Genomic DNA, 57,671 nt, shown 5'->3' on the forward strand with positions numbered 1-57,671 from the left:
CTGTTTCCCTTTCGACTACGGATCTTATCACTCGCAGTCTGACTCCCAAGGATAAGTCTTTGGCATTCGGAGTTTGACTGAATTCGGTAACCCGGTAGGGGCCCCTAGTCCAATCAGTGCTCTACCTCCAAGACTCTTACCTTGAGGCTAGCCCTAAAGCTATTTCGGAGAGAACCAGCTATCTCCAGGTTCGATTGGCATTTCACCCCTACCCACACCTCATCCCCGCACTTTTCAACGTGCGTGGGTTCGGGCCTCCATTCAGTGTTACCTGAACTTCACCCTGGACATGGGTAGATCACCTGGTTTCGGGTCTACGACCACGTACTGATGCGCCCTATTCAGACTCGCTTTCGCTGCGGCTCCGTCTTTTCAAACTTAACCTTGCACGGGATCGTAACTCGCCGGTTCATTCTACAAAAGGCACGCCATCACCCGTTAACGGGCTCTGACTACTTGTAGGCACACGGTTTCAGGATCTCTTTCACTCCCCTTCCGGGGTGCTTTTCACCTTTCCCTCACGGTACTGGTTCACTATCGGTCACTAGGGAGTATTTAGCCTTGGGAGATGGTCCTCCCGGATTCCGACGGAATTTCACGTGTTCCGCCGTACTCAGGATCCACTCAGGAGAGAACGAAGTTTTGACTACAGGGCTGTTACCTCCTATGGCGGGCCTTTCCAGACCTCTTCATCTACCTCGTTCTTTTGTAACTCCGTATAGAGTGTCCTACAACCCCAAGAGGCAAGCCTCTTGGTTTGGGCTGTTCCCGTTTCGCTCGCCGCTACTCAGGGAATCGCATTTGCTTTCTCTTCCTCCGGGTACTTAGATGTTTCAGTTCCCCGGGTCTGCCTTCTCATATCCTATGAATTCAGATATGGATACTGCTCCATTACGAGCAGTGGGTTTCCCCATTCGGAAATCTCCGGATCAAAGCTTGCTTACAGCTCCCCGAAGCATATCGGTGTTCGTCCCGTCCTTCATCGGCTCCTAGTGCCAAGGCATCCACCGTGCGCCCTTTCTAACTTAACCGTTAAAAAGAATCACTACAGAAAATTCTTGTGAATGTCTACTTTCGTTATCTAGTTTTCAAAGAACACGGCATAGGATGTGCTAACACATGCGTTGCCACAGGATGTGGCGTATTTAGCAGGTGTCTCCTATGTTCGAAGGAATGATCCTTCAAAACTAAACAAGAGCTTAACGTACCTGTCTATAAGACCGCAGGTCTTATATTCCGTATAATATCCTTAGAAAGGAGGTGATCCAGCCGCACCTTCCGATACGGCTACCTTGTTACGACTTCACCCCAATCATCTGTCCCACCTTCGGCGGCTGGCTCCAAAAGGTTACCTCACCGACTTCGGGTGTTACAAACTCTCGTGGTGTGACGGGCGGTGTGTACAAGGCCCGGGAACGTATTCACCGCGGCATGCTGATCCGCGATTACTAGCGATTCCAGCTTCACGCAGTCGAGTTGCAGACTGCGATCCGAACTGAGAACAGATTTGTGGGATTGGCTTAGCCTCGCGGCTTCGCTGCCCTTTGTTCTGCCCATTGTAGCACGTGTGTAGCCCAGGTCATAAGGGGCATGATGATTTGACGTCATCCCCACCTTCCTCCGGTTTGTCACCGGCAGTCACCTTAGAGTGCCCAACTGAATGCTGGCAACTAAGATCAAGGGTTGCGCTCGTTGCGGGACTTAACCCAACATCTCACGACACGAGCTGACGACAACCATGCACCACCTGTCACTCTGCCCCCGAAGGGGAAGCCCTATCTCTAGGGGTGTCAGAGGATGTCAAGACCTGGTAAGGTTCTTCGCGTTGCTTCGAATTAAACCACATGCTCCACCGCTTGTGCGGGCCCCCGTCAATTCCTTTGAGTTTCAGTCTTGCGACCGTACTCCCCAGGCGGAGTGCTTAATGCGTTTGCTGCAGCACTAAAGGGCGGAAACCCTCTAACACTTAGCACTCATCGTTTACGGCGTGGACTACCAGGGTATCTAATCCTGTTCGCTCCCCACGCTTTCGCGCCTCAGCGTCAGTTACAGACCAGAGAGTCGCCTTCGCCACTGGTGTTCCTCCACATCTCTACGCATTTCACCGCTACACGTGGAATTCCACTCTCCTCTTCTGCACTCAAGTTCCCCAGTTTCCAATGACCCTCCCCGGTTGAGCCGGGGGCTTTCACATCAGACTTAAGAAACCGCCTGCGCGCGCTTTACGCCCAATAATTCCGGACAACGCTTGCCACCTACGTATTACCGCGGCTGCTGGCACGTAGTTAGCCGTGGCTTTCTGGTTAGGTACCGTCAAGGTACCGCCCTGTTCGAACGGTACTTGTTCTTCCCTAACAACAGAGTTTTACGATCCGAAAACCTTCATCACTCACGCGGCGTTGCTCCGTCAGACTTTCGTCCATTGCGGAAGATTCCCTACTGCTGCCTCCCGTAGGAGTCTGGGCCGTGTCTCAGTCCCAGTGTGGCCGATCACCCTCTCAGGTCGGCTACGCATCGTCGCCTTGGTGAGCCGTTACCTCACCAACTAGCTAATGCGCCGCGGGTCCATCTGTAAGTGATAGCCGAAGCCATCTTTTATGATTGAACCATGCGGTTCAATCAAGCATCCGGTATTAGCCCCGGTTTCCCGGAGTTATCCCAGTCTTACAGGCAGGTTACCCACGTGTTACTCACCCGTCCGCCGCTAACCTCAGGGAGCAAGCTCCCATCGGTCCGCTCGACTTGCATGTATTAGGCACGCCGCCAGCGTTCGTCCTGAGCCAGGATCAAACTCTATAGTGAAGCGACTTTATTAGTATAACATTTTCAACTAGGCGTGTCAAATGTTTTTTTAATTTTCGTCGCTGCTGCTTTCAGCTCAAAAACCGTTTCGCTAACAGCGACGTTTAATACTATAACATCGTCATGATTTAGAGTCAACACTTTTTTTAATAAAATATCCGCGGTGAAAAATCTTTTGACCCTTGGTTTCAATCTCCTTGACGCCCACCAAATCCTTTTCAGTCAAAAACTCAATAATAACTCCAAGGTCTGCTGTAAAGTATTTGAGATCAGGATGCTTCAGAAGCTCGGCAAATTGCCAAGTCTTTTTTTCATCCATTACATCAAGAATGTGCGCGGCTCCGATTTCTGCTTTTGAATGAATGAGAAAATCGCTTGCGAGAAATAATAACTCTAATCTTTTATGCAGGCTTTCATTGCTTTCGATCAGTTCCTTATACAGCTTATATACCTGCGGTTCCATGTGACGCACTTGGTTCCAAACCGTCACTTCGGGATGAAAACCTTTATCTATCACTTCGATTCTGGCCAGATGATGGAGGGCATGCACGATGGAATTATAGGCATCCAGCAGCTGACCATCCTCAAAAAATGCTTTTCCTTCTATATACCTTCTGATTAATTTTCCATATTCAAGACCAATTTTTAATTTCCGTTCGGAGAATGGAAAAGTATTCAGCTGTTCAATCAGCTTTACGATAAATTCATTTCTGTCAAAAAGAACTTTCCCATTCAAAATCCAATCTATGATTCTTCTGTTCGTGCCTAGCAAAATCCATTCTTGAAGCTGTTTAACAGAAATAATATGAAGAGAAGCCGTTTTTCCGTTAAACTCATAATGCTTCACGAATACAGGGTCTTCAGCATTGTTCACGATAACCAGCAATGCCGCATCAAAATTATCTGTCGCAGATGAGGTTTGATTTCTCCTCTCGATAATCATGACAGCTAAAGTGTCGGGGCGGCTTGCTCTTTCTTGGTAAATCGGACGGAGAAGATTTTCCATCACCATTCCTCCAATACGATGTAAAATACATGCTCTTAAAAGCTTCTCTTTTGTTCTACCTACTTCTACGAGCCAATAAAAACTCCTTTATTTTGAAAACACATTGAATTATTATAATCAATTTCCCCAAAACTCTCTATAGAAAATTCCAATTCATTCTCAAAAATTCAGAATAACACATCCTGGATATGCTATATTAGAGACAGGGGGATGGATATGGCCAAATATTCAAGCAAAATCAACAAAATCAGAACATTTGCCTTAAGCTTGGTTTTTGCAGGCTTCATTATTATGTACATCGGAATCTTTTTCAGATCCTCGGTCTTCGTGATGTCGGTGTTTATGATCTTGGGGGTTTTATCTATCATGTTGAGCACAGCGGTTTATTTCTGGATCGGGATGCTTTCAACCAAAGCTGTGAAAGTCGTCTGCCCGAACTGTGAAAAACCGACCAAAATCTTGGGCCGGGTCGACATGTGCATGCATTGCAGGGAGCCTCTTACAATGGACAAAAACCTTGAAGGAAAAGAGTTTAATGAAACGTACAACCGAAAGTCTCTCAGATAAGTGGGAAACAAAAATAAGCTGACCGTTAAAAAAGCGGCCAGCTCTTTTTAATGGCTTTCTTTTTTATCGCATTCCTGACATAAACCGTATATCTCCAGTCTGTGGTGACTGACTTTGAAACCTGTCACATGGGAAGCAAGCTGTTCCACTTCGTCGAGACCCGGATAATGAAAATCGACGATTTTTCCGCAGCGTTCACAAATCGCGTGGTAATGCTCGGATGTTACGAAGTCAAACCGGCTGGAAGAATCGCCATATGTCAATTCCTTTACGAGCCCTGATTCCTTGAAAACCCGCAAATTGTTATAAACCGTTGCTACGCTCATGTTTGGAAATTTCCCTTCCAGAGCTTTATATATATCATCTGCAGTTGGATGAGACATAGAATTTACGAGAAATTCCAGAATGGCATGACGTTGAGGAGTAATTCGCACCCCGGTTTCCTTCAACGTTTCCAACGCTTCTTTCAGGTTATGTTCAGCCATCGTCATGCACCTCTCTTCTAAAAAAAATTCTTACATTATAATGTTTATAATTAGTGTAACTCCTGCGAAGTTTCTTTGTCAATTCCAATCCCTGTGAAAAAGCGTTTTTTTAAGCAAAAAGGCGCTCTATTAAAATGATGGCCAAACATCCGGGCAAATATGACCATAAAAAGGGCCGATTCCTTATGAAAAGTTCGGCCCCCGTAAATGCTGCTTATTTGCCGGCGGCGTCTCTGACTGCTTGCAGAGCCTCCGCAACATGATCTTTAACCTTCACTTTTCGCCATTCTTTCACTAAGCGTCCTTCTTTATCGATCAGAAAGGTTGAACGTTCAATTCCCATATATTCTTTGCCGAAGTTCTTTTTCAGCTTCCAGACATCAAAGCTTTCGGCAAGCTGATGTTCATCATCGACGAGCAGCAAAAACGGAAGATCGTGTTTTTCCTTGAATTTTTCATGGCGTGTTTGATCATCAGGGCTGACCCCGATAATGACAGCATCAAGTTCCTTAAAGCTCTCGTGGCTGTCTCTGAAATCACAAGCTTCTGTCGTACACCCCGGGGTCATGTCTTTCGGATAAAAATAAAGCACGATATACTTCCCTTCAAAGTCCGAGAGCTTTACTTTTTCTCCATGATCGCCCAAAAGTTCAATATCAGGTACTTTTTGTCCAATTTCAACAGTCATTGTTTTACCTCCTGTTTTTCAGTTGCTTCCCCCATTATAAAATAAGTTTCCTCCTATTCAAATGTCGGCGGCTTCTTTTTTGCTCTCTGTCACCATCGTGTTACAATATAACAATAGAAAGAAGGAGCAGAAATAAGGAGGATATTATGCAGCACACACAATCTGAAAAGCTTCATGAAGAAGCTCTTCAACATATAGTAGGCGGCGTCAACAGCCCGTCAAGATCATACAAGGCTGTCGGCGGAGGATCTCCGGTCGCGATGGAAAAAGGCCGCGGCGCTTATTTTTGGGACGTAGACGGCAACAAATACATAGATTATCTGGCGGCATATGGCCCGATCATCACCGGCCATGCCCATCCGCACATTACGAAAGCCATTCAAAAAGCGGCAGAAAACGGCGTCCTCTACGGAACACCGACAAAACACGAAGTCACATTTGCCAAAATGCTTAAAGAAGCCATTCCTTCATTGGATAAAGTAAGATTCGTCAATTCGGGGACGGAGGCCGTGATGACGACAATCCGTGTCGCGCGCGCCTATACCGGCAGAACGAAAATCATCAAGTTTGCCGGATGCTATCACGGTCATTCCGATCTCGTACTGGTCGCGGCCGGTTCGGGCCCGTCCACCCTCGGGACACCCGATTCCGCCGGGGTTCCGAAAAGCATTGCAAATGAAGTGATTACCGTTCCTTTCAATGATATCGACCGCTATAAAGAAGCGCTTGATAAATGGGGCGATGATGTGGCGGCCGTGCTTGTCGAACCGATCGTCGGAAACTTCGGCATCGTAGAACCGAAAAAAGGCTTCCTTGAACAGGTGAACGAGTTGACGCATAAAGCCGGAGCATTGGTTATTTACGATGAAGTGATTACCGCTTTCCGCTTTATGTACGGCGGAGCTCAAGATCTCTTAGGCGTCAAGCCGGATTTGACGGCGCTCGGTAAAATTATCGGCGGCGGACTGCCGATCGGCGCCTATGGAGGCAAAAAAGAAATTATGGAACAGGTGGCGCCTCTCGGACCGGCGTATCAGGCCGGGACAATGGCCGGAAACCCGGCGTCCATCTTATCCGGTATCGCCTGCCTGGAGGTGCTGAAAGAAAAAGGCACATATGAAAAGCTTGACCGCCTTGGCGCCATGCTTGAGGAAGGAATCGTGACACATGCGAAAAGGCATGGCATCGCTATTACCGTTAATCGACTCAAAGGCGCGCTTACCGTATACTTTACAAAAGACAAAATCGAAAACTATGAGCAGGCAGAAAATACGGATGGAGAGATGTTCGCGGCGTTTTTCAAACTGATGCTCGAGCGCGGCGTCAATCTTGCCCCGTCTAAATATGAGGCTTGGTTTATCACGACCGCTCACACCGAAAAAGATATAGAGGACACGCTGAAAGCCGTGGATGAATCATTTGAACAATTGAAACAGCGCAAATAAAAGAGAGCGGACCGCTCTCTTTTTTGTCACTTAAAAGGGCGAAAGGTGCATTCAGGTTTGAAACTTTGTCAATGATTTGTTTTTTCTTTAAAATGGGTTGAATATTTCCGAAGATCGCTGTATATTACTTTATTGTTTGGCAAATTAACAGAGAAAGAACGAATTTTATATAGAAAGGGATGCAGGTACAGCCTAATGAAACTTGGTGCCCGTATTTTCAAAACAGGGATTGCCATCACGCTCGCTCTATACCTCGCGGAATGGATCGGCCTTCCTACACCGGTTTTTGCCGGAATTGCGGCTATTTTTGCGATCCAGCCTTCGATTTATCGTTCATTTTTAACGATTGTCGATCAGGTGCAGGCGAATATTATCGGAGCGGCGACAGCTATTATTTTTGGACTTATTTTTGAACCCAGTCCGATTATTATCGGATTGACGGCGGTCATTGTCATTACGATCAACTTGAAGTTGAAGATCGAAAACACCATTTCGATCGCTCTTGTTACCGTGATTGCCATATTGGAGAGCTCAGGCGACAATTTTTTATTGTTTGCCCTCGTGAGAACCGGAACGGTTATTCTCGGCGTTTTGTCCGCGTTCCTGGTCAACCTGATTTTTCTGCCGCCGAAATATGAAACAAAGCTCGTCAGCCATATTGTTGAAAACACAGATGAAGTCATTAAATGGATCAGGCTGTTGACACGGAAGACAACGGAACATTCCATGCTGAAAGAAGACATCGAAAAACTGAAAGAAAAAATGATGAAGGTCGATCACCTTTACTTGCTCTATAAAGAAGAAAGAAGCTATTTAAAACGATCCACATATGTGAAGCAGAGAAAGCTCGTGCTGTTCAGACAGGCGATCATTGCATCCAACCGGGCGCTCGACGCTTTGAAAAAGCTGCACCGCCTGGAAAACGACTTTTACCACATGCCTGAGGAATTTCAAGAAACGCTTGTGGAAGAGCTTGACTACCTGCTGCATTGGCATGAACGGATTTTAATGAGATTCGTCGGCAAGATCAAAACACAGGATACCGTTGATCTCCATGAAGAAGGAGACGTGTATAAACAGCATTTGACCGAGTCGTTCCTGAAAAACCAGGATAAATTAAAAGAAGATCTGCTGGACTACAATATGCTGACCATCATGGCCAGCACTGTGGAATACCGCGAGCAGCTGGAGCATTTGGAAACATTGATTTCAAGCTTTCAAACCTATCATAAAAAAGACAGCGAGCTTGAAGTTGAAGAATAAAACCGGTTAACGAAATCGTTAACCGGTTTTTTTATCGGCCTTCCTTCATCTTTGGATCAAGGGTGTCCCGAAGCCCGTCGCCCATTAAATTAAAGCCGAGCACCGTCAGCATAATCGCTATGCCGGGAAAAAATAAGGTCCATGGCGCCTGTGCCAAATACGGTCTTGCATCAGCGAGCATTTTACCCCATTCAGGATTCGGCGCCTGCGCACCGAGCCCCAAAAAGCCGAGCGCCGCCGCTTCGATAATCGCTGTTCCGATATTGAGTGTGGCTTGAACGATAACCGGAGCCATGCTGTTCGGAAGAATGTGTTTAAACATCATTCTCATATTGGACATCCCGACCGCCCGCGCCGATAAAATATATTCTTCCTGCCTGATGCTGAGCACCTTTGAACGGACAAGCCTTCCGAATGTCGGGATGTTGATGATGGCGATGGCGATCAAGGCATTTTCCAAAGACGGGCCAAGGATGGCGACAATGGCAATCGCAAGCAAAATGCTGGGAAACGCAAGCAAGATGTCAAACATTCTTGAAATCACGGCATCCGCCCATCTCCCGTAAAATCCCGCAATCAGCCCCAAAAGCGTTCCCGCTAGTGCCGAGCCCAGGCAGGAGAAAAAACCGACCCATAAGGAAAGCCTTGCTCCGTACAGCACTCTCGAAAAGATATCCCTGCCAAAATCGTCCGTGCCAAAGAGGTGTTCAGCGGATGGAGCAGCAAGCCTGTCTGACAGCGATTGGTCATTTAATCCGTAAGGCGAAATCAGCGGCGCAAAAATGGCCAGCAGAATAAACAGCGCGACAATGATAGTGCCGGCCGCGGCCAATTTATGATCAAGAAACCGCCGAATGTTTTCCGACAAAGGAGAGCGGCTGTCCGCTTCTCCCCTCTGCCGCACTTTTTGCAGCACAACCACATTCCCCGCCTCCTAATATTTGATTCTCGGATCGATGACGGCATACAGCAGATCAACGATAAAATTAATCATGACGAAGATGAAGGCGATCACAAGGATGCCTGATTGAATCACCGGATAGTCGCGGTAGCTGATCGCATCATAAATGTAGCGGCCAATGCCCGGCCAGGCAAAAATCGTCTCCGTCAAAATCGCGCCGCCTAAAAGCAGTCCGGTTTGCAGGCCGACGACGGTAAGAATCGGAATCAAAGCGTTTTTTAAACCATGCTTGTAGATGACAAAAAGCATTTGAACGCCTTTTGCCTTTGCGGTACGGATATAATCGGATTGCAGAACCTCTATCATGCTCGCTCTCGTAATCCTGGCGATAATCGCCGCCGGAATGGTCGCCAGAGCGGTTCCCGGCAAAATTAAATGACGGATCGTTTCAACAAACTGATCAAATCGCCCGTTCCATAGAGTATCAATCGTATGAATATAGGTAACGGCTTCGACCGGATTGCGGACATTTTCTCTTCCTGTTGTGGGCAGCCAGCCCAATTCAATGGAAAACAACCATTGCCCCATTAATCCGAGCCAGAAGATCGGCATAGAAACGCCGATTAAAGCCAGCAGCATGGCAAAGTAATCAAACGCCGAGTTTTTAAACCAGGCGCTGATGATTCCGGCATTTACACCGATGATCACCGCGATCACCATCGCAAAAAAAGCAAGCTCGAGAGTGGCGAATAAATATGGCTGAATTTCTTTTGTAATCGCCGCTCCCGTGCGGATTGAAGTCCCCAGGTCCCCTCTCAGCAAATCCCCGATATATTGGCCGTATTGAATATACCAGGGCTGATCAAGGCCGAGCTGACTTGTCAGCTGTTCGACCGCCTGCTTTGTCGCTCGCTGGCCGAGGATCACCTGGGCCGGGTTGCCGGGAATAAAGCGGATGATCGAAAAAACGACGAGGGTCATGCCGATAAGGACGGGAATCAGCATGACGGTCCGTTTTAAGCAGTAAGCTAGCAACGGCTGTCACCACCTTGTGAACTATTTAAACTCTACATTTGATAAGACTTCACTTCCTGTCGGATGAGGAACATAGCCGCTGATGTCTTTTGTCCCGGCCAAAATCGGTGTCGAGTGGACGAGCGGAACCCACGGCGATTCTTCATGAATCAGCTCCTGCGCTTTTTGATAAAGCTGATTTCTCTTCTTTTGATCAGGGTTCGACTGCGCCTCGATCAACATGTCATGGAGCTTGTCATTGCTGAAATAGCTGTAGTTGTTGCCGCCGATATTGTCTTTATCAAGCAATGTGTAGATGAAATTGTCCGGATCTCCGTTGTCGCCGGTCCATCCCATTAAAAACGCATCAGCTTCGCCTTTGCTCACTTTGTCGATATAAGTGGCCCAGTCATATGTGACGATTTCCGCTTTGACACCGATTTTCGCAAAGCTTGATTGAATCACTTCAGCGATTTTCATCCCGTCCGGCATATATGGACGCGGAACAGGCATCGCCCACAGCTTCATGTCAAAGCCATTCGGATATCCGGCTTTTTTCAGCAGCTCTTTGGCCTTTTCAAGATCGTACGGGTAGGCCTTTATCTGGTCGTTGTAGCCTTCCAGTGACGGCGGAAGCGGATTTTTTGCCGGTTCGGCAAGCCCGCCGTAGAAAGAATCGATGATCGCCTGTTTATCAACCGCATAGTTCAATGCCTGGCGGACAAGCTTGTTATCAAACGGCTTTCTTGTCGTCGTCATCCCAAGGTAGCCGACATTCATCGACGGCCTTTCAAACATTTGCAGATTGGCGTCGGCCTTAATGCTCTCGATATCCGATGGATTGACACCGTCCATCAAGTCGATTTCTCCTGTCTTTAGCGCATTGAGACGGGCCGAGTTTTCAGGAATGGCTCTAAAAATAATCTTGTTCAGCTTCGGTTTGTCTTGATCCCAATAACCGTCAAACTTTTCCAGGACAATCCGGTCGTTCGGCTTCCATTCCACGAATTGATAAGGTCCTGTGCCGACGGGGTGTTCTCGGAATTGATCACCGTATTTTTCGATGGCAGCCGGGCTTGCGATTCCAAACGATGTCATTGCAAGGTTCTTTAAAAACGGCGCTTGCGGGCGTTTTAAGATAAATTGGATTTGATGCTCTCCAAGAACTTTGATCTCTTTGATGACATGCCCCTCATCTTTTTTATAACCGCCGAACATCCCGTAGTAAGGGAATTGATCTTCATCTCCGTTCATCCATCGTTCGAAATTATATTTGACAGCTTCTGCATTAAAATCGGTGCCATCATGAAATGTAACACCTTTTCTCAAATCCAGCGTATAGGTCAAGCCGTCGTCTGACACATTCCATTTAACGGCCAGCCCCTCTTTAAGGCTTGTGTCCTGTTCATCGTAATTGAGCAGTGTTTCAAACATGTTGATCGTCACCTTAAAGGCCTCGCCTTCAGTCGTCGTAATCGGGTCAAGCGATGTTGAATCACCCCCTCTGCCAACGATGAGCGTATCCTTTTCGGTTTTTGCCCCGCCGCCTTCTTTCCCAGAGCATCCCATTAAAAAAACGGAAATGATCAGCAGCATTCCAAACCCTTTCAGCCAGCTTTTTCGCTTCATTCTATTGCCCCCCTGTTATGAAATGACATGCCGCATAATGCCCAGCAGATATTTCAGCGAGCAACGGCTCAGCTTCCTTGCATATCGCTTCGCGCTTCGGACACCTGCTGTAGAAAGGACATCCCTTCCCGCTTCCGCCGGAGACCATGACATCCTGCATTCTATCCTCAACCTCCCCTTTGCCGATTACCGGCACAGCCTCTAAAAGAGCCTCTGTATAAGGGTGTTTCGGCTCTCTAAATAAAGTATCAGCATCTGACATCTCGACGATTTTCCCAACATACATGACAGCAACGCGGTCGCTGAGATAGCGGACGACTCCAAGATCATGAGAAATAAAGAGAAAGGTTAATGCAAAAGCTTCCCGCAGGTCTTTCAGGAGATTCAAAATTTGCGCCTGCACGGACACATCGAGCGCGGAGACTGGTTCATCGGCGATGATCAATTTAGGCTTTGTGATCAGCGCTTTTGCAATTCCGATCCGCTGCCTCTGGCCTCCGCTGAATTGATGGGCATAGCGCTCTCCATAAGAAGCATCCATCCCGACAATTTCGAGCATTGAGCGGACGACTTCTTTCCTTTCTGCTTTTGATCCTAAGCGATGAACAATCAGCGGTTCCTCTAAAATATCTTTGATTTTCATGCGCGGATTTAAGGAAGCGTACGGATCTTGAAAAATCATTTGAAAGTGCCGCCTCATGCTGCGCAGCTCTTTGGCGTCGAGAGCTGTCACCTCCCGGCCGAGAAATGTCACCTGACCTGAAGTCGGTTCTGTCAGCCGCAAGATCGATTTTCCCAAGGTTGATTTTCCGCAGCCTGATTCGCCGACAATCCCTAAAATTTCGCCTTTTTCAACTGAAAATGAGACATCATCCACCGCTTTGACGACTTTTTTTCGCGCTGCCGGATAGTGCGTTTTCAGCTTGCTGACCCGCAACAGTTCATGCTCCATCTGCTCCACCTTCCTCCTCAAAGAGAAAACATTTTACAGAATGGTCATCTCCCAGCCGGCACATCTTCGGCTCTTCCTGTGTGCAGCGTTCGATTTTGTGCGGGCAGCGCGGGGCGAACATGCAGCCTTTTTTAATGGTCCCTGGTCTTGGCACCTGCCCCTCTATTGAAGACAGTCTTTCCGACTTGCTGGTGAATGCGGGGATAGAGGCAAACAACCCTTTTGTATACGGATGTTTCGGACTGTCGAAAATGGCTGTGACACTGCCTTCTTCAACAATGCGGCCGGCATACATGATCATCACCCGTCCGCAGATATTGTGGACGACACCAAGGTCATGGGTGATCAAGAGAATCGCCGTCCCAAATTCGGCGTTCATTTTTTTCAAAAGAGAAAGAATTTGCGCCTGGATGGTGACATCAAGAGCTGTTGTCGGCTCATCGGCAATCAGCAGTTTCGGTTCGCAAATCAAAGCCATTGCGATCATGACCCGCTGTCTCATGCCGCCTGACAGTTCATGGGGATATTGCTTTATCAGCTGGTCCGCCCGCGGAAGACCGACGGTTTCCAGCATTTGAACACATTTTTTGCGCGCGTCTTTTTTTTGAATGTTGGTGTGGCTGGAGAGTGCTTCTGTCAGCTGGCTGCCAATTGTGAAAAGAGGGTTGAGAGAGGTCATTGGCTCTTGAAAAATCATCGCGATTTCATTTCCCCGCATGCTTCTCCATTCTTTTTCAGACTGCTTGAGAAGATCTTTTTTCTGGAAGAGAATCCGGCCTGTCGTACGGGTACTGGCATTCAGCCCCATCAAGGCCATGGATGTGACGCTTTTGCCACAGCCGGATTCGCCGACGACTCCAGTGATTTCTCCGTGCCGAATTGAAAAAGAAACGCCTTGAACAACCGGGATTTCTGTTTTTTTCTTTTGAAACGAAATAGATAAATCCGAGACATCAAGTAATTTTTCTTTTGCCACTTATACACCTCCGGAGCTTGTATTTTTTAAATTGTATTTAGACAAGCTAGGAAATATGTACGAAATTTACGGGATAAAAAAAGCCCGGCTTTCGTTTGCTTCACAAACGAAAGTCAGGCTTTTCGGCGTTATTTAGCTTAATGTCTGGATCGTAAACAGATGCTTGTAATGGCCGTCACGGCTCATTAATTCCCCGTGCGTCCCGGTTTCTACAACACGGCCGTTTTCAATGACGACAATTTTATCAGCGTGTGTAATGGTTGACAGTCTGTGGGCGACGATAAAGGTCGTCCTGTCCTTTGCAAGCTTTTCCATCGCTTCCTGAATAAAGTGCTCGCTTTCAAGGTCAAGCGCTGATGTTGCTTCATCCAGGATTAAAAGCGGAGGGTTCTTCAGGAACACCCTTGCGATTGAAACCCGCTGCTTCTGCCCTCCTGAAAGCTTCACACCTCTTTCTCCGACCTTCGTATCATAGCCGTCAGGCAGCTCCATAATAAAATCGTGGGCATTCGCCGCTTTTGCCGCCTCGATGATTTCCTCCATTGAAGCCTCGGGCTTGCCTATGGAAATGTTTTCGCGGATCGATTCGCTGAACAAAAACGTATCCTGAAGCACCATGCCGATCTGGTTTCTCAGACTTCGCGCCTGATAATCGCGGACATCGATGCCGTCAATATACAAGTTTCCGGAAGTGACGTCGTAGAACCTCGGAATCAGGCTGACCAGCGTTGATTTTCCGCCTCCGCTCATTCCGACAAGGGCGATCGTTTCCCCTTGCTCCGCCTTAAGAGAAAGATTTTGCAGGATCAATTCATCCGACTTTTCATATTGGAATGAGACGTCTTTAAATTCGACAACCCCTTTTAAGCGGTCGACTTTCACGGCATTCGGCTTATCTTTTAATTCATACGGCTCATCAATAAATTCAAACAGCCTGTCCATGGACGCAATGGACTGGGTCAAAGTCGTTGATGAGTTAATCAGGCGTCTGAGCGGATTGTAAAGGCGTTCGATATAGCCGAAAAACGCCACCATCGTCCCGACCGTCAGTGATCCGTGAATCACATAGTATCCGGAGACCGTAATGATGATCAGCGGCGCAAGATCGGTAATCGTATTGACAACGGCAAACGTTTTCGCATTCCAAGCCGTATGGCGGATCGCTTTGCCGAGAAAATTGCCGTTCTCATGGTCAAACTGCTTTTGTTCATGATCTTCGATAGCAAAGCTTCTGATCACCGGCATCCCCTGAACCCGTTCGTGAAGATGGCCCTGCACTTCAGCCAAAGCCTGTGAACGCTCTCTCGTCAAGGTTCTGAGCCTGCCGTAAAAATATTTAACAGACAGCCCGTAAAGCGGAAACAGCACGATCGAAATGAGCGTCAGCTTGACATCCATCGTCAGCATGATGGTGACGGCGATAAAAATCGTCATGACGTCAAGCCAGACATTCATAAGACCAATAATGACAAATTCCTTCGTTTGCTCGACGTCGTTGATGACCCTGGAAATAATTTCGCCTGCACGGGTGTTCGCATAGTATCTGAGACTCAGCTTTTGAATGTGGGAAAACAGCCTGTCCCTGATGTCATACAGCACCTTGCTCGCCGTCCACTGTGCGAAATACTGCCGATAATATTCGACCGGTGGCCGAAGCACCAAAAAAATGGCGAACATAACCGCCATTACAATAAATAAGGTTGATGTTTTTTCTTCTGCGGTTCCGTTTCCCTGAATGATGTCGTCCACAACATATTTCAAGAGAAGCGGAATCACAAGCGGAATAGAAAATTTGATAATGCCAATCAGAACCGTCAGAATGATTTTCCATTTATACGGCTTGACAAACTCCATATATCTTTTGATTACACCCACACGTCATCCCCCCTCTATATTTTGATGGTGTGAGCTCACTGAAAAAACCTGTTGAACCTCAACAGGTCTGTTGGATTATTTTGTATAATGCAAATAACGTTCATACCAAATGTCGATAAACTCCGGAGCAAACGGGCCTTTTCTTTGATGAATCCAATGCAGCAACGTATTTAAATGGTATCTTAAAATGCCGTCGATTTCTTTTGGATAATTCATCATTTTTTTATGATCGGCATACTCATCTTCATCAAGGATATGATACGTCATATCCGGGAAGACCTTCACATCAAGGTCGTAGTCGATATATTTGATCGCTTCATCGTCCAAAGCAAACGGCGAACTGATATTACAATAGTAATAAATTCCGTCTTCGCGAAGCATGCCGATGACGTTAAACCACTGCTTGGCATGGAAATAACAAATCGCGGGCTCTCTTGTCACCCATGTCCGGCCGTCAGATTCTGTGACCATTGTCCGGTCATTGGCGCCGATGATGCACAATTCCGTTGCTTTTAAAATCGTCGTTTCATTCCATATCCGATGGATTTGCCCATTGTGCTTGTAGCTATGAATTTGAATGGTTTCTCCTTCCTTGGGAAAGCCCATGTTTCTCCCCTACTTTCTTTGCAAAAGCCTTACAAGTCAGTGTGTTACATCGCCTGTCCGACAGTTCTTTTATTTATTATAACGTTTGAAAATAAAAAATGAAAATGAAAACAGCCACTCCGGAACAGGAATGGCTCATTTTGAGAAATCGACATAAACTTTCAGGCTTCAATTTTTTGATAAGCCTGAATCACCTGCTCCGTCTGCTTTTGAAACAAATCCTGAATGGCAGCAAGATCTTTTCGCTTTTGAGATATCTCTTCCCGGATCGATAAAAGCTGGGCTTTTTTTTCAAGGGCCGCAAGTTCTTTTTCGATTTCCTGGCATCTCTCAATCTCGGCTTGAAGGTACAAAAGCTTGTCCATAATTTCCATCTGCCCCTGAACCAAGTTTTCAAATTCCGGCATTCATGATCCTCCATTCTATGCTCTACTCCATTTATTGCCTAAGTAACATTTCTCTATACCTGGCGAATGTCCTTTGACTGATTCTGCCTAAGAATCGGAAGTTTTGTCGGAACGAAGGGCAAAGAAAAAAGCACCCCACTCGAATTGTGAAGTGCTTTTTCCTGTTTCAGTGATTAGCTGTTTTGCTGTTTATTTTGCTCAGCTTGCTGGTTGTTTTTTCTTACTTGCTGCGCATCAGTTTCGCTGGCAAACTCAGTGCCGAACTGACCGCCTTGTGCAGAAGCTTGGTTTTGTTGTCTTACTTTTTGTGCGTTTGTTTTGGATTGTTGGTTAGCCATTGTATATCACCTCCACGACCATTAGATTGTGCAGGTGGGTGATATCCTATACACGCCGGCTTAAAAAAATTTAAACGAGCAGGGAGCGGCCGCCGTCAATGATGATCGTCTGGCCGCGGATCATGTCCGCTTTTCCGGAAGTTAAAAATTCTACGGCATCAACCATATCGCTGATCTCAACCATACGGCCGGCAGGTGTGTTTTGCCGAGCATCCTCAAGCAGCTCTTCACGATTTGGAAAATGCTTCAGCGCGTCTGTATCGATCGCTCCGCCTGATACGGCATTGACAATGATGTTTTTCGACGCAAGCTCAACAGCCAGATATCTCGTCAATGATTCAAGCGCCGCCTTGGAAACGCCGACTGTCGTATAGTTTTCCAAATAGCGGATCGAGCCGAGCGAGCTGATGCTGACAATGTGGCCGCCGCCCGTTTTTTCCATCAGCTTTGCCGCTTCCTGTGCGCAGAAAAGCAGAGCTTTGGCATTGATATTCATCGTCCAGTCCCAATGGCTTTCTTCAAGCTCCATGACAGGGCGCAATACGCCTGATGCGGCGTTATTGACGAACACGTCCAGTCTGCCGAATGTTTCCTCAATTTGCTGGAACATGTCTTTTATTTTCGCCGGCTGTCCGACATTCGCTTTGACGACCAATGCTTTGACACCGAGCTTTTCAATTTCTTCAGCCGTTTCAAGGGCCGCTTTTTTGCTTCTCGCATAGTTGATGACGATATGATAGCCGTTTTCTGCCAGCCTCAGTGCGGCTGCCTTTCCGACACCGCGGCTGCTTCCTGTAATAAGCGCACATTTTTTTTGTTCCATGTTATCCATCTCCTAGTATAGTTATTTGCTTTTGTTAAAAAATAATGGTCATGACATCAATCAAAAAGGAGGCTTGCGCCTTATGTACGTCGGACGGGACATGAGTGAGCTCGATCAGACCCCGAAGGATGAGTGGAAGGAATCGGAGCTTCTCTTTTTCCACAACGCCTTCCAGCAGATGATGCCTTTTTTAAATGAGGAAGGGCATGCCGAATATGTGGAAGTCGTCAAAGAAATAAAAGCAAGAGGCGGTTTGCACCGCCGTGAAGCCGACTATACCCACGGCACCGATATCCAGTACGACTAGAGGGAAGCGTGCACAGTCAAGCTGCCTATTTCATATACATATTCCATATTTTCTGATGTGAAACCGGGAAGGCGTATTGTTCAAGCTCTTCTTTCGTAACCTTTTTCAAGTATGAATGATTAGGCTTGTGCAATGTTTTCCCGAAAAAAACGGAAATATTCCAGACAAGGTGGGTAAAAACGTGTTCAACGACCCCTTCGAGCGGACCGATTTCCGCCTCGACTCCTGCTTGTTCCTTTAAAAAAGCGGCGAGCTGCTCACGCTCAGGTTTAAGGCTTTTTATCGTTTCTGTGTTCGGGAATTCCCAAAGATTCGCCAGCAGGCCGCGCTCAGGCCTTTTATGGATGTAAAAGCATCCTTCTTCATCCGTCAGGACAACGGCTGCAAGGCTTTTTAGCGCCGGCTTCTTCTTTTTGCTTTTGACAGGGAGTTCTTTTTCACACCCTTCTGCAAAAGCTGAACAATGCTCGCGGACAGGGCAATGAAGACACATTGGCGATTTCGGCGTGCAGATGACAGCGCCAAGCTCCATCAGCCCCTGATTGAATTCGGACGGTTTGCCTTTGGAAATAAATGCGGCAACGATTTTTTCAAATGTGCTTTTCGTTTTTGGTTTTGCGATATCGTCCCAGATGGATAAAATGCGCGACATCACCCGCATGACATTGCCGTCGACCGCCGGAATCGGCTGGTTGTAGGCGATGCTCAGCACCGCCCCCCTTGTATAGGGGCCTACACCTTTTAAACCGCCAAATTCCTCTTTTGTAGAAGGAACAACGCCCCCGTATTGTTCATGGACTTCTTTGACCGCGCTTTGCAGATTCCGGACCCTTGAATAGTATCCCAATCCTTCCCAGGCTTTCAGGACTTTTTCTTCGTCAGCTTCAGCAAGCGCCGCAACGTTCGGAAATTGTTCAATGAAGTTGTTGAAATACGGGATGACCGTATCCACCCTTGTCTGCTGAAGCATCACTTCAGAAACCCAGACTTTATAAGGATCGCTGTCTGAACGCCAGGGCAGATCGCGCTTTTCTCTTTCATACCAGGAAATTAAATCTTCTTGAAATTGTTTAATGTTCTTTTGCTCTAACTTTTTTTCCAGATCCATGATGAAACTTCTCCTTGCCGGTCCTCGTCACATTAGCATACTTCACTTTTGTTGCATCGGCTTTTTGTTGTAAACTATATGCATATACGATAACATGTTACATTAAAAGTGAAGAAAGCAAAAGCGTTAAATATTTCAGGCAAGATCCATATTTATGCTCTCTTGGTTTTCGTTTTTGGAATTTGTTGATTCTAGCACCATTAGGGGAGGTCACCAATGGATACTGGCACACACGTTGTCATGGGGGTTGCCCTCGGCGGCATTGCGACATTGGATCCCGCCGTCGGTATGGATCCTTCCATGACCGAGGCCGTGATGATTGCGACAATCGTCGGATCACAGGCTCCGGATATTGATACGATTTTAAAATTAAAAAATAACGCTGTTTATATAAGACATCACAGGGGATTTACGCATTCCATCCCCGCTGTCCTCGCTTGGTCATTGATGATACCGGGCGTCCTGCTTTTGCTTTATCCAGAAGCCAATCTGCTGCATCTGTGGCTGTGGACGCTGGCCGCGGTTGCGCTCCATGTGTTCGTCGATATTTTTAACGCCTATGGCACACAGGCTGTCAGACCTTTTTCAAAAAAATGGGTGGCGCTCGGATTGATTAATACATTCGATCCGTTTATTTTCGTCAGCCACCTAGTGGCGATAGCCTTTTGGCTCGCGGGCGCCCATCAAGGTTATACGTTTTTAGCCCTTTACATCATCCTGGCGGGGTACTACCTGCTGAGATACATGATGCAAAGGCGAATCAAACAATCACTCCATGAAAAAATCGATGATATTGAAGAAATTATCATTTCGCCGACGATGAAGTTCAGACAGTGGCGGGTCGCCGTCAAGGCAAAGTCCGCCTTCCATGTCGGAAGAAGCATTGACGGAAACGTCGTCATCATTGACACATTCAACAGGGTGCCGGTGCCTGAATCGGCTGTCATGAAAGCGGCGAAGCAGGATAAAAACATTTCCGCTTTCCTGTCTTTTTCACCTGTTTACAAATGGGAAATTGACACGTATAAAGACCACTACGAAGTCCGTTTTATCGATTTGCGCTACCGAAGCAAAGGACACTATCCATTTGTCGCCATCGCCCATATCGACAGGGACTCTTTGGAATTAATCACATCCTATACCGGATGGATCTTCAGCGAAGAAAAGCTTCAGAAAAAATTAAAGCTTGGCTCTGTTTAAGAGCCAAGCTTTTTCCGTCTTCTCCTGCTGTACCATATTCCAGCGGCGAGGGCGATGATGGTCACCGCCAATGATTCTTTAAAGTACGGCGGATAATAAACGAGCTGAATATCGTTGTCCCCTTTGTCGATGGAAAAGCCGATAAAGGAATAATTCGCTTTTTGAACGGGTTGTTTTTTCCCGTTCACCGTAAGCTCCCAGCCTTTTTCAAACGGGATCGGCAGCATCATATAGCGGTCGCCGTTTTGGTTGTTGTAGCTGATGGTCAGCTTATTTTGCTGCCAGGTCATTTCAGCGTCCGGCGCTTTTTTCGCCGCCTCTTTTTTTAATGTTTGGTAATCTTCCTCATACAATGTCAAATGCTCCAGTTGATAGGTTCCTTTCGGGAGCCTGATCGCAATCTTTTTCGCCTTCTTCACCCTGATCGTCAAGTCGTAGACGCCTGTTTTATAAATCGACTGATTGGATTTCCTTGATGTGACATAATCATTGACCTGCAAATTGAAAAACTGGTCCTTTGCTAAGCTTTTCAAATAAAATCCGACATAATAGTCGCCTTCATCCGCAAGACTGCTTTGAGGCGGGATCAGATCGATTCCGCCCTTTTTTTCTGTTACTTTGAGCACACCGTTTTCATAAGAGGCGCCTTTCGTTTTCAGCTTCGCCTCCTTGATGATATTCCTCTCTTGTGGCGGCTCTGTGTTTCCTTTTCCGTTATCCAGCACGATCCCTTCAAGCATCGCATGCTCTCTCGCCAATACGGAGGAATCGGCTAAATCCTTTTCGGAAAAAACGGTGTCGGCCGTACGGATAAACGGCAGTGTGTACTTGTTTTTGTATACGTCATAATGCTCGGACTCGTCCATTTTTTCAAATCCGTAAGGGACGTCAGGGGCATTTTCTTTTTCCGTCATATAATATTTGCCGTACAACAAGCTGTACAGGTTGGCGCGGTCCCCCATCGTCGCATAGCGGCTGACGCTTTCCCGCCCCATATCGATTTGAAGGTCTTTCCAATAAAACAGGAGAAGATCCTTGTTCAGGATGCTGGAATAGGCGCTGAAACCGTTAAAGCGCTGGAGCATCGGCGTATTGTTGCGAACGCCGTTCATCCAGTCGATCCTTGTGTACGGATCGCCGCCATCATCTTTTTTGATGTTTTCCAAAAGTTCGCGCTGCTCTTTGCCGTTATACTCGTTGCTAGTCAAATAGCTTTTCGTCACGGATTGAATGTCGCTTCCTTCTGACAGGACATATTTCTCATACGTATTGGCGATCACCACACTAGATGCCAAAATACAGCCGTGGAAAAGCAGATGCCACCTTTTGTATTTGAGGCCGGCCGCCGCAAAGACGGCGATCGTCAGCATCAAAAGAGCAAGAATGCTCCAATTTTTCAGCAAAGACAAATCCAGATCTTTCTTCCACACCGTTGCGATATAAATGCAGAGGACGATCACGCTTGAACAGAAGATCTCTTTCAGCCTGATGCGTTTCAGCTCGGTGATTCCTACCGCAACGGCGCCGCCGATCGTAAAAGCAAGCAAGTATTCAAAACGGTTCTGCGGTGCGGAAAATCCGTTGAACGCACTTGCCGCAAGCGGACTGTAATGGAGAATGATCAGCACCATGCTGATCGCGGCAAACACCCTGAACGTCTTGTTTCGATAAAAGGAAAGCACGAATAAAAACAGCAAAAAGACTGCGGGCAGAAGTATGATGCGGCTGGAAAATAGAATGTTGTCCGTGAGATCGTACAAAGGAACCGCCTGATCATACGGAGGCCGCAGATTGTTCAAAAAGCCGTAAACAGCAGGCACAAAAGAAACGGCGCTGATCCCAAAGGAAATCAGGCAGGATACGGCAAACATCCTGAACTGCTTCCACCTTGCCTCTTCATGTTCATCAAGCTGAACCAACCAGCGAAAGATCACATAAATGGCGATGAAAATCAAATTGATATACGCAAAATAGAAATTGTTAAACAGCGTCACAGAACAGGCGGTGATAAACAGTCCCGGCCGCCTGTCCCTGATGATTTTCTCCGCCCCCGCCACAAGCAAAGGAAGCCACAGCATGGCATCGCTGAAAAATTCCCAAAACACCGTATGACGGAAATAGATGACAGATGTTCCGTATAAAACGGCCCCTGTAAAAGCGGCCAGTTTTTGCTTCACCAACATATGAAACGCGTATGAGGCGATAAAAATAACCAAGGTCAGTTTGATCACACTGATAAACACGGCGGCCTGCGCCCAGAACAAAGCATCCGTATTGTTCGTCATATGTAAAAGCTCCATGACAAAAACGGCGGCAAAAGAAGCGATGAATACAAAAGAAGTCGTAAAATAATAGCCAAGCTGACTGTAGATGCCGCCGCCAAGACCGAAGGAGTAGGCATAAAAAAAGTTGCCGTTTTTATATTGATCATAAAGAAATGATTTAAAAATAACCATTTGTGCGAGCCCGTCGCCGTTTCCGGTCATATAGCGGCCATGCGCCCATTCGATCAAGAAAAAGAAATGGGCGATTACAGAAATAACAAAACTTGAAATGAAAAATAGACATATTGTTTTCTTCATACTCTTCCCCTGTCTCTTTTCAAAATCTTCCCTGTCACTAAAAACGTCAGAGGAACCGTTAAAAACATGGAAGCCAGCGGAGCCGCCGAACTGTTCATCTTCAAAAAGTTTACAAAAATATACACAAACAAAGTAGACGCGGCCAAATTAAACAGCTGTGTCAACGGAAATTGCAAAAATTTAGAAAGTGTCGGCTTGATTTTAAAGGTAAAATAGCAATTCAAGAAAAAGGAAATGACAAGGCTGACGGCAAATGCGGCAATATGTGATGCCATATAATTCATCGCCAGCAAAAGATGCAGAAGCAAATAAACCGCGTAGTAATTCAAGGTATTCACAACGCCTACAGCGGCAAAGCGGATAAATTCAAGATTCATTTTTTTCATGAGTTTCTCCATTGCTGATGTTTGCCTCCTGTATCAAATAATGAGGCCGCTTTTTCGTCTCATAATAGATTCGTCCGATGTATTCACCGATGATTCCGAGACTGAGAAGCTGAACGCCGCCAAGAAAGAGAACCGCAGAAATAATGGTAAAATACCCCGGAACAATGACACCGTGTTTCAAAATTTGAATGAATGTCGCCACAATGTAGATCAGCGAAAGAAAAAGGATAAAAATTCCGGCGTAAAAACATATTCTCAAAGGTCTGTTGTTGAAGGAAACGACCCCGTCGATTCCATAGTTAAGCAAGTGGCGAAACGACCACTTGGACTTTCCGTTTTTCCTTTCGACATTCTCATAATAGATGATTTTCTGATCAAAGCCGATCCAGCAGAACAGCCCTTTAGAAAAGCGGTTTCCTTCGCTCAGCTTCAACAGCGCGTCAACCGCTTTTCTGCTTAACAGGCGAAAATCGCCGACACCGTCCCTTAAATCAACTTCAACCGCATTGTTGATAAAACGGTAATACAGTGACGACAAATAGGATCGTATCGGGTTGTCCCCTTTTCTGTTGCGTTGTGCGACCACTTGGTCATAGCCTTCCTCATATCCTTTGATGAAATCATGCAATAAGTATGTCGGATGCTGCAAATCGGCATCCATGACGACGACGGCATCGCCGCGGGCATGCTGAAACCCTGCAAGAATGGCAGCCTCCTTACCGAAATTTCTTGAGAATGAAATGTATTTGACACGTTCACTTTTTTGCGCCAGATCTTTAATTTCTTCAAGGGTTTCATCTGTGCTTCCGTCGTTTATGTAATAAATTTCATAATCATAATCAATGGTTTGAAATTCGTTCCTTAAATGTGAATAAATCAATTTAATGTTGCTTGCTTCATTATAAGAAGGAATAATAATTGAAACGAATCCTTTCTTCACTTAAAGGCACCTCTTTTGGACATAATAAAATTGCATCCGGCATACTAAAACGGCAGGATACTCAGACATTTTTCAGGAGCACCCCATCAAAAGGGATTCGTGGGCATGCTGCACTATTTTTTACAAGATTATTTTGTCATTATATCAGACATCTATGAACAAGTGGTAAAAAAATGATATTACAGAAAAAGAACAAGGGTTTGTTTCCCATTTTATAAGATTTGCCTTAATGGGCTGTATTTTTCCACAGCAAATTGCGGGTCTTCACCGCATGCTAAGGCAGCGGCCAATAACCCCGCATAAGGGCCAAATGTCAAACCTGACGGCCCAAAGCCAGTCGCTGCCACCAGACCTGTGTCCTGAATGTTCCCGAGCAAGGGAAGCAAATCCTTGGTCAGGGGCCGAAAACCGACCCTGACTTCGCTGACTTCCGCGCTGTGCAGCCCAGGCGCAACAGATAAGGCTTCCTGAAGCACCTCCTGCAATCCTCCTGCCGTCATCCTGTAATCAAATCCCGAACCGGTTTCTCTTGTGGCTCCGGCGACAACGCGGGATCCGGCGAATGTCACGATGTAATGGTCTGTATCCGGCAAAATAACCGGCCACTTGTCAGTGTCTTGATCAGGTATCTTTAAATGAACAATCTGTCCGCGCTGCGGCTCCAGATGAAGGTGTATCCCCAAAGGTTCCAGCAATCGATTCGTCCAGGCGCCGGCAGCCAGCACGACCGTATCGGCGGAAATCAACCGTCCGCCAGCCCTGACCCCTTTTATGCGCCCCTGTTCAAATGACAGCGCCGCTTTTTCGCTTAACATGACGGCTCCATGCTTCCTTGCCGCCTGCAGAAGGGCATTTCGCAGCAGATGCCCGTCAACGCGCGCGGCACCTGTTATAAGAATCGCTTCCATCCCGTCGGCAAGCGGAGGAAAAAGCTGTTTCGCTTCATCATTCGATAAGCGGGTGATTTCGCCGATTGCGGCCTTATCATCTGTTTGTTCTCTCAATTTTCTTTCAATTTGATCGAGTGCTTCGGCATCTCGAGTGACCCGCAGGGCGCCCGTTTTTTCATATCCCAAGTCACCCGCTCCGTCTTCTTTAAGTTGTGCAACAAGTGAGGGATAATATTCGGCCCCGGCTTTCGCCAAACGTTCCCAATCTTCACTTCTGGATGAAAACCACGGACAGATAATGCCCGCTCCCGCCTTCGTCGATTGGCCTTTATGCCCTTCATCCAGAACCGTCACGTCCGCTCCTTTTTTCACAAGATGATATGCTGCGCTTGCACCGGCAATCCCCGAACCAATGACGATCGCTTTCATCTCATCATTCCTTTCTAAAAGAAACGTTTTAATGGAGAAGTCCATGGTCTCCTGAGAACAAATTTTCAACTTCTGTTTCAAATAAGTGCAGATGGCTGCCGTAGTGATCAATCCAGTCCAAAACAACGCGCTCTGTCAATTCATTTCCTCCGGGCCGGCCGCTTTTGGCAAATGCCGCCTCGAAGTCATCCAACAGACATTCAATCCATGTTCTGGCTTGCGCATAGCTCAGCATATGATTCTTTTCCAGAAGCGCATTTGTCAGCCTTTCAACTTGTGCTTCCACCTTGAACTTTCCCCCCTTTCCTTAGGAAAAAACTTTCTTTTTGAAAACACCGTCCATTTCATATACTAACCTTACGTCTTCTGAAGAGAAGACGCAAACATTTTGGATTTATGGGAGGAGCCTATAAAGATGCGGAATAAATCGAGAGGCTTTCCGAATATGAACAACAACAAGTTTGAAGGCGAGCCCCGGGCCAAAGACGATTTTGCTTCAAAGCGCCCTGACGGAAGCACGAATACTCATCCGCAGGAACGAATGAGAGCTTCCGGCAAACGCTAAAATTTTCTCGGATGGAGTGATGTTCTTTGTGTGCCAACCGCAAACCGTATACAAACGATTTTGATCAGATGAAAAAGCAAAACTATCCGCAGCCATGGGCTAATACGAAACATGCGCGGTCACAGGTAAACGGTGAGACACAGCAGACACAGGACCTCATCATACTCGAGCGCAATACGAATATTCGCACAAGATAACAAAACGGGAAAAGGGTTAAGCCGTGTCTTAATCCTTTTCTTTTAACAAAGAAATCGGCAGAGCCTCTTCATGATCTGGTGTGCCCAGCCGGTGCCCCCAGGCGAAAACACCGTTTAAATAGCGGATGAAGAAGTCTTCGCCCGCATCTATAATGTCGTAAACGCGGCCCGGTTTAAAATCGGCCGGATCGAGAAGATAGGCTTTCGCCATCGCAATTTTACGCTCGTGAACGGCAAGCTCGTTTACAATGCCCATTTGCTCAGCCTTTCTCGCCTTTTCCGTTAAAATCCCGATCTCTCTCCGCAATTCCTGCTCCGTCATTTCGCTGTATCTTTTCTCCATGTTCTCATCCCTTTTCATCTAGAAATTGATCAATCATGTCTATGGAAAAGCCTTTTCTAAACAAATACTGCTTGACCTTCATTTTCGTTTCATATGAACCGTCATAACCGCAGCGTTTCATGGCTTTTTCCCCTTGTTTGTCAAGCGCTTCTCTTTCCGCATCGTCATTGTTTTCATAATCCGTCTCCAACAGAGCGGCCGAAATGACGTCGATGGAGAACCCCTTTCGCATAAGATGTTGTTCGATGGCCTGTTTCGTTTCTTTAGAGGAAAGTTTTTTTCCTTTTTTCAGCATCTTTTCAGCGTGCTTAACCGCGGTTGCAACCTGTTCGGAAAACGTAAACGAGCTTAACGCTTCCTGGATGTGTTCTTCATCAACCCCTTTTAATTTCAGCTCTCTGTATAGAACATCCGGCCCTTTGCCGCTCGTTTTCCGGTGGGTGCTCACGAAAGCTTGGGCAAATTCCCGGTCGTCCAAATATTTGTAGTCATTCAGCATATGAATGATTTCTGTGATCGCAGAATCCGCGACTCCCTTTTTCTTCAAGTGGTCTTTGACTTCTTTTGTCGAGCGCATTCTGTAGGACAAAAAATCAAGCGCTTTATGAAAGCCTTTTTTAATTTCGTCGCCATACTGGATTTCGATGATGTCCAGCTCATCAAGCTCTTTTCCTTTTCGCAGATCAAACTTGACGAGAACATCAAGGTCAACGCTGAAGGCGTATTTTTCATCAAGAAAAATATTGACCCGCTCTTCATTGTTTTTCTGGGCAGAAATTTTTGTTATATACGGCATAAAAGCTCCCTTCTTTCGTTTTCTTCTTTTAGAATAAGGTAAAGGATCTCCAAAAGGGAGTGATCATGGTGAACATTGTGATTGCCGGCGGGACTGGCTTGATCGGAAAGCATCTGACAAAGGCTTTGACCGCCGCGGGACATCACGTTTATATTCTATCAAGAAATCCGGAGGAAACCGAACAAAAAAACCTCTCTTATGCAGTTTGGCAAACTCGCGGCGCCAGACCCGAAACAGAACTGCCCGGCATCGATGTCTGGATCAATCTGGCGGGAAAATCGCTTATTGGCCGCTGGACTGAAACCATAAAAGCGGAGATTGCCAACAGCCGCATCCGTTCTGTACAGGAATCGGCCCGGATCATTCAAAAGTTGAGTGTGAAGCCAAAAGTCTTTATCCAGGCAAGCGCCGTCGGCATCTATGGGACGAGCCTTTTTGACACATTTACAGAAAAAGCGCCCGCTTCAGATCAGGACTTTCTCAGCCGGACGACAGCCGCCTGGGAAAGCGAGGCAAAACAAATCGAAGCGCTTGGCATTCGCACCGTCTATGTACGTTTTGGCATGGTGCTCGCCAAAAGCGGCGGAGCACTCTCTAAAATGACGCTTCCCTATTCGCTTTTTGCAGGCGGGCGCATCGGTTCAGGCCGCCAGTGGATCCCCTGGATCCATATTGATGACGCCGTCGGGATCATTAAAACGGCGATCAACGATTCGGAGCTGTCGGGTCCGCTTAATGCCACGGCGCCGAACCCCGTCCGGATGGAGAGGTTCGGCAAAACAATCGGCAAAGTCAAAAAGCGGCCCCATTGGCTCGCGGTACCCGCATTCGCCATCAAAGCCGTTCTTGGTGAAATGAGTCTGCTTGTGTTAAAAGGACAGCGCGTCGTACCGGAAAAGTGCCTTTTAAATGAATACCGTTTCCTGTACCCCGATTTGGAAGACGCGTTGCGTGATCTTCTTCTATAGGGCTCAGGTTTTTCAGCAAAAGCCTTGTGGCTTTTTGTTTCCCCTCTGCGTAAAATGTAGAAATCGCCAGCATTGCTGTGAATAGGGAAGGCAAATGGTGCGCCGCCAGTTTTCTGGTTTAGTGGGTTCGATTCCCACCCCGAATTTTTTAATGTAAGCAAGAAACAGCGGATGTGATCCGCAATTAAAAAATTTCGAGGGTGGGTACCGCCCTCACGTTAAGGAGGGGCTGCCATGCTGAAAAAACGGGACTTGTCCGACTGTGCTGCGCTTTTTGAATTGATGATCCACCAGGAGGTCTTCCCTTTTGTAAAACATAAAGCAAAAACCGTTGAAGAATATATGTTTCACGTCAAAAATGTGATCGAAGAAGAGGAAACGGGAAAGCTGATCTCCAGAACGATTGTCGATGAGTGGGATAATCCGATCGGCTGTATCAGCTTGTATGAAATCGAAGAAAATGAAGGGTTTCTGGCTACTTGGCTCGGCAGGCCCTTTCATGGAAAAGGCTATAATCAACAGGCGAAAAACTTATTCCTCTGCGAGCTTTTTTATGAAAAACACATTGAAACGGTATTGATGAAAATCAGAAAAACAAACACGCGCTCCCTCAAAGCGGCACAAAAGCTTCCATACGCGATTCAAGCGGATGCCGGAAGGCTGAACAGCGCACATCAAGACACATTTCATCTGTTTAAAATCCCCAAAGATTTGTACACGTTATACAGTATGCGAACCTTTGAAGACGAAAGCCGCAGCCTAAAAGAAGCTTAAACTGTATAAATGCCGCGGAAACGGACAGCCTGTGAATAGTCTATATGTGTTAGGAGGCAATAAACATGGCTGACAAGAAAAAACGGGAGCGCTTCAAAACCTCACTGAACAAAACGCAGGAAGTCAGATATTCGCGGGAATTCAAAAGAGCCGAACGCGCCGCCAGGGAAAAATCATAATGCATAGCGGCGGTCTGATCAGCGAACAATAATATCGACCGGCTGATTTTTGATTGAGGAGTGATCACTTTGGGCAGAAATGCAATCCACAAAAACCGGGATAAAAATAAACAAAAGCTTCCTCAAGTTCCTGATCAGTATAAAAAAGAAACAGACGGTGTTTATGAGGAATATTCAGCTGAGCTCGCTGATCAGGATGACCGCGAAGCGCGGGCCCGTATGGAGGCCGCTGACAAACGCGCAAAACAGAGGCAGTCAAAATAAAAATAAGGCCTGGGAACACCGGGCCTTATCTTTATGCTAATTCGGTCAGAAGCTGCTTTGCGGGTGTCCTTGTTTGCAATTTAGGAATTTCCGCCGGATAGCCGATCTGCAAAATCGCGGCAAACCGTTCATTGCTGTCAAGACCCATTAATTGCTGAAGCGTTCGATTATAAAGCACCTGTCCGCTTTTCCACACCATCCCGATCCCTTTTTCCCAGGCGAGAAGCTGGAGGTTTTGAATCAAACAGCTGACAGCTGCAAAATCATCATTTCTGACCCGTTCATTTTCATCTTCCTTCAAAATGACAAAGAGAAAAGCCGGAACACTCATAATATGGTCCCTGAATTTTTTGATTTGTTCTTCAGACCTATCGGGCTTAATCTCTTGGAATGCCTTATCTAAATTGTGGGCATGCTTCTGTTTTCCGCTTTCGGTCCCGACATAAATAAACCGCCACGGCTCTGTCAGCTTATGGTTTGGCGCATAAACCGCGTCTTCCAGCAGCTCGAGAACCAGTTCCTTCGACACCGGGTCTTCTTTGAATTTCCGAATCGTTCTTCTATTTCTGACGCAATCGCGAACACTATTTTTTTCCGTCTGCAGAGTGTCGTTCATTTTGCCGCCCCCTTAAGTGAAAATGATTATCATTGTTGATTATAAAGTTTTATATTCCTGTTTGCAACTCATTGAAAATGGCGGCGATCATACTTCAAACATTTTCTTTTCCGCAAAAACGGCTGTTCCGCTCATTTGCACCTTCATATGTCCGTTCTTTTCAAAAACCGCAATTTTAACCTTTCCGTCTTTGCCGATTTCCCGGCCTTGTTCGATTAAAAATTCCGTTTGCCCGTCCCGGCAGTATGCGCCTCCGTATGTCCTCATGTAAGCGCCCATCACTCCGGAAGCGGTTCCTGTAACAGGGTCTTCCGTGGTGCCGGAGTAAGGCGATGAAAAATGCCGGCCGTGAAGGTGACAGTCCTCGTGCATCGTTTCCAAGCAGAACGGATGGACTGACGCGCGCGGCATATCCGTTAAGATGGCGGGAAATTCAGCTTGATCCGGTTTCATCTTCCGGCAGGCCGCTAAATCTTTAACAGGCACTAGCAATGTCCAAATTCCCGTGCTTCCATATACGATGGGCAATGCTTCATGAAAGTCTGCTTCTGTGATTCCGAGGGCTTCCGCCAATTTGGCCCGGTTTCCCGTAAATGGCCGAAATTCCGGCTCAGCCTGCTCTAATGTGACAAAAAAGCGCTTCTCTCCGTCATCATCTCCCGTTTTGATGAAAAGATTGCCCGCTTTTGTTTCTATTCTCAGCTCCATTCCGGGTTTGACCCCGCCTTTTTCATAGAGCGCATAAAGCGATGCTACAGTCGCATGACCGCACAGATTCATTTCATGTCCGGGCGTAAAATAGCGGATCCGGATGTCGGCCGTCTCGCTCGGCAGTAAAAAAGACGTTTCGCTATATCCGGTTCTTTCGGCGATCTCCTGCATCTCACTTTCTATCAGATGCTCCGCGTCAAGAACCACCCCGGCCGGATTTCCTTTATTCACCAGCTTTGAGAATGCATCATATCTGAGTACCTCGACAAGTTTCATTTTCATCCCCCATTTGTCCTGTCCTGGCCTTTCCAATCATTTGCAGTATACCTGCTTTGGCAGATTCCAACAACTTTTATGTACAAAAAAGAGCCGCTGCAAACGGCTCTCAGATTGTTGACAAAATCCCAAAACGGCTTTTAGTTTTGGGATTTTGTCATCCTTCTTTCAGCGTGACCCTCAACCCTTGCAGTCTAGGAAGGCCGAGCATCGGCACAGCACAGGATGTGATGACGGCGGCGTTCAGGCAGGACGCCTGCGCAATTATCCGCCGGTCCTCGTTATCTTTCGTGAGCACCGACGCGCAGAATGCGAGGGTTTGTCGACAAGCTGAGAGCCGCTGCAAACGGCTCTTATTTCTTTCTCCTCCCAATCAGCCTTGTCACGAGAATCATCGTCACAGGAAGGGATCTGTTTTTTCGGTAAGCCAAATATTTTCCACGCCAAACCGGTTTATATTTTTCCTTAAAGGATCTCAGCCCGCTGAAGCTGTACATATAGCTGACATTGTTGAAAATGACGGCGGCGAGCCGCTCCGTCCAAAACGATTGAAAGGATGTGCCCACATTTGAAAGCGGGGCCATCCCCATATTAAATGTCGTATAGTCCTCTTCTTTTGCCCATTGAAACAAATAGATGAACAGTGCGTCCATGATGCCTTTCGGCGCTTTTTCAGAGTAGCGCATCAGATCGATGGAGATTTCGCCTTCGCGGTACATCGGCATGATATTCATAAATGCGACGATTTCACCCGCTTCATTTTTTAAGACGGCGATTGACGCTTTTTGCAAATATTCTTCTTTAAAAAACCCTAATGAAAACCCTTTTTCCTTTTTTCGTCCGAGCCATTCATCAGAGATCTTTCTCAGTTCATCAAGGAATTCTTGCGAAAACGGCGGCTGTTCGACATGGAATGTATAGCCTTCCCTTTCAAAGCGGTTGTATATCGCTCTTAAGCCCGCCCGTTTTTTCCCGCTGATTGTAAATGTGTTGAGATCGATGATCGCCTCTTCACCAAGCTTGAAAAAACGGTAGCCAAAATCGTGGTAGAGCGCCATGTGCTCCCGTTCAATCTGATAGAACGTAACAAGATAACCTTTTTGATCGGCCAAATGGAGAAACTCTTTTAAAATAAGCGGAAAGGATTCCTTCCGGCCGGAAGGATCGCCGAGAACAACGAAGCGCTGGCCGATCTTCGCAAATTGAATCAGGGCGTTTCCGTCGCTGGAATAAAAAAAGCGCTTATCCCCCAAAAAACCTAAATGGCTCAAAGCATTTCCGCCTTTTTCCTGCAAAAATGCCTCCAGCTTCCGAGGATCGGGTTCTTCGCCGACCTCTTTTGTTTTCCGATTGTACATCGTGATAAATACGGTGAAAAACAACGGAACAAAGAATAAGGCAAACCATGTCGCAAAGTTGACATGGCGGTCGCTGTGAATGAAATATTCTTTCACAAGGCTAGGACCGAGACCCTCCCAAATATTTGAGGCGATAATATTGTAATTCAACAAGGTAAAGAGAAAGATGAACGCTCCCCATGCAATCTGTCCAAATGTGTAAACGGTCCGCTCCCTCGTAAATTGTCCCCTCAATAAAATAAACAGCATAAAAACGAGAGGAATCAGAAAAACCGCGCTGATGTTAAAACCTTTAAACAGACTGAAAATAAATCCAAACGCCAAAGCGGTCAGCGTCATATAATAGGAACGCTTTGTCCTCCTGTAAAGTTCCAGCGGAAGAATAAGCATGATCAAGGCAAAGCTGAGAGACAGACCATTGAAAAACGTCAGCATGTGTTTGGATATATATGGTATCAGCGTGATCCTGTCGATCGGCAGTGCCACCGAAGCAAGAACAATCACTCCGCAGCAAAATGTGATGACGGCAAGCGAACCATTCAGAAGCCTGAAAAGCAACGCTCTATGTAAAATCAGCAGAATGTTGGTCGTTTCAATTGCCGGGGCAATAATCGGTTTTTCCTCGAGTTTTTTCATTGTATTTCCCGTCAAATCGGCCGCGGCAAAAATAAGGCCGAGGACAAATGGAATAAATGAATATGCGATCCGATAAAGGACAACAGCGGTTAGCGTGATTTCCTGATCCACTCCCAATTGATTCATGCCAATTAAAAAGAGCAGGTCGAACGAACCGAATCCGCCGGGTACGAGACTGATCATTCCGCCGACAGAAGCGATCGCAAAAACGCCGAGCACCGTTCTGGCGTCCAAATCAATCCCCATTGTCACAAGGGCATAATACACGACCGTCCCGGCTGCGAGCCACTCGATAACCGATGCGCCTAAATACGAAAAAAAGACGGGCAGCTTCAAGCCTTTTTCAACGCCGCCGCTTCTTTTCTTTTTGATGATTAAAAAAACGGCTGCAGCCGGCGCAATCACAGCCATTCCGGCAACCGTCAGAAATATCCACGCCTTCTCAAAAAGCATCCCTCCTGAGGGAAGCAGCCTGACAAGGACGAATATACAAAGGATGGACAGCCCGAGGAGGAAGGATGATGCAAGCCAGGCGATTCCCTTGATCAGCTTCTTGACATCACTGACATGCTCTTTATAGAGAATCGTCCGCAAACCGGCTCCTGACAGCCCGCCGAAGCCAAGCACATTATTGAATGAGTTGGCAATCCATGAAACCTTGATTGTTTTCCATTTGGAAATCCGCATCCCGAGGGAGCGCACCAACACAAAATCGTATAAGGACATTGCCGCAATCGCGGCAAAGCCGAGCAAAACCAATATAAAAAGGTCGATTCTTTCCACATTGTTGATAATCAGAAATGTTTCTTTAAATGATAAACCAGCCAGTTCTTTTCTTGCCTGATAGATGACAAACAAAAGAACAGCCGCCGGAAATACAATTCTTAAAACGGATAGTGCATTTTTTTTCATGAAAACCTCTTCTCTCCATGGCAATCAACTCTTACCGAACATCGGGATTAGGACATAATACCCCTATTATCTTACTGCAAATCATCCGCAAAAAAAAGCGGCTCCACCTTAAAGCCGCTTTTCCTCATCTTTTGACCACCTGTTTAAAATCAAACGAAAATACGCGAGAGAAGGCGTGCGTTTTTATCTCCATCCCATTCTGTCCCGAAGCGACGTGATATGGGCGATATGATGCTTCGAGTGCCATACATAGAGGGCCAGTGCATGATCAAGGCTGATCTTCTCATTGCTGTCAGGGTGAAGATACGCGTTTTCGAAATCGGCGTCTGTCATCGACTCAAAGAGGGCAGCCCAGCGATGATGCAGCGCATCTAAAAGCGCAATGGACAAATTGGGGTGCAATGTCCGGGCATCTGAAAGCTCAGCCCATTGTTGTTCATCAAACGTGCGGATCAGCGGCGCCTTCTCCGTCAGTGCCAGCTTGTAGCGGAGATAACCGTTCAAATGGCTGTCAGCGATGTGATGGACGACTTGCCTGACTGTCCAGCCTCCATCGCGGTACGGTGTGTCAAGCTGTGTTTCACTGAGGCCTGCCACCGCTTCCTTCAGCAATGAGGGCGCCTGCCTCAGCCTGTTAATGAATTCGGCCCGCCCGCTTTTGTTTGGCTGGAGAGGTGCGGTAAACGTTCCGATTGGATATTTGCGCCGTTCCATGTTCATTCCCCCTTAATCACAGTACACCTGATGTGAATCGTTTTTTGTCTGAAACAAAAATTCAATCTGTTCATATGTATTTCTCGCTTCTGATAACTCAGGCAAATGCTCCAGCGGGAAAAAGCCGATGTTGTTCGTTTCCATTCCGGGTTCTGCCTTTCCTCCAACAATATCACAGGCGATAAACATTTTATAGACGTGGAATGCGGAAGGCGGATGATTGTGGCACTTTTTGTCCATAACGGCCAAAAGCTTTTGCGCTTTCACCTTCAGACCGGTTTCTTCAAACGCTTCCTTGACGGCGATTTCTTTCGGGCTCAGGCCAATATCGGCCCATCCGCCCGGGAGCGCCCATTTCCCATCCGCTTTTTCCTGAACGAAGAGCAGACGGTCATCTTTAAAAATAACGGCTCTCACATCAACTTTCGGCGTTGGATAGCCTGACTCTCCGGCAAAAACGTCTTGAACTTTTAAAAAATCGGCATCTGAATATTCGGCGATGATTTCGCAGCTAATCTGACGAAGCCGCTCAAAACGCTCTTGATCAAATTCATCCTTTGTATAAGCAAGACCCGCCTGGGCGATCGCCTGCAATTCCTTTGCCCAGTCCAGCCAGTTCAGATTCTTCCTCATGAACCGTCACCTCATCCTTTCAAGATAGACTGATATACACGGTCAAGCCATCTTTTGCGTTTGGCCTCTGAGTTGTATTTTACACTTGGAAACAGCATGCGCCTGACCTGGCGAACACCGCAAAACTTCAATATGACATCTTTTACGGTCACCCAGTCCGCATTCCGCCGCCAAAACTTCAAATACCAGCCGGGAGCATCAGCCGTATAGTAAACCGAAGCGGTGCGGGCCTTGAGCAATCCCTTCGGCAGGCTTCCTTCGTATGTATAAGCCTCTCCGGCTGCAAACACGCGGTCGATGAAGCCTTTTAAGATCGCCGGCATTCCGCCCCGCCACAGCGGATAAATGAAGATGAGGTGATCGGCGTTTTTGATGATCTTCCGGTATTCGGCTGTCTCAGGATCGTTTTTCATTTCAGAGCGCCTTTTCTTTTCATTAAATATCAGCACGGGATCAAACCCCTCTTTGTACAAATCGATGACGGTGTAAGAACGCCCTCCATCCTCAAGCGCTTTGACGACTTGATCTAAGATCGCTCCACCTGAAACTGTTTGGACTGGGATGCGCAAAAATGACCGCTGTCTGCACCATGTTTTCCTCCTTTGTGATTCCTTGATGGAATTATATTGCTTTTTCGCCGGGATTTAAAGAATTTTCACTTGATTTTTCAAAAGCTGTCTTTCATTTAGAAAGACGAGTTATTGAAGTCCTTCCACTCAAAAGCTGATAAAATACAAAAAACCCTCTCCTTTCATACAGTCGTCGGGAGAGAGGTTGTCTATATTTCATTCTTTGCTCTGCCGATCTTGATTCAGCTCCTTGATGATCTCTGCGCCGCCTCGCTCTTCCCATTTATCGACTGCTTGCTGAAAGCCGTTTTCATCGATTTCTCCGAGGATAAATTGAAATGTCGCATCATCAATGATCTTTTTCAACTCTGTGCCTCGTTCCGTCTGTGTCGCAGAGTAGAGCGGTTCCGCCGGATTTAAAACGGCGATTTTCCGGTTGTCTTCTTCAAGCTTTTCATTTTTGGCGCGCAGCGGATCTTCGGCGCTTTTTAAGGCTTGGCGATTGACGCCGATGAGTTGCTGAAGCGGCTGAATGTCCGCTTCCCATAAATGATAGTTTTCTTGTTTTCTGTGATATTGACGTGTCCCTTTCTTTTCATAGTGGACGCCTTCTATTCCATACAGCATGAGGTTATTAATATCTTCTTCAGCAATCCGGTCGAAAAACGCCAGTATGTTTCTGACCTCCTCTTCTGTTTTGACGCTTGATTTTGAAATGGCGGACATGCCTCCATGGCCGCCGAGCGCCCATGTATGTTCTTTTCCGTCAGGACCCTGGATTCGATTGACGATATCAAGCTGAAAATCAGGATTTAAGCTAAGCCCCTGATCGCGCAGATTCATCGCATCGCTCATGGCTCCGATATAGATCCCCGCTTTTCCCTGGATCACGAGTTCCTGCTGCTGCGTTTTGCTTGTGACTGCAAAATCACGATTCATCAGTCCTTCGTCATAAAGCCTTTTCATATATTTCATCGCCTCTTGGTAGGCACGGCTTTTAAAATCGGGAAACAAGCTTCCATCTTGCCCTGTTCCCCACTCATTGGGCGCTCCTAAATAGGATGCCAATGTTTTGAAAGCCCCAAACGCCAGGTCATTGCGGTCGGCGAGGCCAATCGTGTCATCCTTTCCATTTTGGTCAGGGTCCTGCTCTGTGAAGGCTTTTGCGATTTGATAAATATCGTTGACTGTCTCAGGCATATCCAGTCCGAGATTGTCCAGCCAGTCTTTTCGGATTAAGACGCCCTGTCTCGCCAAAGGCCGTTCTCTATAAATCCCGTAAACTTTGCCATCAATCGAGATATTTTTTACAATGGTTTTATCAAGATTTTTTAAATTCGGGTAGTCTTTTAAATACGGACCGATTTCCCAAAACATCCCTGAGCGAAGCGCGCTTACAACCGCGGAGTCTTCAAGATTCGGCAATGTGATGATTTTAGGCATGCTGCCGCCGGCAAGCGCCGCATTGATTCTTTCTTCTTTTGTCGCATCCGGAACCCAAATCAGACGCAGCTTTGTATCTGTTTTTTCTTCAATGATTTTAAGCGCTTTATCTGAAGGCGGCTGCGGCGTATGAAGCGGAACAAGCCAGTCAAGCTCAAGGCGGGCGCCCTCTTCAGTTGCCGCCTTTTCTTGATTTGCACAGCCGGCTGATAAAGCGAAGAACAACATCAGACAAATCAGCTTTCTCATACCATCCCCTCCAATCCCGATTAGAAATCGCTTTCAAAAGGAGGAATGCCCGATATGCGTCATCCAAAATATTTTATAGACGAGCATTCTTTTTCGATTCAATATATGCATAGAAAAGGATTTACCGAGATGAACGCACCTCACGTCCATGAAAGCTATGAACTTTATTATTTGCTGAACGGAGAACGGACTTATTTTATCAATCAAAGTGTGTATACCGCTGAAAAAGGCAGCATGATCATCATCAATCCCCATGACCTGCATAGAACCTCCAGTACGGAAGTTGAGGAGTTCGAACGCATCCTCGTTAACTTTTCCCACGATTTCATCGAGCCTTTTCTTGACTCAAGCACTTATCCGCTCCTTCCGTTTCCCGAGCATACAAATTTCATCTCCTTCACGCTAAGGGAACAGACGTCTGTTGAGCAGTTGCTGATGGAGATGAAAAAGGAATGCAGACTGAAACAAGAAGGGTTTGAAGATGTCGTCAGAGCTTTGCTGCTTCAATTGCTGTTTACCATATACCGCACCTTGGCGAGCGGCAGACAAAGTGAAACCCGGCCGCTCCACCCAATGGATGAAAAAATCTCGGAAATCGCTTCATACATTCAGGCAAACTTCAAGGAAACGCTCACATTAACCAGCCTTGCCGACCTTTTTTATATCAGTCCGTCCTATTTAAGCAGGGTCTTTAAGAAAGTGACGGGCTTTCACCTTCACGAATATATCCGGCACATCCGCATCCGTGAAGCCAAAAAGTATCTGCGGGACACCGATGAAAAAATCTTGAATATTGCTGAAGAAACCGGGTTTAAGCACATCAGCCATTTCAATAAAACCTTTAAAGACATCGTCGGCATCCCCCCGCTGCAATACCGAAAAAAAAGCGGGGACGGTTAAAACGGCGTATAACGGAACCAGTCAAAATCAGCGGAAATCCTTCTTCCGCTGCCGCCATTGTTTGCATACATCCCGACCATCGTTCCGGTATGACCTTTTGCATCGCGGGAGCCCTCATCGCTTAGAAAGCTCGCGTTTTCTTGCGATCCCGCGTGATGCCAATGCTTTTCTTCATAGCTGTAATAAAAGTCTCGCTTCTGTTTATTGACGGCAGCTTTTAAGACTATCGGACCTTCTTTTGCATGTTTTTCGCCAAGCGTCTTTCGGACGCCGTGTCGGTTTTCAATCACCTTGATTTTCAGGCCGTCATCATAGATCAGACAGCATTGCAGATAATTGTTCGTGCTGTAATAGCAGGTGAGGCCTGCCTGCTCGCCGTTTTCCGATGGCGCAAAATCCAGTTTCACCGCCGCGCTGTATTGGTGATGCTTTTCTCTTCTGACGATTGTATTTTTCGCACGTATCTCGTGTAAATCGGCATCATCCGTCCACAATCTGAGAAACCCCGGCCTTTCTGTCAACGACCAGCTGGAATGGTCGGGATTTCTGACAAACTGCCACTCAGGAGCGAGCGAAGAACCTTCGAAATCATCTAGATTCTTTTCAGCCCATTTGGCTTCCGGAAGGTTCGGGGCTGATTGGATGACGCTCGGGCCGTGAAGATCGTTGATGACAAACCAGCCGTCTTTTGTCCAGCGAACAGGATCGAGTGCCGTTTCCCTGCCGAGGGTTGTGAACTTTCCTTCATTGGGCCGGCCGCAAAGGTAGACCGCCCACCATTCGCCGTTTTGCGTTTTGACAAGCTTTCCATGGCCCGCTCTTTGAAGCGGAGCATCGGGATCAGGCTGGGTTAAAATCGGATTGTACGGGCATGGCTCATATGGGCCGTACAAATGCTTGGAGCGCGCCGTCGTGATCGAGTGGCCATAACCGGTGCCTCCTTCTGCCAAAATGGCGTAATAATATCCATTCGTTCTGAGGAGGTGCGGGCCTTCCGGAGCCCTTTTCCCTGTTCCTTCCCAAATCTGCACAGGTTCGCCGATGATGTCTGTGCATTCGTCATTTAAAGGAAAAAGCGTGCAGGCCGGGCTGAGCAGCATGTAATGCTTCCCGTCATCATCGACGAAATGCGACGGATCGATGCCGCTTTCTTCATCAATGAATACAGGCTTTGAATACGGCCCTTCCGGACGGTTTGACTTGATCATGATCTGCCTGCGGATCAGCTTTTTGCCATTGATCACCGTCGGGCCGTTCAGTCTGTGCGTCGCAAAAATGTAGTACGTTCCGTCATGATACGATATGTCAGGCGCCCAAATGCCGTGTGAATCATAGATTCCGGAAAGATCCAACCCGTCGTTTTCGGTAATGCCGTGGCCGATGATCCTCCAATTGACCAAATCCTTTGAGTGGGAAATGACAATCGCCGGGAAATACTGAAAGGTGGAGTTCACCATGTAATAATCATCCCCGACTCCGATGATGGAAGGGTCGGGGTGAAAACCGGTTAAAACGGGATTTGTATATGTTTTGCTATGATTCAGGTTACCTCACCGCCTTTCCGGCGCTGACGGTGAACCAATCGATGTCACAGCAGCTTCCATCCGCTCCATCTGTACCGATATCGGTGCAAAATACGCCGACTTTGGCTCCCGTCCACACACCGGGAACGGCCTGAAATGAGCCGCCAATTTGTGTGAAATGGTGCTGATCAACGCTGTAGCTGAAGCGGCATAGTGCTTTTTCATCTGCGGTCACGCGAAGATAAACCGTCTCTTCAGTCACCGGGTGCTCCGCTGTTTTCGCGTCTTCTTGAACATCACTGATCCCGCCTTGATAAACCGCAAGTTTGTACATACCGTTTTCTTCTTTTGAAAAGCTGAGGGCTGCATATTGCTTCCCTGTGACGGCCAGTCCGGCCCTGATCGTTTCCGACAAGGCGTACAATGACAGTTTTACTGTAGCGGTAAAGCTCGGTCCCGGAAACTTCTGTGTCAGAAGATTGGGAACACTCCCAAACTTAAAGCCGTTCGACAAAGGGCGGCTGTAAAGGCGAAGGTGGTCGGGTCGAGCGTCAAGGGAATACCAATCGTCTTGCGGATTTGCTTCCCATTGCCACCAAAGCGCAAGATGTTCGGACACAAAATCATCGCTTGTTTGTTGAAAGGGCTCTTTTACATCGTCGCTGTCCGTTCCCGGCTTTTCCCATTCCAAAACCGGCTCGCCGATTCCGTCTTGATTGATATCCTCGCCCATCAAAGGCCAGCCGTCTTCCCAGCGGACAGGCTGAAGATGAACGACTCTCCCGAATGCGCCGCGGTCTTGAAAATGGATGAACCATGATTCCCCTGATTCGAGTTCCACCCAGCCTCCTTGATGCGGTCCGTTAATCGACGAGCTTCCTTGATGAAGAACAACCTTATCTTCATACGGGCCGTAAATATGCCTGCTTCGCAAAACCGTCTGCCAGCCTTTCTTCACACCGCCCGCCGGGGCAAAAATATAATAATAGCCGCCTTTCTTATACAGCTTTGGCCCTTCAATCGTCGGGTGGTTCAGCGTCCCGTCAAAGATCGTCACCCCATCGTCCTCCAAAGCCGTCCCGTCGCTTTTCATCCTGCACAAGTTCAATTTGCTTTTGATGCCGATCCTGCTGTTGGCATACGCATGTATCAAATAAGCATTTCCATCATCATCCCAAAATGGGCACGGATCGATCCAGCCTCTCGTTTCTTTCACATGTACAAGGGGTTCCCAACCTTGAAACGGATCATTTGTTTTGCTCATGAAAATTCCTTCATCAGGGGCGGCGAAAAAGACCCAAAATTCGCCGCCGTGAAAACGGATGCTCGGCGCCCATGCCCCTTTTCCGTGGGCAGGCGTCTCATACTCTCTAAAAGGAAGCTTGTCAAACACATGGCTGATCAATGTCCAATTGACCAAATCTCTCGAATGTAAAATCGGGATGCCGGGAAAACACGAAAAACTTGAAGCCGCCATGAAATAATCGCTGCCTTTCCGAACGACATCAGGGTCCGAGTAGTCCATAAACAGAACGGGATTGCGATAGCGTCCATTCCCAATGTTTGGATTCCAAACGGGCTGATGTTTTGCCACAAGTTCTCCCCCTTCGTTTTTCCAAATAAGTGAAATTCACAATTTATGTTAGCACAGGTGCTGACGCCGAATCTTTGTTATTGATGTCTGTTTTTCTCATTCTTTGCTTTTTTTGTCCTCTGTTTTTACCCACTAAAAAAGGTGAAACAGCATTGTTTCACCTTTTTTGAATCGCTAATCTGATATCAACGCCTGAAGACGGGTCTTTGACAAACCATGCGTCCGCTTTTCTCTCAGCCATATGACCGGAGCTTTCCAGCTTTTTTAATGTCCTGGCAAGCTCGGCTTCATCAGGCAGAAGGATGGTGTAGTAAGCCATTCCGGCAGCCTCGGCGGGAGCAAATGGAGCATATCGTCCGGCCCAGAGATTCAAACCGATATGATGGTGATAGCCGCCAGCAGAGACAAAAAGCGCTGACATGTTTTGATAATCCCCTGCGATACCGAACCCCAGCACAGAGTGGTAGAAATCCTTTGCCTGTTGCAGATCCCTGACATGAAAATGGACATGGCCGATTTTGGTTTCCGGGGGAAGACCTTTCCACTCCTGACTCCCGGCTTCCTCAAGAATCCCTCTCACATCAACAGGTTCGGTTCCCATCACATAATTTCCTTGTTCATCACGTTTCCATCCTTCCCGCGGACGGTCCCGATAGATTTCGATTCCGTTTTGATCCGGATCTGACAGATAAAACGCCTCACTGACAAGGTGGTCTCCCTGGCCAATGTCCATACCAATACGGAGCAGATGCTTTACCGCAAGTCCAAGCTCTTTGCGGTTTGGCAGCAAAATAGCAAAATGATAAAGGCCTGCCGCCGATCTTTCAGGCAGTACGACGGCATTCGGAATTTCTTCCAGCACCACGAGCGGATGCGCGCCGTCTGCCGTGAGTTCTGCCGTTTTGAGATCACGTTTTAGGATTTGAAATCCGATCATGTCTCGGTAAAAAGAGATCGATTTTTCAAGGCTTTTCACCTTCAGTTTGACATATCCTAGCTCTGTTTCTGGATGGATTTGCTGGGTCATCGGTTTTTTCCTTCTTTCTCGCTGTTTTATTCCACAGACAATCCTTCTTGACGGTTTGCGCGGAACAAGCGGTCCAAAGCCAGCATGCCGCTTCCGTTTAAAGCAAGGTAAACAGACATGGCAAGCAGCGCTACATCAAATTCATAGCCTGCTCCTCCGTCAGATCCCATAAATCCGGCAGACAGCTTCACTGTGAAAATCGCACCGAGCATCACAAGCGCAAATAAGATTCCGATGACCCGTGTACCAAGACCGAGAATCATCAAAGCTCCTCCCAGAAGCTCAATAATGGCCACGACATAAGCAAGAAACCCCGGAATCCCGACGCTCGTGAAAAATCCTGCAGTGTTTTCAATACCGCCTTGAAACTTGGAAATACCATGAAGCAAAAATGTAAGACCTGTTACCAATCGTAAAATGAATGCGCCAATTTCGTATTTGTTGTTCATTATAATCTCCTTTTTTTCATGTTTTATGAAGAAAACAATACCTCCCGACAAGCATCGACTTATCAATCTAGCAACACATCATCACCATGTGATCCTCCTTTTTTCGTTCGTTACTTACTTTGTGTAAGTTAGTATATATAAATAACAAACTTACGTCAAGTCATTTTATGACCTTTGCTCAATTATTGATCTACGTTATAATAGACCTAGAGAGGTGAGGAATAGTGAGCCTATCATCTTTATGTCCCAAATTTGAAAAAGGAATGAAAATGATAAGTCAGCGCTGGAACGGATTGATCATTTACCAGCTTCTAAACGGCCCGCAGCGGTTTTGCCATATAGAATCGTCCCTTCCCATCAGCGGAAGGCTGTTGTCAGAAAGATTAAAAGAACTGGAACATGAAGGCATTATCCACCGCCATGTATATCCTGAAACCCCGGTGCGGATTGAGTATTCTTTAACTGAAAAAGGACAGGCTCTTGAATCGGTCCTTAAAGGAATGGAAACGTGGTCACATGAATGGGTCAAGCTTGATGACCCGAAAGAAAAAGAATCATAGCGCAAAAAAGGCAAGCATTTTCATGCATTGCCTTTTTTTTGTCCGTTTTTAATTTTTCCTTAAGTCAATTATACGCTTTCAAACCGCAAAAATACCGTTTCCCCTTTTCTGCGGTTTTTCAATTCATGGTATATTGAAAGAGCAAAAAGGGAGGTGAAAAAGATGAGCGCGGCGCTCGAACAAACCATCCGAACCATATTCAAAGAAGAGCTCCATCCCTTTAAAAAAGAGCTGGTATTGATTAAAGATGAGGTTTCTATGATCAAAAAGGACATGACTTCCCTCAAAAGCGAGGTCAGCGGGCTGAAAAAAGAGGTTTCTTCTCTTAAAAGCGAAGTCGGGGTGATCAAAAATGACCTCGCTTCTGTTAAAGAAGAGGTCAGCGGACTGAAAAAAGAGGTTTCCTCTCTTAAAAACGAAGTTGGACAACAGAAAAAAGAGCTATCCTCTCTTAAAAATGAAGTTGGACAACAGAAAAAAGAGCTTTCTTCCTTCAAACAGGAATTTAACTCTTTTAGAGACGAGACCTTATCACATCAAGAACGTGTTAAGTCTTTTCAAGCCGAAACTTTATCACATCAGGAACGTGTTAAGTCTTTTCAAGCCGAAACTTTATCACATCAAAAGAACTTTCAATCTTTTAAATCCGAAATCGTCTCAATGTTTCATTCGATTAAAGAGGCTCAGGAGAAGACCCATTCGGAGCTGACTGCATTCAAAAAAGATACGGAAAAAAAATTCAAAGAATTATTTAAAAGAACCGGCTTTTTTGATCAAAACCTGGCGGAAATGACCAAAGAATTGGCGGTATGCAAACGCGATATAGCGAAATTAAAATTTGAAGCTTAAATATATAAAATAAGCTGCCTTTTATCACCCGGCTTTTCTTTTCAGGCAAAAGGCAGCTTTTTTCACTGAAACGTCAGACTCTCAGCAGTTTCTCAACCCTTTCACGGACCTGCGGAACCGAAAGGCCGATGATGATTTGCAAAGCTTTTCCGTTTCTGACGACACCATGGGCGCCAAAGGACTTAAACACGCTGTCCGGCTCCACTTTTGACTCGTCATAGACGCTGACCCTCAGCCTTGTGGCACAATTTGTCACTTCGGCAATATTATCTTTCCCGCCAAGCGCCTGAATGCAAAGGAACGCCTGATCCTGATTTACGTCGACTTCCTTTGTAGCAGAGACCTCTTTTTCAGAATGCTTTTTTGCCTTGTAGTCTTGTTTCGAATAAAACTTTGTTTCCTGCTGCTGATCTATTTCCCGTCCCGGTGTGGCGATATTCATTTTTAAAATCAGAAACCTGAAAACAAAGAAGTAAATGGCTGTGAATGAAAGGCCGATTAAAATTTGAAAAAGATAAGTGCTGCCATGCGAATGAAAAAGAGGGATCCAGTTGAGCGTGAGAATTTCAATCAAGCCTCCGCCCATATTTCCGACCACCCCTGAAGCATACATGAGCGTCGCCATTGTCGCGGCCAACAGACTGTGAACAAAAAACAGGAGAGGAGAAATGAATAAAAAGGTAAATTCAATCGGCTCGGTGATGCCCGCTACCATAGCCGTCAAGGTAATCGGAATAAGCAGACCCGCTACGATTTTTTTCTTCTCCTTTTTGGCCGTCACATAGATGGCGAGCGCAATCCCCAAAATGCCGAAAATCTTTGAGTTGCCATGAAGCGCAAACCCGCCTTGCGGGAACATCTCCTTCAGGGACTGTGTGCTTGCAGCGTATTCACCGAGGTGCTGGGCCCAATGGGTGACGATCCCGCCCTCGACAACGGCCGGACCGAAAAGAAAAGGCGTATAGATAAAATGGTGCAGCCCCGTCGGAATCAAAATCCTTTCAAGAAATGTATAGACCCATACGCCAAATGCCCCCGATCCGACAAGGAAGGTTTGCAGAGAGGCGATGCCGCCTTGTACCATCGGCCAAAAGTATGCTGTCGCAAGTGCAACCGGCAGCATGACGAAAAAAGATATGATGACAACGAATGAAGAGCCTTGAAAAATCCCCAAAAAGTCAGGCAGTTTTTTATCAAAATATCGATTGTGAATATAGACGACGATCGAGGAAATGATAATGGCGCCTATAATGTTTGTATCGAGTGTTTTGATGCCGGCAATTTCCGCGAGTCCGCTTGTTCCCCCAGCTTCCTGGCTCATGTCCACTCCGAAAAAATCTCCCCATACCGTCAGGATGGCGCTGACAAAGTAGTTAAAGGTCAAATACGTAGTAAGCGCTTCCAAACAAGCGCGCGCTTCAGCTTTTTTAGCCAGCGCGATCGGGATGCCCACTGCGAACAACAGCGGCATTTGCCTGAAAACCGTCCAGCCTCCTTCCTCAAGGATATACCAGAATTGATACCAGAAGGTGTCCGGCTTGGCGATGGCCCCCATCAGCTGTTCATTTTTAAATAAAGTGCTCAAGCCTACGACGATTCCCGCAAAAGCAAATAATAAAACCGGTACAAACATAGCGCTTCCGAACCGCTGTACTTTTTGCATCAATGTGAATCCCCCCTGTGTTTACTGAATTTTCTTTTCTTCAGCATAGTCGACATAACTGCGAAACAGCGCTTCCCCGACGAGAAAAAAGGGTGCAAAAGCGGTCAGCTCTGTTTTCGGATAAACCGTGACTGGCTGGCTTGTCGCATAGAGATTATAAGGTGTCAATTGGGCGAGCAGGTTGTTTTTCAAATTGGTCAAAGAGATAAATGGAATCCCTTTTGCAGACAGCGTCTGTGCCTGCGGGATCAGCGCCGGGGTTTCACCTGAAAGCGAAATGATGATGATCAGATCGTCCGTATTTAAATCCGGAAGTATCAAATCAAATTCAATCTGATCCCTGATGATCGTCAAATAGCGGTGCTGGGAAATAAACATCCGCCGCAGTTCACAGGCGACCGACGTTTGTGCAGTTCCGGAGCCGTAGACAAAAATGCGGTCCGCTTCATCAATGAGCCTGCACATATTTCTCATATCCGTATTTTTCAAATATTTCATGCAAGCCTCTATATCTCTCATCAAGCTTTCAAAGGATCGGCAATCTTCAGGGTCCTCCTGCTGCCTTTCCGCCTCCCATTTCAGAAACACCCTAAATTCGCTGTACCCGCTGAAATCAAGCTTTTGGGAAAGCCTCAATATAGATGTGCGGGATACATTGCACTTTTTAGCCAGCTCATTAATCCCCAGCTTGTAGCAGGTATCTTGATGATTCAAAATATATTTCAAAATATGAAAGTCATTGTCATTCAACTTTTTATAATGCTTGTTCATCAGTTCTTCCAATTGCATATCTTCACCCCATTCGTTCTCTATCTCTATTATATAAAATACGAGAACAAATGGGTGGATATGCCTAGGTTTACCGCCGCCTTCCGTTTGGAACAGGCGGCGGCATTCTGAAATCGTTACAATGACGGCTGAAGTTTTTCCGGCTTAAGCTCCGGCCAATAATCTTTGTTCGCTTCAATCAGGTCATCCAAAATCAGCCTGGCGGTTCTGGCATTCGGAACCGTCCGCGATAAGATCAGCGCCTGCCACAGCTTTTGATATGACTTTTCGATCCATGCTTCAACGACAAGCTTTTCAACAGATACTTGCTGTTCCATCAGTCCCTTTTGGAATTGCGGAATCCTGCCTATTGTGATCGGTTCCGGGCCATTCTTTCCGACAAGACAAGGCACTTCCACCATCGCCGTAGGATCAAAGTTTTCGATCGCTCCATTGTTCTCGACAATTAAAAGCATCCGCTCCCCGGTATTATATGCGAGCGCCCTTGCAAGGTCGACGATATATGAAGCATGATCATCGATTTTTATTTGGCTGTCTGCGCTTGATTGCGCTTTGACAATTTTTTCGCATTCCCTGAAAATGAATTTTTCCCGTCCCTCCATGACCTCATTGGCTCTGGTATATTCAGGATTGGATTTTTTGACCATGTCATCCGGATAAAAATAATACTGCAGATAAGTGTTTGGAAGTGTTTCCGGGTCAAGCTCGTAGACTTCACGCGCTTTTTTGAACGTATCATTCCAGCTTGCTTCAGCCTGTTCATGCTCATCTTTCGGAATGTAGCCGTACTCCCGGACATGCTCCCGAATCGCCGGCATCAGGTCGTTTCCGTCCTTATCGTAAATCGACGTCCACCAGCCGAAATGATTGAGACCGTAATAACGGACTATCATGTCTTTCCGTGAAGACAGACCGAGAATCTGAGCCATTCTGTCTTCGATTCCGATCGGCATATCACAAATATTCAACACTTTTGAATCAGGACGGAGCCTTCTGGTCGCCTCTGCGACAATCGCAGCCGGGTTTGAATAGTTCAGCATCCATGCATCAGGTGAATAAGTTTCCATATAATCAATGAGTTCAAGCACGCCCCCGATTGATCTCATTCCATAGGCGATACCGCCGGGTCCGCATGTTTCCTGGCCGACGACACCGTATTTAAGAGGGATTTTTTCATCAAGCTCGCGCATTGCGTATTTTCCGACTCTGATATGGGCCATAACAAAATCAACGTCTGAAAACGCCTCTTCTGGATCAGTTGTCGCCAAAAATTGAACATGCGGCGCCCTTTCTTTCATGAATATTTCACAGGCATCCGCTATTTTCCTTTGACGCTCTCCGTCATTGTCATAAAGCTTCAGCTGACGGATGGGAAAATCGTCGAGATTGTCCAAAAGCATCAACACAATTCCCGGGGTAAATGTGCTTCCTCCGCCTGCGATGACAATTGAATACGTTTTCTTCATTTTTAAAGCCCCCTTATTAGTGTTTACAATTTACTTATATCACGCTTACATACGCCATCCAACAGGTTCAGAGAAGACAGTTCCATAACCCGTGTTCTGTTTATTTTCCCAGAATGCGGGAACTTTCCCGGCCTTTTCGTGTCATGTACAATAAATAGCATGATATCGGAATTGGAGTGTTGTGCATGATGATCACCATCGTTTTATTTTTGCTGGCGGGGTTGGCTGAAATCGGCGGAGGCTATTTGATTTGGCTGTGGTTGAGGGAATCGAAACCGTTTTGGTACGGGGCTTTGGGAGGCCTGATTTTAATTGTGTACGGCGTGATTCCGACATTGCAAAAGTTTCCGTCATTCGGGCGCGTTTATGCAGCTTACGGAGGGATTTTTATCATTCTTGCGGTACTCTGGGGCTGGTGGGTCGATAAAAAAACCCCCGACCTCTATAACTGGGTCGGGGCTGTGATCTGTCTGGCAGGCGTCAGCATCATGCTCTGGGCGCCGCGCGGCTAATTAAAGGTTATACTTCCGCAGCCTTTTGTAAAATGTGCTCCGCGGAATTCCCGCAAGCTTTGCCGCCTCAGAGACATTGCCTTTTGTTTTTTGCAGTGCATCCATCATGATGTGTTTTTGTATATGCTCCCGGAATGTCAATCCGCTTGCAGATGGCTGGCCATCATCCTCAGGCGGCCTCCCGCCTGCCGGCTCAAGGGCGTTTATGACAGGAGCGTATTGTGAAGGACTTATCATTCCGCCGTCCGGAAACAACACCCGTAATCGCTCAAAAATATTGAAGAGCTCGCGAATGTTCCCAGGCCAATGGTATTCGCGAAGACTCCGAAAAAACGCCTGGGGAAAATCGGCCTTCCAATCATGCTTCTTTTTGTAATAGCGGAATAACTCGGGTATGTCTTCCTTTCTTTCACGAAGCGGCGGAATCTTTACCGGATAAACATGAAGGCGGTAATAAAGGTCTTCGCGTATCTTCCCTTGCTGCAACAGGTCATTCATATCCCGGTGGGTGGCGGAAATGATTCTGATGTCCAAAGGGACTTCACGGTTCCCGCCGATCGGAGTGACCTTTCGCTCTTCGATGATTCTAAGCAGCGCCACTTGCATCGCAAAAGGGATTTCACCGATTTCATCCAAAAAGATCGTTCCTTTATGTGCCTGTTCAAACTTTCCTTTTGAACCGCGGCGTTTCGCCCCTGTAAACGCGCCTTCGGCATAGCCGAACAGCTCGCTTTCCATTAATCCTTCGGGGATCGCACCGCAGTTGACGGCAATAAAGGGTCCGTTTCTTCTCGCGCTGGCCTCATGGATCGCTCTTGCAGCAAGTTCTTTTCCTGATCCAGTTTCCCCCCATATGTAAACATTTGCATCCGTTTGGGAGGCGAGCTTCATTTCATGAATTGCCTTTTGAAACGCTTTGCTTGTGCCCTGTTCTCCCGGAAAGCTGAAATGGGAGATCAATATTTGCGCTGGATTTTTGCGGGGGGCTTCCGCCAATGAGATCGACGTCCCGAGCGGATGGCCATCTGTTTCTGAAAGGATGGTCTGCTCGTGCAGCACGTTAAACCCCCCTTCTGTCAGCTCATCGATCTTCATGCCGCGCCAGTCGGAAAACCGCTCTCGAACAGGCCTGCTCGCCGATACAATCCGCTTTTTTTCATTACAGACGACAAACGGTTCATCTGCTTCGATTTTCTCAAGGTAGCGGCTGACAAGCTCCATTTCTTTTCTTTTGGCGGAGACTTGCACATCCCGTTCGATGGCGTGTGCGGCTGTTGCCGCCATTCCCAGCATGAAAGGGTGCCTCCTGTCAGTCAGACAGGAAATGTCGATCACACCGAGGGTCATGCCGTCTTCATCCTTGATCGGCGCAGCTGAACAGCTCCAATGGTGGGAAGCGACCGAAAAGTGTTCAGAGCCGTTAATCGTAACCGCCTCGCCGATTTCAAGCGCTGTTCCGATTGCATTCGTCCCAACCTCCGCCTCCGTCCAGCGCACACCTTCGACAAAATTGATTTTTCCCGCTTCAGCAAGCGTCCTTTGACTTCCGGCCAAGCTTAAGACATAGCCGTCCGCATCGATCAGGAGGGCCATCATTTCCGATTCCTTTAATTCCTGGCTGATGTTTTTTAAAAAGGGAAGAGCCGCCTCAAAAAATAATGAATGCTTTTTCTTCTGCGCGTTTAATAATTCCTTTTTTAAAATCGACTGTCCTTTATCTAAATACGGATCCACATTTTCTTTTTTGCAGCGATACCATGACTCCATCACTCTTTTGTTCAGGCGGGCCTGATCGAGAAGCCCCTCCTTGACAAAGCGTTTCCACGTATTTAAATAGCAGGGCGTCGGATTCATTCCATCCTCTCCTAAGGGCTTTTTTCTCATTATAGATAATTATAAAAGCGCTTTCAACATGGTTGATTACCCTTAGGAAAAAACTTCGCATCATGACATGCGAAGTTTTTCGGAACTGTTTTTAACAATGGACTGCTTGGCCTGTTGTGTTCAGCAATGCTTCGTGAATGGCTTCTGATAGAGTCGGATGTGCGGCAATAAAGTGCTCCATCGAATCTGCGGTCAGCTCGGCATGCATCATGACGGACGCCTGCCCGATCAGTTCGGTGGCGCCCGGACCGACGATCGACACCCCTGCGATTTCTTGATATTCCGGGTCCGCAATGATTTTCACTTTACCGGCAGGCTGGTTCAAAATAAGCGCTTTTCCATTGGCGGAAAACGAAAACTCCCCAATCCGAACATCCCCGTACTGTTCCCGTGCTTGTTGTTCGTTTAAGCCAACGCTGGCGATTTCCGGAGACGTATAAATGCAGCGCGGAATAACCTGATGATTGACCTGCACGTTTCGGCCTGATGCATGTGAAGCGGCAATCGTTCCCTCATGAAATGCCGCATGGGCAAGCTGGACACCTCCGGCGATATCCCCGCACGCATAAATATGGGGCAGGTTCGTCTGCATGTGCTCATTGACATGTATGCCTTTGCTGCTGTATTTGATTCCGATCTGGTCAAGGTTTAAACCGGTCAGTCTCGGCTTCCGGCCGATCGCTGTTAAACAAAGATCCGCACGGATGTCAAAACGTTCATTCCCATTTTTCAAGAAAACTTTTTTTGCTGCCTGATCAAGCTGCTCTACGGCAACTGATGTCATGATGTTTACTCCCGATTCTTCAAGCCGGCTGCGCAAGTATTCTGCAATATCCGGGTCCTCACCGGGCAGTATCTGTTCCGCCTGTTCGGCCATGACCACCTTTGTGCCCAATCTGCCGAAAATGCTGGCAAATTCGCAGCCGATGATGCCTCCGCCGATGATGAAAAGCGAGTCGGGAATAGACGGAAGCGACATCGCGTCACCGCTGTGGATGATCCATTTCCCGTCAAAAGGTGCAAATGGCAGCCCGGCCGGTTCTGATCCTGCCGCGATAATCATTTGCTCGGCCTTGATCACCTCGGACTTTCCGCTGTCCTCAATTAAGACATCGTGTTCGGTAAGAAAGGACGCTTTTCCTTTCTTCAGTTTGATTCTGTTTTTATCCATCAAATACCGGATTCCGTCTGCAAGCTGTCTGATGATTTTATTTTTACGGTTTTGAACAGCCTGCCATTGAATCACCGGGTTTTCCTCTGTGAGGTCGATTCCGAACTCACCGGCCGACTTGATCTTTTCGTACATATCCGCGCTTTCCAAAAGCGCTTTGGTCGGGATGCAGCCTTCATTTAAACATGTTCCTCCTAAAGGACCTTGATCAATCAAAATGACTTCCCTGCCGGAGCGAGCGGCTGTAATCGCCGCCACATACCCCGCTGGCCCTCCTCCGATAACGGCGAGTGTCACGGTTTATTCACCTTCTTTCTATAAAAGAATCGATGCCGGATCTTCTAAATAGCTCTTGACTTCAGCAAGAAACGCCGCCGCCGGCGCTCCGTCCAAAGCGCGATGGTCAAAGGTCAGGCTGAGCGGAAGAATGACGCCTCTAGCCAATTCCCCTTCTTGATAAACAGGTGTTTCATACATCTTGCCGACGCCGAGAATACCTGTTTCCGGCGGATTCAAAATCGGGGTGAAGTGCTCTACACCGTATGAGCCGAGATTTGTGATGGTAAAAGTTGAGCCTTCGATTTCATCGGAAAGCAGTTTGCCTTCACGCGCTTTTTTGGCGTACCATTTGATTTTCTTCGCCAGTTCAAGCAACGGCAGCCGTTCGGCATGCCTGACAACCGGAACAGCCAAGCCGTGATCCAGCGCAGCCGCTATTCCTAGATGAACATGCTTCAAAACGGTCAGTCTTCCGTCTTGATAGACGCTGTTCATGTCCTGATGCTCCAACAGCGCAAGCGTCGCTGCCTTGGCGACAAAGTCCGTCAGCGTCAGCTTCGTATCATATTTTGTTATAGCTGTTTCATTGAGCTGCTGCTGCAAGTCGGTTAGCTTTGTGACATCCGCTTTCATGGTGATCGTCAGCTGGGCGCTCTGCTGGAGGCTTTCCGTCATCCTTTGAGCGATCGTTTTCCGCATCATGCTTACAGGCTGTCTATCCGCCTCGTTCGTTTGTTGCTTCGGCTCTTCCGGAAGCGCCTTCAGTACATCCGCTTTCGTGATTCTTCCCCCCGGTCCGGTGCCTTTAAGCGTCTTGATGTCCAGACCGGATCCTTCGGCGATTTTGCGGGCTGCGGGAGATATTTTAATCCTTTCTCCCGTCTTTTTTTGCCGAGCCTCTTTTTCATCGGTTTTTTCAGCTTGTTCGTTTGCTTCACCGATATAGCAGATGACGGTTCCGGGCGGCACCCCCTCTCCTTCAGGCACTTTAATATCCAAAATGGTTCCTTCAGCAGGAGACTCGATTTCCATTTCGATTTTTTCAGAATTGATGCTTGCAATGCTTTCGCCTTGCCCAACGGTTTCTCCGACTTTTTTGTTCCAGACGGAAACCGTGCCTTCCTTCATCGACATTCCCAATTTCGGCATGACAACCTCGACAGCCATGTTTCTCTCTCTCCTTTCGTTAGTTAAACACCTTGAGGCGATGTTTCCCCGAGCATCTCCAATACGGTGTTGATGACTTTTTCCGGAGTCGGCAAATAAATATCTTCAAGCGGCGGGGAGAACGGAACAGGCGTATGCGGCGCTGTCACCTTTTTAATCGGCGCATCGAGCAAGTCAAAGCCCTTATCAGCGACCAATGAGGCGATGTCTGCGGCAATGCCGCATCTTGGATTCGCTTCATCAACAATGACAAGCCTGTTCGTTTTCTCCACCGAAGCCAAAATCGCTTCTTCATCAAGCGGCGACAGGCTGCGCGGGTCTATGACTTCGGCTTCGATTCCCCTTGATGCAAGCTGTTTTGCCGCTTCCAGGGCTGTATAGATCTGTTTGCCGACCGCAAAAACCGTGACATCAGCGCCTTCCCGCTTCACGTCCGCTTTGCCGATCGGCAGTGTGTAATATCCTTCCGGCACATCACCGGTAATGTTGTACAATGTTTTATCTTCAAAAAAGATGACGGGATCCTGGTCTTCAATCGCAGCCAAGAACAGCCCCTTGGCATCATACGGAGATGAAGGCACGATGACCTTCAGGCCGGGAATGCTTGTAAAAAGGGCATACAAGCTTTGCGAATGCTGGGCAGCCGCTCTGAAGCCCGCTCCGTGCGTCGTTCTGATCGTAATCGGGACCTCCGCCTTTCCGCCGAACATGTAGCGGAACTTTGCCCCTTGATTGAGCACCTGGTCAAGACAGCTGCCGATAAAATCGTTAAACATCAATTCCGCAATCGGCCTGAGCCCCGTTGAAGCTGCCGCCATCGCTGCGCCGATATAGCCCGCTTCACTAATCGGCGTATCAAGGACGCGCTCGCGTCCGAACTCCTGAACAAGCCCTTTCGTAACGCCGAGCACACCGCCCCATGCTTCATCATCCTGCAAATGATCGACAGCTGCTCCGCCGGCAACATCTTCACCCATTAAAATGACATGGTCGTCTTTTCTCATCGCCAGTTTGATCGCTTCATTCAGGGCAGCTGATATACTTAATTCTCTCGCCATTTTTTCTTCCCCCTTCTATTGAATTAATAAGAGACATAAACATCTGTCATGAGCTCACTTTGATCCGGATAAGCGCTTTTCTCGCTGAATTCAACCGCTTCCTCTATCGCTTCCGCCACAGCCGCTTCAATATCGGTCAGCTCTGCTTCAGTTAAAACCTGCTTTGTCAGCAGTTCATTTCTGAAAGCGGTGATTGCGTCTTTTTCTTCCTGATGCTCTGTTTTTTCCTCATTGGTTTTATAGCGCTGGGCATCTCCTTCAAAATGTCCGTAATTCCGGTATGTCATACACTCGATTAATGTCGGCCCCTCACCGTTTTTCGCCCGTTCTAGCGCTTGTTGGGCGGCCTGATAGACGGCCGTCACATCTTTGCCGTCGACCTGGATGCCCGGTATGCCGTAGCCGGCTGCCCGGTCGGCGATCGATTTGCAGCTTGACGCATAGGAAAACGGAGTCGCCTCTCCATATCCGTTGTTTTCGGCGACGAAGATGACAGGGAGCTTCCAAATGGCGGCGAGGTTGATTCCCTCGTGAAATGTGCCTTGATTGTTGGCCCCGTCACCAAAAAAGCAAACGCTTACATTTTTTGTATTTTTATATTTTGCTGTCAAAGCTGCGCCGCATGCCAGCGGAAAGCCGCCGCCGACGATTCCGTTGGCGCCGAGCATGCCTTTGTCAAAATCGGCGATATGCATTGATCCGCCTTTTCCTTTGCAAAGGCCTGTGGCCTTTCCGTAGATTTCCGCCATCATTCCCTTTAGGTCACAGCCTTTTGCGATACAGTGTCCATGTCCGCGGTGTGTGCTTGTGATGCTGTCTTTGTCATTCAAATGGGCGCAGACGCCGACCGCGACGGCTTCTTCTCCCGCATAAAGGTGGACAAATCCCGGCAGAATCCCCTGGGCAAACAGCTCATGCACCCGGTCTTCGAACCGGCGAATCTCCAGCATTTTTCTGTACATCCAAACCGCTTTTTCTTTTGTCAATGCCGCTTCCATGTTGCAAAACCTCCTGTCTTTTTTTCGTCACGCCCTTATTTCTTGCAAAAATCGTGCCAACGGAAAAAATGAATACGGCAGCGTTTTTTTGTTGATGGCAGTCTCTAAAAAAGAGACAAAATGAGACAGTGTCTCACTTTGTCTCCGAATGAGTTGCGGGAATCTCTGAATCATCGGTAAAATGAACATACAAGGAGGGTATACGATGAAAAAAGCGTTCGTCTTTTTAATCGATGGATTTGAAGAAATTGAAGCCATTACAACGATTGATATTTTAAGAAGGGCTGAAGTGGATGTCGTCACTGTCTCACTTGACGGGACGCGGCGCGTGAAAGGCGGGCACGAAATTGTCGTGGAAGCCGACCAACTGTATGAGGACTCAGACTTTCGTGAGGCGGCCATGCTGATCCTCCCCGGCGGAAACGTCGGAAGCAAGAAAATGCTGGAGCATCAAGCTCTGCACAAGACATTACAAGAAGCCGCCGCTGCGGAAAAATATGTCGCCGCTATTTGCGCCGCAACAATGACCCTCGGTAAAGCCGGCCTTGTCAGCGACAAAAAGGCAACCTGCTATCCTGGAGTTGAAAAAGAATTGACGGGTGCGGATATCATCACAAATGAGCCGGTCGTCACAGACGGAAAGATCATCACCTCCCGCGGACCGGCGACAACGATTCCGTTCGCCCTTAAACTTGCAGAACTTTTAGGCGGAAAAGAAAAAGCCGATGAGGTGGCAAAAGCAATGCTCGTCTGCTAAGGCGGGCATTGCTCTTTTTCATCCAATAACAATACGGTATTGACATGAGAAATCTTAAAAGCTATGATATAAAAAAGTCATTCCGTAAAGTCAATAATCGTAATCTCATGCAAAAGAGCTTTAGCATTCGGCTATAACGGCATTATGGCCGCGTGAAAAAGTCATCTTTACCGTGCATGACATTAACATTTTGATAGGACGGTATATTTCATTTTCCCTATATTTGTGTATATGGAAAAGAAATATACCGTTTTTTTTAGGAGGATATAACATTGGAAAAACAGAAATTGACGAAGGGGTCTTTGGAGGCTGAAATCAGCAAAGCCTTAACCCAATGGGAAAAAGACTATTTGGGACGGGGATCCGTATCTGTCAAAACAGACATTCTCAGAAATATGGTCATCGTGTCCTTAAACGGCATTTTGACGCCCGCCGAGTACGAACTTTGCAGTACAAAAGAAGGGCTGTTGTCAATCAAAAGAACCCGCTCCGGCTTGGTGGAATCGGGACGGGAACAATTGAGCCGCATCATGAAGGAGCTAACCGGTGAAGATACGGTCAGCTTCCATACGGATATCAGCACGCACACAGGCGAGCGGATCATGGTGTTTAAATTGGCAAACGACCTGCAAAAGAAATTATCATAGAAAAACGGAAGATCTTTAAAGCATGAACATGAGTTAAAGATAAGCCGGTATCATTCAGAAAGATTGGCTGAAAATGGGCCAAGCCTGAATATACCGGCTTTTTTACGTTTTAGAAAGGAAGGCCAGACATGAAACAGTATGTTTTTTTCCATCATGCCGACGGAGGGATGCCGGGTGTTTGATCTGCTAGATTCTTTATTTTGGCTGAAAATATTTTTCGCGTCGCTTGCGCTTTGTTTATTCAGCGCACTGCTCGTGATGCATCCAAAGGTTCCATTGCCCTTTGTACGGGTCCACGCCAAGATCATTGCTCTGCCTCCGCTCGCCGCGCTAGCCGGGGTGATGACGGCAAGTACCGGTCATACTGCAGCTCCTTGGCGCTTGGATTCGCTGGCCTGGCTGATCGCCTTGTTTGTCTTGACCATCGGCTTTATCGTTCAGCGCTACTCCGTCCGGTATTTGTTCGGGGACCGCTCCTATCGTAAATTCTTTTTGCTGCTGACGCTTACGACGGGAGGCGCTTCATCCGCCTGGCTGAACGATGATCTTCGCTGGC

The 57,671-nt window shown here is 47.1% G+C and carries 56 protein-coding genes, 2 rRNA genes and 2 pseudogenes (2 of these 60 cut by a window edge); 18 read left to right on the forward strand and 42 right to left on the reverse strand.

Going from position 1 to position 57,671, the window contains the following annotated elements; genetic code table 11:
- The 3 genes from M654_RS18960 to M654_RS18970 form a co-directional block, all read right to left on the reverse strand.
- Positions 1–1,031: ribosomal RNA gene (locus M654_RS18960) — 23S ribosomal RNA — on the reverse strand (it extends 1,901 nt beyond the left edge of the window).
- 222 nt (positions 1,032–1,253) lie between these two features.
- A 16S ribosomal RNA gene (locus tag M654_RS18965) occupies positions 1,254–2,802 on the reverse strand.
- The 16S and 23S rRNA genes sit together here, the layout of an rRNA operon.
- Before the next feature lie 121 nt (positions 2,803–2,923).
- Positions 2,924–3,808: a nucleotidyltransferase-like protein gene (locus M654_RS18970; RefSeq protein ID WP_026589500.1), complete on the reverse strand. Its 885-nt coding sequence runs from the start codon at positions 3,806–3,808 to the stop codon at positions 2,924–2,926.
- A 216-nt stretch (positions 3,809–4,024) separates the two neighbouring features.
- Here M654_RS18970 and M654_RS18975 point away from each other — a divergent pair, with 216 nt between their 5' ends.
- Positions 4,025–4,375, forward strand: a complete 351-nt coding sequence (locus M654_RS18975; RefSeq protein ID WP_026589501.1) for a YgzB family protein — start codon at positions 4,025–4,027, stop codon at positions 4,373–4,375.
- A 47-nt stretch (positions 4,376–4,422) separates the two neighbouring features.
- On the opposite strand, the gene perR is transcribed toward M654_RS18975, so the two are convergent.
- Positions 4,423–4,860: a peroxide-responsive transcriptional repressor PerR gene (gene perR, locus M654_RS18980; protein ID WP_026589502.1), complete on the reverse strand. Its 438-nt coding sequence runs from the start codon at positions 4,858–4,860 to the stop codon at positions 4,423–4,425.
- 214 nt (positions 4,861–5,074) lie between these two features.
- On the reverse strand, positions 5,075–5,548 hold the full coding sequence (bcp, locus tag M654_RS18985) for a thioredoxin-dependent thiol peroxidase (RefSeq protein WP_026589503.1): 474 nt from the start codon (positions 5,546–5,548) through the stop codon (positions 5,075–5,077).
- A 146-nt stretch (positions 5,549–5,694) separates the two neighbouring features.
- Here bcp and M654_RS18990 point away from each other — a divergent pair, with 146 nt between their 5' ends.
- Positions 5,695–6,993 carry a glutamate-1-semialdehyde 2,1-aminomutase gene (locus M654_RS18990; protein ID WP_026589504.1) on the forward strand — a complete coding sequence of 433 codons (1,299 nt, stop codon included), beginning with the start codon at positions 5,695–5,697 and terminating at the stop codon, positions 6,991–6,993.
- Between the two features lie 195 nt (positions 6,994–7,188).
- Positions 7,189–8,256 (forward strand): FUSC family protein, encoded by a 1,068-nt coding sequence (locus tag M654_RS18995; protein ID WP_026589505.1) that lies wholly within the window; start codon positions 7,189–7,191, stop codon positions 8,254–8,256.
- Positions 8,257–8,287: 31 nt separating this feature from the next.
- Here the strand turns inward: M654_RS18995 and M654_RS19000 are convergent, their stop codons facing one another.
- The 10 genes and pseudogenes from M654_RS19000 to fabL form a co-directional block, all read right to left on the reverse strand.
- A complete protein-coding gene (locus M654_RS19000; RefSeq protein WP_026589506.1) occupies positions 8,288–9,178 on the reverse strand; it encodes an ABC transporter permease in 891 nt (296 codons plus the stop codon).
- 12 nt (positions 9,179–9,190) lie between these two features.
- The gene (locus M654_RS19005; RefSeq protein WP_026589507.1) at positions 9,191–10,192 is read right to left on the reverse strand and encodes an ABC transporter permease; all 1,002 of its coding nucleotides are present in this window, start codon (positions 10,190–10,192) and stop codon (positions 9,191–9,193) included.
- Positions 10,193–10,213: 21 nt separating this feature from the next.
- Complete coding sequence (locus M654_RS19010; RefSeq protein WP_026589508.1) at positions 10,214–11,800, reverse strand: ABC transporter substrate-binding protein; 1,587 nt, start codon at positions 11,798–11,800, stop codon at positions 10,214–10,216.
- A gap of 1 nt (position 11,801) precedes the next feature.
- A complete protein-coding gene (locus tag M654_RS19015; protein WP_026589509.1) occupies positions 11,802–12,752 on the reverse strand; it encodes an ABC transporter ATP-binding protein in 951 nt (316 codons plus the stop codon).
- Positions 12,742–13,728, reverse strand: coding sequence for an ABC transporter ATP-binding protein (locus tag M654_RS19020; protein WP_026589510.1), 987 nt, complete (start codon positions 13,726–13,728; stop codon positions 12,742–12,744). Before M654_RS19020 ends, M654_RS19015 begins: the two co-directional genes overlap by 11 nt.
- Before the next feature lie 132 nt (positions 13,729–13,860).
- Positions 13,861–15,603: an ABC transporter ATP-binding protein gene (locus M654_RS19025; RefSeq protein WP_026589511.1), complete on the reverse strand. Its 1,743-nt coding sequence runs from the start codon at positions 15,601–15,603 to the stop codon at positions 13,861–13,863.
- Positions 15,604–15,678: 75 nt separating this feature from the next.
- The gene (ntdP, locus tag M654_RS19030; RefSeq protein ID WP_026589512.1) at positions 15,679–16,209 is read right to left on the reverse strand and encodes a nucleoside tri-diphosphate phosphatase; all 531 of its coding nucleotides are present in this window, start codon (positions 16,207–16,209) and stop codon (positions 15,679–15,681) included.
- 161 nt (positions 16,210–16,370) lie between these two features.
- Positions 16,371–16,616, reverse strand: coding sequence for a YgaB family protein (locus M654_RS19035; RefSeq protein WP_026589513.1), 246 nt, complete (start codon positions 16,614–16,616; stop codon positions 16,371–16,373).
- A 173-nt stretch (positions 16,617–16,789) separates the two neighbouring features.
- Positions 16,790–16,939: pseudogene (locus tag M654_RS19040) on the reverse strand (gamma-type small acid-soluble spore protein); the annotation flags it as partial.
- An 85-nt stretch (positions 16,940–17,024) separates the two neighbouring features.
- A complete protein-coding gene (fabL, locus tag M654_RS19045) occupies positions 17,025–17,777 on the reverse strand; it encodes an enoyl-[acyl-carrier-protein] reductase FabL (RefSeq protein WP_026589514.1) in 753 nt (250 codons plus the stop codon).
- A gap of 82 nt (positions 17,778–17,859) precedes the next feature.
- Here fabL and M654_RS19050 point away from each other — a divergent pair, with 82 nt between their 5' ends.
- Positions 17,860–18,084, forward strand: a complete 225-nt coding sequence (locus M654_RS19050) for a hypothetical protein (protein ID WP_026589515.1) — start codon at positions 17,860–17,862, stop codon at positions 18,082–18,084.
- 25 nt (positions 18,085–18,109) lie between these two features.
- On the opposite strand, the gene mutY is transcribed toward M654_RS19050, so the two are convergent.
- Entirely contained in the window at positions 18,110–19,192 is a 1,083-nt protein-coding gene (mutY, locus tag M654_RS19055; RefSeq protein WP_035428760.1) for an A/G-specific adenine glycosylase, read from the reverse strand.
- A 216-nt stretch (positions 19,193–19,408) separates the two neighbouring features.
- On the opposite strand from mutY, the gene M654_RS19060 reads away from it, so the two are divergent.
- Complete coding sequence (locus M654_RS19060; protein ID WP_026589517.1) at positions 19,409–20,392, forward strand: metal-dependent hydrolase; 984 nt, start codon at positions 19,409–19,411, stop codon at positions 20,390–20,392.
- Here M654_RS19060 and M654_RS19065 read toward each other — a convergent pair.
- From M654_RS19065 to M654_RS19085, 5 genes are all read right to left on the reverse strand, one after another.
- Positions 20,389–22,974, reverse strand: a complete 2,586-nt coding sequence (locus M654_RS19065; RefSeq protein ID WP_026589518.1) for a YfhO family protein — start codon at positions 22,972–22,974, stop codon at positions 20,389–20,391. The two genes, M654_RS19060 and M654_RS19065, sit on opposite strands and share 4 nt — an antisense overlap.
- The gene (locus M654_RS19070; RefSeq protein WP_026589519.1) at positions 22,971–23,372 is read right to left on the reverse strand and encodes a GtrA family protein; all 402 of its coding nucleotides are present in this window, start codon (positions 23,370–23,372) and stop codon (positions 22,971–22,973) included. Before M654_RS19070 ends, M654_RS19065 begins: the two co-directional genes overlap by 4 nt.
- Positions 23,341–24,300, reverse strand: a complete 960-nt coding sequence (locus tag M654_RS19075) for a glycosyltransferase family 2 protein (protein WP_026589520.1) — start codon at positions 24,298–24,300, stop codon at positions 23,341–23,343. The genes M654_RS19070 and M654_RS19075 overlap by 32 nt, the downstream gene beginning before the upstream one ends.
- Before the next feature lie 212 nt (positions 24,301–24,512).
- Positions 24,513–25,664, reverse strand: a complete 1,152-nt coding sequence (locus M654_RS19080; protein WP_236251153.1) for an NAD(P)/FAD-dependent oxidoreductase — start codon at positions 25,662–25,664, stop codon at positions 24,513–24,515.
- Complete coding sequence (locus M654_RS19085; protein ID WP_026589522.1) at positions 25,648–25,905, reverse strand: YfhJ family protein; 258 nt, start codon at positions 25,903–25,905, stop codon at positions 25,648–25,650. Before M654_RS19085 ends, M654_RS19080 begins: the two co-directional genes overlap by 17 nt.
- A gap of 129 nt (positions 25,906–26,034) precedes the next feature.
- On the opposite strand from M654_RS19085, the gene M654_RS19090 reads away from it, so the two are divergent.
- On the forward strand, positions 26,035–26,184 hold the full coding sequence (locus M654_RS19090) for a small, acid-soluble spore protein K (RefSeq protein ID WP_003179924.1): 150 nt from the start codon (positions 26,035–26,037) through the stop codon (positions 26,182–26,184).
- 26 nt (positions 26,185–26,210) lie between these two features.
- Positions 26,211–26,381 (forward strand): YpzG family protein, encoded by a 171-nt coding sequence (locus M654_RS19095; protein WP_077735286.1) that lies wholly within the window; start codon positions 26,211–26,213, stop codon positions 26,379–26,381.
- A 28-nt stretch (positions 26,382–26,409) separates the two neighbouring features.
- Here M654_RS19095 and M654_RS19100 read toward each other — a convergent pair whose 3' ends face one another.
- Positions 26,410–26,724, reverse strand: a complete 315-nt coding sequence (locus tag M654_RS19100) for a YfhH family protein (protein WP_026589523.1) — start codon at positions 26,722–26,724, stop codon at positions 26,410–26,412.
- Positions 26,725–26,728: 4 nt separating this feature from the next.
- Complete coding sequence (gene recX / locus M654_RS19105) at positions 26,729–27,520, reverse strand: recombination regulator RecX (RefSeq protein ID WP_026589524.1); 792 nt, start codon at positions 27,518–27,520, stop codon at positions 26,729–26,731.
- A gap of 65 nt (positions 27,521–27,585) precedes the next feature.
- Between recX and M654_RS19110 the strand changes: the two genes are divergently transcribed.
- The 4 genes from M654_RS19110 (at position 27,586) to M654_RS19125 (ending at position 29,705) form a co-directional block, all read left to right on the forward strand.
- Entirely contained in the window at positions 27,586–28,488 is a 903-nt protein-coding gene (locus M654_RS19110; RefSeq protein ID WP_035428763.1) for a TIGR01777 family oxidoreductase, read from the forward strand.
- A gap of 234 nt (positions 28,489–28,722) precedes the next feature.
- Positions 28,723–29,262, forward strand: coding sequence for a GNAT family N-acetyltransferase (locus M654_RS19115; protein WP_026589526.1), 540 nt, complete (start codon positions 28,723–28,725; stop codon positions 29,260–29,262).
- 65 nt (positions 29,263–29,327) lie between these two features.
- Positions 29,328–29,441 carry a YfhE family protein gene (locus M654_RS19120; RefSeq protein WP_077735289.1) on the forward strand — a complete coding sequence of 38 codons (114 nt, stop codon included), beginning with the start codon at positions 29,328–29,330 and terminating at the stop codon, positions 29,439–29,441.
- A 69-nt stretch (positions 29,442–29,510) separates the two neighbouring features.
- Complete coding sequence (locus M654_RS19125; RefSeq protein WP_026589527.1) at positions 29,511–29,705, forward strand: YfhD family protein; 195 nt, start codon at positions 29,511–29,513, stop codon at positions 29,703–29,705.
- A 31-nt stretch (positions 29,706–29,736) separates the two neighbouring features.
- On the opposite strand, the gene M654_RS19130 is transcribed toward M654_RS19125, so the two are convergent.
- The 7 genes and pseudogenes from M654_RS19130 to M654_RS19160 all read right to left on the reverse strand — a co-directional run bounded on the left by M654_RS19130 (position 29,737) and on the right by M654_RS19160 (position 37,822).
- Complete coding sequence (locus tag M654_RS19130) at positions 29,737–30,321, reverse strand: nitroreductase family protein (protein ID WP_026589528.1); 585 nt, start codon at positions 30,319–30,321, stop codon at positions 29,737–29,739.
- Positions 30,322–30,408: 87 nt separating this feature from the next.
- Entirely contained in the window at positions 30,409–31,308 is a 900-nt protein-coding gene (locus M654_RS19135) for a PhzF family phenazine biosynthesis isomerase (RefSeq protein ID WP_026589529.1), read from the reverse strand.
- A gap of 353 nt (positions 31,309–31,661) precedes the next feature.
- A complete protein-coding gene (mprF, locus tag M654_RS19140; protein WP_026589530.1) occupies positions 31,662–34,214 on the reverse strand; it encodes a bifunctional lysylphosphatidylglycerol flippase/synthetase MprF in 2,553 nt (850 codons plus the stop codon).
- 183 nt (positions 34,215–34,397) lie between these two features.
- Positions 34,398–34,934: a YfiT family bacillithiol transferase gene (locus tag M654_RS19145; protein ID WP_026589531.1), complete on the reverse strand. Its 537-nt coding sequence runs from the start codon at positions 34,932–34,934 to the stop codon at positions 34,398–34,400.
- Between the two features lie 6 nt (positions 34,935–34,940).
- Positions 34,941–35,561: an NUDIX hydrolase gene (locus M654_RS19150; protein ID WP_026589532.1), complete on the reverse strand. Its 621-nt coding sequence runs from the start codon at positions 35,559–35,561 to the stop codon at positions 34,941–34,943.
- A gap of 11 nt (positions 35,562–35,572) precedes the next feature.
- A pseudogene (locus M654_RS19155) lies at positions 35,573–36,149 on the reverse strand (NAD(P)H-dependent oxidoreductase).
- 197 nt (positions 36,150–36,346) lie between these two features.
- Positions 36,347–37,822: an extracellular solute-binding protein gene (locus M654_RS19160; RefSeq protein WP_026589534.1), complete on the reverse strand. Its 1,476-nt coding sequence runs from the start codon at positions 37,820–37,822 to the stop codon at positions 36,347–36,349.
- A 54-nt stretch (positions 37,823–37,876) separates the two neighbouring features.
- Between M654_RS19160 and M654_RS19165 the strand changes: the two genes are divergently transcribed.
- Positions 37,877–38,722 carry an AraC family transcriptional regulator gene (locus M654_RS19165; RefSeq protein WP_051290468.1) on the forward strand — a complete coding sequence of 282 codons (846 nt, stop codon included), beginning with the start codon at positions 37,877–37,879 and terminating at the stop codon, positions 38,720–38,722.
- Here the strand turns inward: M654_RS19165 and M654_RS19170 are convergent.
- The 4 genes from M654_RS19170 to M654_RS19185 form a co-directional block, all read right to left on the reverse strand.
- Positions 38,719–40,266 (reverse strand): glycoside hydrolase family 43 protein, encoded by a 1,548-nt coding sequence (locus tag M654_RS19170; RefSeq protein ID WP_026589536.1) that lies wholly within the window; start codon positions 40,264–40,266, stop codon positions 38,719–38,721. The genes M654_RS19165 and M654_RS19170 overlap by 4 nt on opposite strands.
- Before the next feature lies 1 nt (position 40,267).
- Entirely contained in the window at positions 40,268–41,839 is a 1,572-nt protein-coding gene (locus tag M654_RS19175) for a glycoside hydrolase family 43 protein (protein ID WP_236251154.1), read from the reverse strand.
- A 157-nt stretch (positions 41,840–41,996) separates the two neighbouring features.
- Positions 41,997–42,866, reverse strand: a complete 870-nt coding sequence (locus tag M654_RS19180; RefSeq protein WP_026589538.1) for a VOC family protein — start codon at positions 42,864–42,866, stop codon at positions 41,997–41,999.
- A gap of 26 nt (positions 42,867–42,892) precedes the next feature.
- On the reverse strand, positions 42,893–43,315 hold the full coding sequence (locus M654_RS19185) for a DoxX family protein (RefSeq protein WP_026589539.1): 423 nt from the start codon (positions 43,313–43,315) through the stop codon (positions 42,893–42,895).
- 224 nt (positions 43,316–43,539) lie between these two features.
- Here M654_RS19185 and M654_RS19190 point away from each other — a divergent pair, with 224 nt between their 5' ends.
- Together M654_RS19190 and M654_RS19195 are read left to right on the forward strand one after the other, a co-directional pair.
- Entirely contained in the window at positions 43,540–43,875 is a 336-nt protein-coding gene (locus M654_RS19190) for a winged helix-turn-helix transcriptional regulator (protein WP_026589540.1), read from the forward strand.
- A gap of 342 nt (positions 43,876–44,217) precedes the next feature.
- Complete coding sequence (locus tag M654_RS19195; protein WP_152521012.1) at positions 44,218–44,724, forward strand: V-type ATP synthase subunit I domain-containing protein; 507 nt, start codon at positions 44,218–44,220, stop codon at positions 44,722–44,724.
- A gap of 73 nt (positions 44,725–44,797) precedes the next feature.
- Here M654_RS19195 and M654_RS19200 read toward each other — a convergent pair whose 3' ends face one another.
- From M654_RS19200 to glvA, 3 genes are all read right to left on the reverse strand, one after another.
- Entirely contained in the window at positions 44,798–46,390 is a 1,593-nt protein-coding gene (locus tag M654_RS19200; RefSeq protein ID WP_026589541.1) for an alpha-glucoside-specific PTS transporter subunit IIBC, read from the reverse strand.
- 18 nt (positions 46,391–46,408) lie between these two features.
- Positions 46,409–47,176, reverse strand: coding sequence for a MurR/RpiR family transcriptional regulator (locus M654_RS19205; RefSeq protein ID WP_026589542.1), 768 nt, complete (start codon positions 47,174–47,176; stop codon positions 46,409–46,411).
- Between the two features lie 116 nt (positions 47,177–47,292).
- Positions 47,293–48,642, reverse strand: coding sequence for a maltose-6'-phosphate glucosidase (glvA, locus tag M654_RS19210; RefSeq protein WP_026589543.1), 1,350 nt, complete (start codon positions 48,640–48,642; stop codon positions 47,293–47,295).
- Positions 48,643–48,827: 185 nt separating this feature from the next.
- Here glvA and M654_RS19215 point away from each other — a divergent pair, with 185 nt between their 5' ends.
- Complete coding sequence (locus tag M654_RS19215) at positions 48,828–49,154, forward strand: YnfA family protein (RefSeq protein ID WP_026589544.1); 327 nt, start codon at positions 48,828–48,830, stop codon at positions 49,152–49,154.
- Here the strand turns inward: M654_RS19215 and M654_RS19220 are convergent, their stop codons facing one another.
- The 5 genes from M654_RS19220 to M654_RS19240 form a co-directional block, all read right to left on the reverse strand.
- A complete protein-coding gene (locus tag M654_RS19220; protein ID WP_026589545.1) occupies positions 49,155–51,008 on the reverse strand; it encodes a sigma-54-dependent Fis family transcriptional regulator in 1,854 nt (617 codons plus the stop codon).
- Positions 51,009–51,129: 121 nt separating this feature from the next.
- Positions 51,130–52,506, reverse strand: coding sequence for a dihydrolipoyl dehydrogenase (gene lpdA / locus M654_RS19225; RefSeq protein WP_026589546.1), 1,377 nt, complete (start codon positions 52,504–52,506; stop codon positions 51,130–51,132).
- Positions 52,507–52,524: 18 nt separating this feature from the next.
- On the reverse strand, positions 52,525–53,655 hold the full coding sequence (locus tag M654_RS19230; protein ID WP_026589547.1) for a dihydrolipoamide acetyltransferase family protein: 1,131 nt from the start codon (positions 53,653–53,655) through the stop codon (positions 52,525–52,527).
- 23 nt (positions 53,656–53,678) lie between these two features.
- Positions 53,679–54,713, reverse strand: coding sequence for an alpha-ketoacid dehydrogenase subunit beta (locus M654_RS19235; RefSeq protein ID WP_026589548.1), 1,035 nt, complete (start codon positions 54,711–54,713; stop codon positions 53,679–53,681).
- Between the two features lie 23 nt (positions 54,714–54,736).
- Entirely contained in the window at positions 54,737–55,711 is a 975-nt protein-coding gene (locus M654_RS19240) for a thiamine pyrophosphate-dependent dehydrogenase E1 component subunit alpha (protein ID WP_026589549.1), read from the reverse strand.
- Positions 55,712–55,916: 205 nt separating this feature from the next.
- Between M654_RS19240 and M654_RS19245 the strand changes: the two genes are divergently transcribed.
- From M654_RS19245 to M654_RS19255, 3 genes are all read left to right on the forward strand, one after another.
- On the forward strand, positions 55,917–56,468 hold the full coding sequence (locus M654_RS19245; protein WP_026589550.1) for a DJ-1 family glyoxalase III: 552 nt from the start codon (positions 55,917–55,919) through the stop codon (positions 56,466–56,468).
- A gap of 272 nt (positions 56,469–56,740) precedes the next feature.
- The gene (locus tag M654_RS19250) at positions 56,741–57,115 is read left to right on the forward strand and encodes a Na-translocating system protein MpsC family protein (RefSeq protein ID WP_026589551.1); all 375 of its coding nucleotides are present in this window, start codon (positions 56,741–56,743) and stop codon (positions 57,113–57,115) included.
- A gap of 174 nt (positions 57,116–57,289) precedes the next feature.
- Positions 57,290–57,671 carry the start of an NADH dehydrogenase subunit 5 gene (locus M654_RS19255; RefSeq protein WP_026589552.1) on the forward strand. The gene runs 1,148 nt beyond the window's last position, so the window shows 382 of its 1,530 coding nt (coding positions 1–382); its start codon is at positions 57,290–57,292; the stop codon falls past the right edge of the window.

The sequence above is a fragment of the Bacillus sp. NSP9.1 genome (assembly GCF_000465465.2).
GTDB classification, from domain to species: Bacteria; Bacillota; Bacilli; order Bacillales; family Bacillaceae; genus Bacillus; species Bacillus sonorensis_A.

Bases quoted from the DNA above. Each gene is read 5' to 3' on its own strand.
- M654_RS18970 (WP_026589500.1), bottom strand. From the start codon at position 3,808: ATGGAAAATCTTCTCCGTCCGATTTACCAAGAAAGAGCAAGCCGCCCC.
- M654_RS18975 (WP_026589501.1), top strand. From the start codon at position 4,025: ATGGCCAAATATTCAAGCAAAATCAACAAAATCAGAACATTTGCCTTA.
- perR (WP_026589502.1), bottom strand. From the start codon at position 4,860: ATGGCTGAACATAACCTGAAAGAAGCGTTGGAAACGTTGAAGGAAACC.
- bcp (WP_026589503.1), bottom strand. From the start codon at position 5,548: ATGACTGTTGAAATTGGACAAAAAGTACCTGATATTGAACTTTTGGGC.
- M654_RS18990 (WP_026589504.1), top strand. From the start codon at position 5,695: ATGCAGCACACACAATCTGAAAAGCTTCATGAAGAAGCTCTTCAACAT.
- M654_RS18995 (WP_026589505.1), top strand. From the start codon at position 7,189: ATGAAACTTGGTGCCCGTATTTTCAAAACAGGGATTGCCATCACGCTC.
- M654_RS19010 (WP_026589508.1), bottom strand. From the start codon at position 11,800: ATGAAGCGAAAAAGCTGGCTGAAAGGGTTTGGAATGCTGCTGATCATT.
- M654_RS19015 (WP_026589509.1), bottom strand. From the start codon at position 12,752: ATGGAGCATGAACTGTTGCGGGTCAGCAAGCTGAAAACGCACTATCCG.
- ntdP (WP_026589512.1), bottom strand. From the start codon at position 16,209: ATGGGCTTTCCCAAGGAAGGAGAAACCATTCAAATTCATAGCTACAAG.
- M654_RS19035 (WP_026589513.1), bottom strand. From the start codon at position 16,616: ATGCCGGAATTTGAAAACTTGGTTCAGGGGCAGATGGAAATTATGGAC.
- fabL (WP_026589514.1), bottom strand. From the start codon at position 17,777: ATGGAACAAAAAAAATGTGCGCTTATTACAGGAAGCAGCCGCGGTGTC.
- M654_RS19050 (WP_026589515.1), top strand. From the start codon at position 17,860: ATGTACGTCGGACGGGACATGAGTGAGCTCGATCAGACCCCGAAGGAT.
- mutY (WP_035428760.1), bottom strand. From the start codon at position 19,192: ATGGATCTGGAAAAAAAGTTAGAGCAAAAGAACATTAAACAATTTCAA.
- M654_RS19060 (WP_026589517.1), top strand. From the start codon at position 19,409: ATGGATACTGGCACACACGTTGTCATGGGGGTTGCCCTCGGCGGCATT.
- M654_RS19065 (WP_026589518.1), bottom strand. From the start codon at position 22,974: ATGAAGAAAACAATATGTCTATTTTTCATTTCAAGTTTTGTTATTTCT.
- M654_RS19070 (WP_026589519.1), bottom strand. From the start codon at position 23,372: ATGGAGAAACTCATGAAAAAAATGAATCTTGAATTTATCCGCTTTGCC.
- M654_RS19080 (WP_236251153.1), bottom strand. From the start codon at position 25,664: ATGGACTTCTCCATTAAAACGTTTCTTTTAGAAAGGAATGATGAGATG.
- M654_RS19090 (WP_003179924.1), top strand. From the start codon at position 26,035: ATGCGGAATAAATCGAGAGGCTTTCCGAATATGAACAACAACAAGTTT.
- M654_RS19100 (WP_026589523.1), bottom strand. From the start codon at position 26,724: ATGGAGAAAAGATACAGCGAAATGACGGAGCAGGAATTGCGGAGAGAG.
- recX (WP_026589524.1), bottom strand. From the start codon at position 27,520: ATGCCGTATATAACAAAAATTTCTGCCCAGAAAAACAATGAAGAGCGG.
- M654_RS19110 (WP_035428763.1), top strand. From the start codon at position 27,586: ATGGTGAACATTGTGATTGCCGGCGGGACTGGCTTGATCGGAAAGCAT.
- M654_RS19115 (WP_026589526.1), top strand. From the start codon at position 28,723: ATGCTGAAAAAACGGGACTTGTCCGACTGTGCTGCGCTTTTTGAATTG.
- M654_RS19120 (WP_077735289.1), top strand. From the start codon at position 29,328: ATGGCTGACAAGAAAAAACGGGAGCGCTTCAAAACCTCACTGAACAAA.
- M654_RS19130 (WP_026589528.1), bottom strand. From the start codon at position 30,321: ATGAACGACACTCTGCAGACGGAAAAAAATAGTGTTCGCGATTGCGTC.
- M654_RS19135 (WP_026589529.1), bottom strand. From the start codon at position 31,308: ATGAAACTTGTCGAGGTACTCAGATATGATGCATTCTCAAAGCTGGTG.
- mprF (WP_026589530.1), bottom strand. From the start codon at position 34,214: ATGAAAAAAAATGCACTATCCGTTTTAAGAATTGTATTTCCGGCGGCT.
- M654_RS19145 (WP_026589531.1), bottom strand. From the start codon at position 34,934: ATGAACATGGAACGGCGCAAATATCCAATCGGAACGTTTACCGCACCT.
- M654_RS19150 (WP_026589532.1), bottom strand. From the start codon at position 35,561: ATGAGGAAGAATCTGAACTGGCTGGACTGGGCAAAGGAATTGCAGGCG.
- M654_RS19160 (WP_026589534.1), bottom strand. From the start codon at position 37,822: ATGAGAAAGCTGATTTGTCTGATGTTGTTCTTCGCTTTATCAGCCGGC.
- M654_RS19165 (WP_051290468.1), top strand. From the start codon at position 37,877: ATGCGTCATCCAAAATATTTTATAGACGAGCATTCTTTTTCGATTCAA.
- M654_RS19180 (WP_026589538.1), bottom strand. From the start codon at position 42,866: ATGACCCAGCAAATCCATCCAGAAACAGAGCTAGGATATGTCAAACTG.
- M654_RS19185 (WP_026589539.1), bottom strand. From the start codon at position 43,315: ATGAACAACAAATACGAAATTGGCGCATTCATTTTACGATTGGTAACA.
- M654_RS19205 (WP_026589542.1), bottom strand. From the start codon at position 47,176: ATGCAATTGGAAGAACTGATGAACAAGCATTATAAAAAGTTGAATGAC.
- glvA (WP_026589543.1), bottom strand. From the start codon at position 48,642: ATGAAGAAAACGTATTCAATTGTCATCGCAGGCGGAGGAAGCACATTT.
- M654_RS19215 (WP_026589544.1), top strand. From the start codon at position 48,828: ATGATGATCACCATCGTTTTATTTTTGCTGGCGGGGTTGGCTGAAATC.
- M654_RS19220 (WP_026589545.1), bottom strand. From the start codon at position 51,008: ATGAATCCGACGCCCTGCTATTTAAATACGTGGAAACGCTTTGTCAAG.
- M654_RS19230 (WP_026589547.1), bottom strand. From the start codon at position 53,655: ATGGCTGTCGAGGTTGTCATGCCGAAATTGGGAATGTCGATGAAGGAA.
- M654_RS19235 (WP_026589548.1), bottom strand. From the start codon at position 54,713: ATGGCGAGAGAATTAAGTATATCAGCTGCCCTGAATGAAGCGATCAAA.
- M654_RS19240 (WP_026589549.1), bottom strand. From the start codon at position 55,711: ATGGAAGCGGCATTGACAAAAGAAAAAGCGGTTTGGATGTACAGAAAA.
- M654_RS19245 (WP_026589550.1), top strand. From the start codon at position 55,917: ATGAAAAAAGCGTTCGTCTTTTTAATCGATGGATTTGAAGAAATTGAA.